The sequence below is a fragment of the Streptomyces sp. NPDC045956 genome, assembly GCF_056430705.1.
Genome location: NZ_JBWKKZ010000006.1, coordinates 143,397 through 199,243, shown reverse-complemented (window position 1 = coordinate 199,243; position 55,847 = coordinate 143,397). Strand labels below are relative to the sequence as shown.

Annotated in this window: 51 protein-coding genes and 1 riboswitch (1 of these 52 only partly in view); of the genes, 21 read left to right on the top strand and 30 right to left on the bottom strand. The window is 71.4% G+C overall.

Translation table 11 applies throughout. The features are described 5' to 3' along the window. On the bottom strand, positions 1-882 hold the 5' portion of the coding sequence (locus AC07FV_RS17920) for a GlxA family transcriptional regulator (RefSeq protein WP_479088280.1). 87 nt of this gene lie to the left of the window's left edge; the window shows 882 of its 969 coding nt (coding positions 1-882); its start codon is at positions 880-882; its stop codon lies beyond the left edge, outside the window. Positions 883-974: 92 nt separating this feature from the next. On the opposite strand from AC07FV_RS17920, the gene AC07FV_RS17915 reads away from it, so the two are divergent. Then, on the top strand, positions 975-1,229 hold the full coding sequence (locus AC07FV_RS17915; protein WP_479088278.1) for a hypothetical protein: 255 nt from the start codon (positions 975-977) through the stop codon (positions 1,227-1,229). On the opposite strand, the gene AC07FV_RS17910 is transcribed toward AC07FV_RS17915, so the two are convergent. The 6 genes from AC07FV_RS17910 to AC07FV_RS17885 form a co-directional block, all read right to left on the bottom strand. After that, on the bottom strand, positions 1,142-2,182 hold the full coding sequence (locus AC07FV_RS17910; protein ID WP_479088276.1) for a ribonucleotide-diphosphate reductase subunit beta: 1,041 nt from the start codon (positions 2,180-2,182) through the stop codon (positions 1,142-1,144). The genes AC07FV_RS17915 and AC07FV_RS17910 overlap by 88 nt on opposite strands. Further along, complete coding sequence (locus tag AC07FV_RS17905) at positions 2,182-4,554, bottom strand: ribonucleoside-diphosphate reductase subunit alpha (RefSeq protein WP_479088274.1); 2,373 nt, start codon at positions 4,552-4,554, stop codon at positions 2,182-2,184. Before AC07FV_RS17905 ends, AC07FV_RS17910 begins: the two co-directional genes overlap by 1 nt. Before the next feature lie 124 nt (positions 4,555-4,678). Then, positions 4,679-4,856: riboswitch (cobalamin riboswitch) on the bottom strand. 27 nt (positions 4,857-4,883) lie between these two features. Continuing rightward, entirely contained in the window at positions 4,884-5,390 is a 507-nt protein-coding gene (locus AC07FV_RS17900; protein WP_479088273.1) for a GNAT family N-acetyltransferase, read from the bottom strand. 72 nt (positions 5,391-5,462) lie between these two features. After that, on the bottom strand, positions 5,463-7,073 hold the full coding sequence (gene mctP / locus AC07FV_RS17895; RefSeq protein ID WP_479088271.1) for a monocarboxylate uptake permease MctP: 1,611 nt from the start codon (positions 7,071-7,073) through the stop codon (positions 5,463-5,465). Continuing rightward, a complete protein-coding gene (locus AC07FV_RS17890) occupies positions 7,070-7,327 on the bottom strand; it encodes a DUF3311 domain-containing protein (RefSeq protein WP_479088269.1) in 258 nt (85 codons plus the stop codon). The genes mctP and AC07FV_RS17890 overlap by 4 nt, the downstream gene beginning before the upstream one ends. A gap of 191 nt (positions 7,328-7,518) precedes the next feature. After that, positions 7,519-8,283: a GntR family transcriptional regulator gene (locus AC07FV_RS17885; RefSeq protein ID WP_053136900.1), complete on the bottom strand. Its 765-nt coding sequence runs from the start codon at positions 8,281-8,283 to the stop codon at positions 7,519-7,521. A gap of 452 nt (positions 8,284-8,735) precedes the next feature. On the opposite strand from AC07FV_RS17885, the gene AC07FV_RS17880 reads away from it, so the two are divergent. The 4 genes from AC07FV_RS17880 to AC07FV_RS17865 all read left to right on the top strand — a co-directional run bounded on the left by AC07FV_RS17880 (position 8,736) and on the right by AC07FV_RS17865 (position 13,427). Further along, on the top strand, positions 8,736-10,013 hold the full coding sequence (locus AC07FV_RS17880; RefSeq protein ID WP_479088267.1) for an extracellular solute-binding protein: 1,278 nt from the start codon (positions 8,736-8,738) through the stop codon (positions 10,011-10,013). 85 nt (positions 10,014-10,098) lie between these two features. Further along, positions 10,099-11,085: a carbohydrate ABC transporter permease gene (locus AC07FV_RS17875; RefSeq protein ID WP_479088265.1), complete on the top strand. Its 987-nt coding sequence runs from the start codon at positions 10,099-10,101 to the stop codon at positions 11,083-11,085. Next, a complete protein-coding gene (locus AC07FV_RS17870; protein WP_384693835.1) occupies positions 11,082-11,912 on the top strand; it encodes a carbohydrate ABC transporter permease in 831 nt (276 codons plus the stop codon). Before AC07FV_RS17875 ends, AC07FV_RS17870 begins: the two co-directional genes overlap by 4 nt. Before the next feature lie 9 nt (positions 11,913-11,921). Beyond that, complete coding sequence (locus tag AC07FV_RS17865; protein ID WP_479088263.1) at positions 11,922-13,427, top strand: glycoside hydrolase family 3 protein; 1,506 nt, start codon at positions 11,922-11,924, stop codon at positions 13,425-13,427. Positions 13,428-13,993: 566 nt separating this feature from the next. Here the strand turns inward: AC07FV_RS17865 and nagB are convergent. Continuing rightward, the gene (gene nagB / locus AC07FV_RS17860; protein ID WP_479088261.1) at positions 13,994-14,779 is read right to left on the bottom strand and encodes a glucosamine-6-phosphate deaminase; all 786 of its coding nucleotides are present in this window, start codon (positions 14,777-14,779) and stop codon (positions 13,994-13,996) included. 139 nt (positions 14,780-14,918) lie between these two features. Continuing rightward, positions 14,919-15,671, bottom strand: a complete 753-nt coding sequence (locus AC07FV_RS17855; RefSeq protein WP_479088260.1) for an SDR family oxidoreductase — start codon at positions 15,669-15,671, stop codon at positions 14,919-14,921. Between the two features lie 97 nt (positions 15,672-15,768). On the opposite strand from AC07FV_RS17855, the gene AC07FV_RS17850 reads away from it, so the two are divergent. Next, positions 15,769-16,419, top strand: a complete 651-nt coding sequence (locus AC07FV_RS17850; RefSeq protein WP_479088258.1) for a TetR/AcrR family transcriptional regulator — start codon at positions 15,769-15,771, stop codon at positions 16,417-16,419. Positions 16,420-16,837: 418 nt separating this feature from the next. Beyond that, entirely contained in the window at positions 16,838-18,313 is a 1,476-nt protein-coding gene (locus tag AC07FV_RS17845) for a sensor histidine kinase (RefSeq protein ID WP_479088256.1), read from the top strand. Positions 18,314-18,535: 222 nt separating this feature from the next. Here the strand turns inward: AC07FV_RS17845 and AC07FV_RS17840 are convergent, their stop codons facing one another. Further along, on the bottom strand, positions 18,536-18,793 hold the full coding sequence (locus tag AC07FV_RS17840) for a WhiB family transcriptional regulator (protein ID WP_003973730.1): 258 nt from the start codon (positions 18,791-18,793) through the stop codon (positions 18,536-18,538). 319 nt (positions 18,794-19,112) lie between these two features. Continuing rightward, positions 19,113-20,081 carry a diacylglycerol/lipid kinase family protein gene (locus AC07FV_RS17835; protein WP_361017143.1) on the bottom strand — a complete coding sequence of 323 codons (969 nt, stop codon included), beginning with the start codon at positions 20,079-20,081 and terminating at the stop codon, positions 19,113-19,115. Positions 20,082-20,222: 141 nt separating this feature from the next. Here AC07FV_RS17835 and AC07FV_RS17830 point away from each other — a divergent pair, with 141 nt between their 5' ends. After that, positions 20,223-20,672, top strand: a complete 450-nt coding sequence (locus tag AC07FV_RS17830; RefSeq protein WP_479088255.1) for a hypothetical protein — start codon at positions 20,223-20,225, stop codon at positions 20,670-20,672. Positions 20,673-20,733: 61 nt separating this feature from the next. On the opposite strand, the gene AC07FV_RS17825 is transcribed toward AC07FV_RS17830, so the two are convergent. The 3 genes from AC07FV_RS17825 to AC07FV_RS17815 form a co-directional block, all read right to left on the bottom strand. Beyond that, entirely contained in the window at positions 20,734-21,816 is a 1,083-nt protein-coding gene (locus tag AC07FV_RS17825; RefSeq protein WP_479088253.1) for an RNA polymerase sigma factor SigF, read from the bottom strand. Continuing rightward, entirely contained in the window at positions 21,813-22,226 is a 414-nt protein-coding gene (locus AC07FV_RS17820; RefSeq protein ID WP_351995178.1) for an ATP-binding protein, read from the bottom strand. The genes AC07FV_RS17825 and AC07FV_RS17820 overlap by 4 nt, the downstream gene beginning before the upstream one ends. A 249-nt stretch (positions 22,227-22,475) precedes the next feature. After that, positions 22,476-22,736, bottom strand: coding sequence for a UBP-type zinc finger domain-containing protein (locus AC07FV_RS17815; RefSeq protein WP_356604461.1), 261 nt, complete (start codon positions 22,734-22,736; stop codon positions 22,476-22,478). Between the two features lie 61 nt (positions 22,737-22,797). On the opposite strand from AC07FV_RS17815, the gene AC07FV_RS17810 reads away from it, so the two are divergent. Then, the gene (locus AC07FV_RS17810) at positions 22,798-24,390 is read left to right on the top strand and encodes a Na+/H+ antiporter (RefSeq protein WP_479088251.1); all 1,593 of its coding nucleotides are present in this window, start codon (positions 22,798-22,800) and stop codon (positions 24,388-24,390) included. Between the two features lie 80 nt (positions 24,391-24,470). Here the strand turns inward: AC07FV_RS17810 and AC07FV_RS17805 are convergent, their stop codons facing one another. Beyond that, positions 24,471-25,379, bottom strand: a complete 909-nt coding sequence (locus AC07FV_RS17805) for a 1-aminocyclopropane-1-carboxylate deaminase/D-cysteine desulfhydrase (RefSeq protein ID WP_479088249.1) — start codon at positions 25,377-25,379, stop codon at positions 24,471-24,473. A gap of 37 nt (positions 25,380-25,416) precedes the next feature. Continuing rightward, the gene (locus AC07FV_RS17800; protein ID WP_479088605.1) at positions 25,417-25,995 is read right to left on the bottom strand and encodes an N-acetylmuramoyl-L-alanine amidase; all 579 of its coding nucleotides are present in this window, start codon (positions 25,993-25,995) and stop codon (positions 25,417-25,419) included. A 328-nt stretch (positions 25,996-26,323) separates the two neighbouring features. Between AC07FV_RS17800 and AC07FV_RS17795 the strand changes: the two genes are divergently transcribed. The 3 genes from AC07FV_RS17795 to AC07FV_RS17785 all read left to right on the top strand — a co-directional run bounded on the left by AC07FV_RS17795 (position 26,324) and on the right by AC07FV_RS17785 (position 29,881). Beyond that, a complete protein-coding gene (locus AC07FV_RS17795; protein ID WP_384693860.1) occupies positions 26,324-27,730 on the top strand; it encodes a family 2B encapsulin nanocompartment shell protein in 1,407 nt (468 codons plus the stop codon). 87 nt (positions 27,731-27,817) lie between these two features. Next, positions 27,818-28,981: a family 2 encapsulin nanocompartment cargo protein polyprenyl transferase gene (locus AC07FV_RS17790; protein ID WP_479088247.1), complete on the top strand. Its 1,164-nt coding sequence runs from the start codon at positions 27,818-27,820 to the stop codon at positions 28,979-28,981. Between the two features lie 282 nt (positions 28,982-29,263). Beyond that, positions 29,264-29,881: a GNAT family N-acetyltransferase gene (locus tag AC07FV_RS17785; RefSeq protein ID WP_479088245.1), complete on the top strand. Its 618-nt coding sequence runs from the start codon at positions 29,264-29,266 to the stop codon at positions 29,879-29,881. A gap of 645 nt (positions 29,882-30,526) precedes the next feature. Here the strand turns inward: AC07FV_RS17785 and sodN are convergent. Beyond that, on the bottom strand, positions 30,527-30,922 hold the full coding sequence (sodN, locus tag AC07FV_RS17780) for a superoxide dismutase, Ni (RefSeq protein ID WP_003973716.1): 396 nt from the start codon (positions 30,920-30,922) through the stop codon (positions 30,527-30,529). Between the two features lie 145 nt (positions 30,923-31,067). Between sodN and sodX the strand changes: the two genes are divergently transcribed. Beyond that, positions 31,068-31,502, top strand: a complete 435-nt coding sequence (sodX, locus tag AC07FV_RS17775) for a nickel-type superoxide dismutase maturation protease (RefSeq protein ID WP_383645200.1) — start codon at positions 31,068-31,070, stop codon at positions 31,500-31,502. Here the strand turns inward: sodX and AC07FV_RS17770 are convergent. Further along, positions 31,406-32,035, bottom strand: coding sequence for a CGNR zinc finger domain-containing protein (locus AC07FV_RS17770; RefSeq protein WP_479088242.1), 630 nt, complete (start codon positions 32,033-32,035; stop codon positions 31,406-31,408). The genes sodX and AC07FV_RS17770 overlap by 97 nt on opposite strands. A 100-nt stretch (positions 32,036-32,135) precedes the next feature. Between AC07FV_RS17770 and AC07FV_RS17765 the strand changes: the two genes are divergently transcribed. Further along, positions 32,136-32,915 carry a class I SAM-dependent methyltransferase gene (locus AC07FV_RS17765; protein WP_479088240.1) on the top strand — a complete coding sequence of 260 codons (780 nt, stop codon included), beginning with the start codon at positions 32,136-32,138 and terminating at the stop codon, positions 32,913-32,915. Positions 32,916-33,027: 112 nt separating this feature from the next. On the opposite strand, the gene AC07FV_RS17760 is transcribed toward AC07FV_RS17765, so the two are convergent. Genes AC07FV_RS17760 through AC07FV_RS17750 form a run of 3 tightly spaced genes read right to left on the bottom strand, consistent with a single transcriptional unit; the run spans position 33,028 to position 35,726 of the window. Then, positions 33,028-33,789, bottom strand: coding sequence for an amino acid ABC transporter ATP-binding protein (locus AC07FV_RS17760; RefSeq protein ID WP_356604478.1), 762 nt, complete (start codon positions 33,787-33,789; stop codon positions 33,028-33,030). Beyond that, on the bottom strand, positions 33,786-34,736 hold the full coding sequence (locus AC07FV_RS17755; RefSeq protein WP_356604480.1) for an amino acid ABC transporter permease: 951 nt from the start codon (positions 34,734-34,736) through the stop codon (positions 33,786-33,788). The genes AC07FV_RS17760 and AC07FV_RS17755 overlap by 4 nt, the downstream gene beginning before the upstream one ends. A 30-nt stretch (positions 34,737-34,766) precedes the next feature. Continuing rightward, positions 34,767-35,726 carry an ABC transporter substrate-binding protein gene (locus AC07FV_RS17750; RefSeq protein ID WP_479088238.1) on the bottom strand — a complete coding sequence of 320 codons (960 nt, stop codon included), beginning with the start codon at positions 35,724-35,726 and terminating at the stop codon, positions 34,767-34,769. A gap of 640 nt (positions 35,727-36,366) precedes the next feature. Between AC07FV_RS17750 and AC07FV_RS17745 the strand changes: the two genes are divergently transcribed. The 4 genes from AC07FV_RS17745 to AC07FV_RS17730 all read left to right on the top strand — a co-directional run bounded on the left by AC07FV_RS17745 (position 36,367) and on the right by AC07FV_RS17730 (position 39,594). Continuing rightward, positions 36,367-37,593, top strand: a complete 1,227-nt coding sequence (locus AC07FV_RS17745) for an NAD(P)-dependent malic enzyme (protein ID WP_383646339.1) — start codon at positions 36,367-36,369, stop codon at positions 37,591-37,593. A gap of 138 nt (positions 37,594-37,731) precedes the next feature. Beyond that, positions 37,732-38,697 (top strand): zinc-binding dehydrogenase, encoded by a 966-nt coding sequence (locus AC07FV_RS17740; protein WP_479088236.1) that lies wholly within the window; start codon positions 37,732-37,734, stop codon positions 38,695-38,697. Between the two features lie 118 nt (positions 38,698-38,815). After that, the gene (locus AC07FV_RS17735) at positions 38,816-39,025 is read left to right on the top strand and encodes a helix-turn-helix domain-containing protein (RefSeq protein WP_053142812.1); all 210 of its coding nucleotides are present in this window, start codon (positions 38,816-38,818) and stop codon (positions 39,023-39,025) included. Beyond that, on the top strand, positions 39,025-39,594 hold the full coding sequence (locus AC07FV_RS17730) for a Clp protease N-terminal domain-containing protein (protein ID WP_479088234.1): 570 nt from the start codon (positions 39,025-39,027) through the stop codon (positions 39,592-39,594). The genes AC07FV_RS17735 and AC07FV_RS17730 overlap by 1 nt, the downstream gene beginning before the upstream one ends. 100 nt (positions 39,595-39,694) lie before the next feature. Here AC07FV_RS17730 and AC07FV_RS17725 read toward each other — a convergent pair whose 3' ends face one another. Together AC07FV_RS17725 and AC07FV_RS17720 are read right to left on the bottom strand one after the other, a co-directional pair. Beyond that, entirely contained in the window at positions 39,695-40,798 is a 1,104-nt protein-coding gene (locus AC07FV_RS17725) for a PadR family transcriptional regulator (RefSeq protein WP_479088232.1), read from the bottom strand. A 1-nt stretch (position 40,799) separates the two neighbouring features. After that, a complete protein-coding gene (locus AC07FV_RS17720) occupies positions 40,800-41,750 on the bottom strand; it encodes a DUF4097 family beta strand repeat-containing protein (RefSeq protein ID WP_479088230.1) in 951 nt (316 codons plus the stop codon). A gap of 135 nt (positions 41,751-41,885) precedes the next feature. On the opposite strand from AC07FV_RS17720, the gene AC07FV_RS17715 reads away from it, so the two are divergent. Further along, positions 41,886-42,698 (top strand): hypothetical protein, encoded by an 813-nt coding sequence (locus AC07FV_RS17715; protein WP_479088228.1) that lies wholly within the window; start codon positions 41,886-41,888, stop codon positions 42,696-42,698. A 79-nt stretch (positions 42,699-42,777) separates the two neighbouring features. Here AC07FV_RS17715 and AC07FV_RS17710 read toward each other — a convergent pair whose 3' ends face one another. The 5 genes from AC07FV_RS17710 to AC07FV_RS17690 all read right to left on the bottom strand — a co-directional run bounded on the left by AC07FV_RS17710 (position 42,778) and on the right by AC07FV_RS17690 (position 49,986). Next, on the bottom strand, positions 42,778-42,963 hold the full coding sequence (locus tag AC07FV_RS17710) for a DUF6104 family protein (protein WP_053136981.1): 186 nt from the start codon (positions 42,961-42,963) through the stop codon (positions 42,778-42,780). Between the two features lie 243 nt (positions 42,964-43,206). After that, a complete protein-coding gene (locus tag AC07FV_RS17705; RefSeq protein ID WP_479088226.1) occupies positions 43,207-47,022 on the bottom strand; it encodes a multifunctional oxoglutarate decarboxylase/oxoglutarate dehydrogenase thiamine pyrophosphate-binding subunit/dihydrolipoyllysine-residue succinyltransferase subunit in 3,816 nt (1,271 codons plus the stop codon). A gap of 281 nt (positions 47,023-47,303) precedes the next feature. Further along, the gene (locus tag AC07FV_RS17700; RefSeq protein WP_356604499.1) at positions 47,304-48,428 is read right to left on the bottom strand and encodes a sensor histidine kinase; all 1,125 of its coding nucleotides are present in this window, start codon (positions 48,426-48,428) and stop codon (positions 47,304-47,306) included. Next, positions 48,425-49,165 carry a response regulator transcription factor gene (locus tag AC07FV_RS17695; protein ID WP_053136987.1) on the bottom strand — a complete coding sequence of 247 codons (741 nt, stop codon included), beginning with the start codon at positions 49,163-49,165 and terminating at the stop codon, positions 48,425-48,427. Before AC07FV_RS17695 ends, AC07FV_RS17700 begins: the two co-directional genes overlap by 4 nt. A 122-nt stretch (positions 49,166-49,287) precedes the next feature. After that, positions 49,288-49,986, bottom strand: coding sequence for a spermidine synthase family protein (locus AC07FV_RS17690; RefSeq protein WP_479088224.1), 699 nt, complete (start codon positions 49,984-49,986; stop codon positions 49,288-49,290). Between the two features lie 270 nt (positions 49,987-50,256). Between AC07FV_RS17690 and lon the strand changes: the two genes are divergently transcribed. Beyond that, complete coding sequence (gene lon, locus AC07FV_RS17685) at positions 50,257-52,686, top strand: endopeptidase La (RefSeq protein WP_479088223.1); 2,430 nt, start codon at positions 50,257-50,259, stop codon at positions 52,684-52,686. 56 nt (positions 52,687-52,742) lie between these two features. Here the strand turns inward: lon and AC07FV_RS17680 are convergent, their stop codons facing one another. Further along, positions 52,743-53,570 carry a lysozyme gene (locus tag AC07FV_RS17680; protein ID WP_479088221.1) on the bottom strand — a complete coding sequence of 276 codons (828 nt, stop codon included), beginning with the start codon at positions 53,568-53,570 and terminating at the stop codon, positions 52,743-52,745. A gap of 252 nt (positions 53,571-53,822) precedes the next feature. On the opposite strand from AC07FV_RS17680, the gene AC07FV_RS17675 reads away from it, so the two are divergent. Further along, positions 53,823-54,317, top strand: a complete 495-nt coding sequence (locus AC07FV_RS17675; RefSeq protein WP_479088220.1) for a MarR family winged helix-turn-helix transcriptional regulator — start codon at positions 53,823-53,825, stop codon at positions 54,315-54,317. Between the two features lie 21 nt (positions 54,318-54,338). On the opposite strand, the gene AC07FV_RS17670 is transcribed toward AC07FV_RS17675, so the two are convergent. Continuing rightward, the gene (locus tag AC07FV_RS17670; RefSeq protein ID WP_479088218.1) at positions 54,339-55,130 is read right to left on the bottom strand and encodes a protein phosphatase 2C domain-containing protein; all 792 of its coding nucleotides are present in this window, start codon (positions 55,128-55,130) and stop codon (positions 54,339-54,341) included. Positions 55,131-55,847: the final 717 nt, after the last annotated feature.

Here is a 55,847-nt window from a genome sequence, read left to right as displayed (position 1 = left end):
CGCCGCAGTACCGAATCCGGTGCGCCACGCGATCGCGTCCATGGTCTCGTCCGTCGCCTCCAGCAGCCGCTGGGCCAGCAGCACGCGCTGGCGCAGTATCCAGCGGTAGGGGGTCGTGCCCGTCTCCTGCTGGAAGCGGCGGGCGAAGGTGCGGGGCGACATGTGCGCCCGCGCCGCGAGCTGGTCGACGGTGACCTCCTCGTCGAGGTGCTGCTCCATCCAGGACAGCACCTCGCCGACGGTGTCGCAGGAGGAGCGCGGCAGAGGCCGTTCGATGTACTGGGCCTGGCCGCCGTCCCGGTGCGGCGGCACGACCATGCGCCGGGCGATCTTGTTGGCGACCTCCGGCCCCTGCTCCTTGCGGACGATGTGCAGACAGGCGTCGATGCCGGCGGCGGTGCCGGCGCTGGTGATCACCGGGTCCTCGTCCACGTAGAGCACGTCGGGGGCGACGGACGCCCGCGGGTACTGCCGGGTCAGCTCGGCGGCGTGGTGCCAGTGCACCGCGCACCGCCGGCCGTCCAGCAGACCGGCGGCGCCCAGCACGAACACCCCGGAGCACACGCTCAGCACCCGCGCACCCCGGTCCACGGCCCGACGCAGCGCCTCCAGCAGCTCCGGCGGGTACTCCCGGCGGGCGAAGTCGCTCCCCGCCGGCACGGTGATCAGGTCGGCCTCCTCCAGCCGCTCCAGCCCGTACGGCGTGGAGACGGTGAGCCCGCCGACGTGGGTGGTCAGCTCGGGGCCCTCCGCCGACACCACCGCGAAGTCGTACCGCGGCAGGCCCTCGTCGCTCCGGTCGATGCCGAAGACCTCGCAGACGACGCCGAGTTCGAAAGGATGCGCGCCGTCCAGCAGGACGGCCGCCACGTTCCGCAACATGCCGACAGTGTGCCTCGGAAGTGGCAGGAAATCGAGGCCCTACGGCAGTCCTGCCACTGCCGGTAAGGAGTCCGGGGCGCGACAGTGGTGTCATGAACAGCAACCAGACGGAAGCCCTGATCGGAATGCTCGTGACCTTCGGACTCCTGGTCCTCATGGTCCTCCCCTCGGTGATCGGCATCGTGCGCGAGAAGCGCATCGACCGTCAGCTCAGGGAGGCCCGGGAGAACCGGCGGGGGAGTGAGGAGCCCCGGCGGACTCAGAAGTCCTCGGACAGGTCGACGGTGCCCTCCACCGCGACCTGGTACGCCGAGGGGCGGCGCTCGAAGAAGTTGGTCAGCTCCTGAACGCCCTGGAGCTCCATGAAGGAGAAGGGGTTCTCGGAGCCGTACACCGGGGCGAAGCCGAGCCGCGTCAGGCGCTGGTCGGCGACGCACTCCAGGTACTCCCGCATCGAGTCGGTGTTCATGCCCGGGAGGCCGTCACCGCAGAGGTCGCGCGCGAACTGCAGCTCGGCCTCGACGGCCTCCCGCAGCATGTCGGTGACCTGCTCCCGGAGCTGGTCGTCGAACAGCTCCGGCTCCTCCTTGCGCACGGTGTCCACCACGTCGAAGGCGAAGGACATGTGCATGGTCTCGTCCCGGAACACCCAGTTGGTGCCGGTGGCCAGGCCGTGCAGCAGGCCCCGGCTGCGGAACCAGTAGACGTAGGCGAAGGCGCCGTAGAAGAACAGGCCCTCGATGCACGCGGCGAAGCAGATGAGGTTGAGCAGGAAGCGGCGGCGGTCGGCCCGGCTCTCCAGCCGGTCGATCGACTCGACCGAGTCCATCCACTTGAAGCAGAACCCGGCCTTCTCGCGGATGGAGGGGATGTTCTCCACGGCCGCGAAGGCGGCGGCGCGGTCCTCCGGGTCGGGCAGGTAGGTGTCCAGCAGCGTCAGGTAGAACTGGACGTGCACGGCCTCCTCGAAGAGCTGGCGGGACAGGTACAGCCGCGCCTCGGGGGAGTTGATGTGCTTGTAGAGGGTGAGCACCAGGTTGTTCGCGACGATCGAGTCGCCGGTGGCGAAGAAGGCCACCAGCCGGCCGATCAGGTGCTGCTCCATGGGGCTGAGCTTCGCGAGGTCGGCGACGTCCGAGTGGAGGTCGACCTCCTCGACGTGCCAGGTGTTCTTGATGGCGTCCCGGTAGCGCTCGTAGAAGTCCGGGTAGCGCATGGGGCGCAGGGTCAGTTCGAAGCCCGGGTCGAGCAGGCTCTTGGTGGCCGGGGCGGCCGGGGTGGCGGGGATCTCGGTGGTCATTACTGGCAGGCCTCGCAGGACTCGGGGTTTTCCAGGGAGCAGGCGACCGCTTCGGGATCGGGGGTCTGCTGTGCGGGGACGGTGGCCCGGGCGGCGGCGCGGGCGATGCGGGTCGCCGGGCGGGAACGCAGGTAGTACGTGGTCTTCAGGCCCTGCTTCCAGGCGTACGCGTACATCGAGGAGAGCTTCCCGATGGTCGGCGTCTCCAGGAACAGGTTCAGCGACTGGGCCTGGTCGAGGTACGGGGTGCGGGCGGCGGCCATGTCGATCAGGCCGCGCTGCGGGATCTCCCAGGCGGTGCGGTACAGGGCGCGGACGTCCTCGGGGATCCAGGAGAAGCCCTGCACCGAGCCGCCCGCCTCGCGCAGCGCCTCGCGGGTGCGGGCGTCCCACACGCCGAGCCGCTTGAGGTCGTCCACCAGGTACGAGTTGACCTGGAGGAACTCGCCGGAGAGCGTCTCGCGCTTGAACAGGTTGGACACCTGCGGCTCGATGCACTCGTAGGCGCCCACGATCGAGGCGATGGTGGCGGTCGGGGCGATCGCCAGGAGCAGGGAGTTGCGCAGGCCGGTGGTGGCCATGCGCGTGCGCAGCGCCGCCCAGCGCTCGGGCCAGGCGGCCTCGACGCCGTAGTGGTCGGGGTGCAGCACGCCCCGGGCCGTACGGGTCTTCTCCCAAGCCGGCAGCGGGCCGTCGCGCTCGGCGAGGTCGGTGGAGGTCTCGTACGCCGCGAGCATGATCCGCTCGGCGATGCGGGTGGACAGGGCCTTCGCCTCGGGGGAGTCGAAGGGCAGGCGCAGCCGGAAGAAGACGTCCTGCAGGCCCATCGCGCCGAGGCCGACCGGACGCCAGCGGGCGTTGGAGCGGCCCGCCTGCTCGGTCGGGTAGAAGTTGATGTCGACGACCCGGTCCAGGAAGGTGACGGCGGTGCGGACGGTGGCGTCCAGCCGCTCCCAGTCGAGGTCGCCCGCGGCCACGTCGACGAAGGCGCCGAGGTTGACCGAGCCCAGGTTGCAGACCGCCGTCTCCCCGTCGTCGGTGACCTCCAGGATCTCCGTGCAGAGGTTGGAGGAGTGGACGACGTGGCCCGGCTCGGCGGTCTGGTTGGCGGTGCGGTTGGCGGTGTCCTTGAAAGTCATCCAGCCGTTGCCGGTCTGCGCGAGGGTGCGCATCATGCGGCCGTACAGCTCACGGGCGGGCAGGGTCCTGCGGGCCAGCCCCGCCGCCTCCGCCGCGCGGTACGCCGCGTCGAACTCCGCGCCCCAGAGGTCGACCAGCTCGGGCACGTCGGCGGGCGAGAACAGCGACCACTGCCCGTCGGCGTCCACCCGGCGCATGAACTCGTCCGGCACCCAGTGGGCGAGGTTCAGGTTGTGGGTGCGGCGGGCGTCCTCGCCGGTGTTGTCCCGCAGCTCCAGGAACTCCTCGATGTCGGCGTGCCAGGTCTCCAGGTAGACCGCCGCCGCGCCCTTGCGCCGGCCGCCCTGGTTCACGGCGGCGACCGAGGCGTCGAGCGTCTTCAGGAACGGGACGATGCCGTTGGAGTGCCCGTTGGTGCCGCGGATGAGCGAGCCGCGGGAGCGGATGCGGGAGTAGGCGATGCCGATGCCGCCGGCGTGCTTGGAGAGGCGGGCCACCTGGTGGAGGCGGTCGTAGAGGGAGTCCAGCTCGTCCTGGGGGGAGTCGAGGAGGTAGCAGGACGACATCTGGGCGTGCCGGGTGCCGGAGTTGAAGAGGGTGGGGGAGGAGGGGAGGTAGTCGAGGCGGCTCATCAGCCCGTAGAGGGCGGCCACCTCGTCGGCCGAGCGGGCGGTGTCGTCCTCGGCGAGCCCGGCGGCCACGCGCAGCATGAAGTGCTGGGGCGTCTCGACCACCTTGCGGGTGATCGGGTGCCGGAGCAGGTAGCGGCTGTGCAGGGTGCGCAGACCGAAGTAGCCGAAGCGGTCGTCGGCGGCCGGGTCGACCAGCGCGTCCAGCCGCTCCGCGTGCAGCCGGACGAACTCGGCGGTGCGGTCGGCGATCAGGCCCTCGCGGTGACCGGTGGCGACCGACCCGGTGAAGGAGGTGACGCCCTGGGAGGCGGCCTCGGCCCGGATGGTGAGGGTCAGCAGGCGGGCGGCGAGCCGGGAGTAGACCGGGTCCTCCGAGATCAGTCCGGCGGCGGCCTCGGTGGCCAGCTCGCGCAGCTCGGCCTCGTCCGCACGGGCGGACCGGCCGCGCAGTGCGGCGGCGGCGACCCGGCCGGGGTCGGCGTCCGGAAGGTCGGCGGTCAGCTCGGTCAGGGTCCGCAGCAGCGCGGTACCGGGACCGTCCGGTTCGCCGGTCGCCGTCACCGGGGTCGCTGAAGCCGGATCGGCTGGCGCGATGGTCACGTGGAGCACTCCCTCGCTCGGCACGGGGCCTGGCGGAGGGCAGGAGGCAGCTCACGAGCGCGCACGGCGTCGCGTCCACCGGCCCACTCCACGAGGCCCGGACGTCATGGCACCCGGGCCGGGGCGGCCGGGCGCACTGTCGGCAGGTCCTCGGACTCAAGCCCGTGCGCGGACACGTGGGGACGCGAACACGCACAAGTACACCGTTGCGGGACAGTTCCGGATTCGCACCGGATTCCCCTGCGGCGACAGCGAGCACGAGCATACATCTTGTGCCGGGCGCCGCCAGCACCCCCAGATGTTGTGTCCGTGAGCGTATCGGGATGGTGTCAGAGCGTCAGTTCGTAGGTGAGCAGGGTGAAGTCGTCGTGCTTCGGCAGGGGGTTCCAGTCGCGGTCCGGGGTGCGGGTGAAACCCAGGCGCCCGTAGAGGCGGTGGGCGCCGTGCATGGTGCGCTGGGTGGACAGCACGACCCGCGCGCAGCCCGGCACGGACCGGGCGCGGTCGACGCAGGCCCGCACCAGTGCCTCGCCGGCGCCGCGTCCGCGCGCCTCGCGGGCGACGGCGAGCATGCGTATCTCGGCCTCGCCGGGCCGGGCGATGTCCGCCATCGGGCCGCCGCGGGGCACGAAGGTGACGCTGCCGAGCACACCGTCGTCCGATGCGGCGACCAGCACCTCGGCGGCAGCCGCCCGCCGGGCCACGGCCCGCAGCTCGTGCAGGTAGGCGTCGTCCTCCCCGAAGTCGAGGAGGCCGTCACCCAGGTAGGCGTGCGCGGTGATCTCACCGAGGGTGTCGTACTCCTCGGCCGTGGCACGCCGGATCACGAAGTCCATGACCCCGAGTGTGCCCGACGGGCACGGCAACGGGCCGCCGGATTCCTCCGACGGCCCGCCCGGGGGAAGGGGTCAGTGCGAGGTGCCCGCCGTGGCCGGCGGCAGCTCCACCTCGACTCCCGGGTCGCCCGCGTCCGCGGTGTAGTCGCCCGGCTTGGTCTCGTCGACGCCGTCGGGTGCCTTGAGCGCCCGCATGACGAAGGTCAGGACCACGGTGACCACCACGTTCAGCACGAAGGCGGTGAGGCCGATGTAGCCGATCTCGCCGATGCCGGGGATCTCGTCGGAGGAACCGCCGAAGTGCTTCTGCGTCGGCGAGGCCACCCCGTACGCGGCGACCGTGCCGTAGACCATGCCGACCGCCCAGCCGCCGAGCAGGGCCCAGCGGTGGAACCAGCGGGTGAGCAGGCCGCCCACCAGGGCCGGGAAGGTCTGCAGGATCCAGATGCCGCCCAGCAGCTGGAAGTTGATCGCGACCGTCTTGTCCATGCCGAGCACGAAGACCAGCGCGCCCACCTTCACCAGCAGGGACACCAGCTTGGAGACCTTCGTCTCCTGGGCCGGGGTGGCGTCCGGCCTGATGAAGTCCTTGTAGATGTTGCGGGTGAACAGGTTGGCGGCCGCGATCGACATGATCGCCGCCGGGACCAGGGCGCCGATGCCGATCGCCGCGAAGGCCACGCCGGCGAACCAGTCCGGGAACATGTTCTCGAAGAGCTGGGGGATCGCCAGCTGCCCGTTCTCCACCTTCACCCCGGCCGCGATCGCCATGAAGCCCAGCAGCGCGAGCAGGCCCAGCATCAGCGAGTACAGCGGCAGGATCGTGGTGTTGCGCCGGATCACCTCACGGCTGCGCGAGGACAGCGTCGCGGTGATCGAGTGCGGGTACATGAAGAGCGCGAGCGCGGAGCCGAGCGCCAGCGTGGCGTACGTCCACTGGCCGCCGTGGTCCGGCGTCAGCGAGCCCTTGCCGGACTCGGAGAACTTGTCGCCCGCCGCCGCGAAGATGTCGTCGAAGCCGCCCAGCTTGATCGGGATGTAGATGATCGCCACCGCGATGACGATGTAGATCAGCGTGTCCTTCACGAAGGCGATCAGCGCGGGTGCGCGCAGCCCCGAGGAGTAGGTGTACGCCGCCAGCACGCCGAAGGCGATCAGCAGCGGCAGGTCCTTGACGAACCAGTTGGTGTCCTCGCCGCCGCCGAGGCCCATCACGTCCAGTACGGCCTGGATGCCGACCAACTGGAGCGCGATGTACGGCATGGTGGCGAGGATGCCGGTCACGGCGACCGCCAGCGACAGCCCCTTCGAGCCGAACCGGCCGCGCACGAAGTCCGAGGTCGTCACGTACCCGTGCTTGTGGGAGACCGACCACAGCCGGGGCAGGAAGGTGAAGATCAGCGGGTAGACCAGGATCGTGTACGGCACCGCGAAGAAGCCGGAGGCGCCGGCCGCGTAGATCGCCGCCGGGACCGCCACGAAGGTGTACGCCGTGTACAGGTCGCCGCCCAGCAGGAACCAGGTGACCCAGGTGCCGAACGAGCGGCCGCCCAGGCCCCACTCGTCGAGGCTGTGCTCGTTCTCGGCCTTGCGCCAGCGGGCGGCGAGGAAGCCCATGGCGGTGACGAGCAGGAAGAAGAAGATGAAGACGGCGAGTGCGACGCCGTTCACGCCGTCGTTCACTTGGAACCGCCTTCCCGGCGGGAGCGCTGGTCACGCTGCCACAGCTTGTAGGCGATCATCGTCAGCGCGGTGGAGAGGACCACCCACGCCATCTGGTACCAGTAGAAGAACGGGATGCCGATGAAGGCCGGGTCCGTCTTCGCGTAGGAACCGACCCAGAGCATGGCGACGAACGGTGCGACAAGGCAGAGGCCGATGACGACGCGCACCGGCGTCACCACCGGCCCTCTGCTCACTTCTGGGGCTTGTGACATACGGCGGCTCCGTCCCCTCGCTGATCACCTCGTGCAGTGCGCACGAAATGTAGGTGACGGCGTCGAGACAGCGGAACCCCTCGCCCGCATATCGGTCCTGAACTGCAACTTCACGGTCCGGGGTGCCGGAATATGTCGGACACGCGCGCCGCGCGCGTCGCGCGCGACAGGAGTGACAGGCGGTACGGGCCCTAGTCCTGGGGCCGCTTCAGCCGGGCCACGAACTTGTAGCGGTCGCCCCGGTACACCGAGCGCACCCACTCCACGGGCTGGCCGGTGCGGTCCTGCGAGTGCCGGGAGAGCATCAGCATGGGCAGGCCGACGTCGGTGCCGAGCAGCCCGGCCTCGCGCGGGGTGGCCAGGGAGGTCTCGATGGTCTCCTCGGCCTCGGCGAGGTGCACGTCGTAGACCTCGGCGAGGGCCGTGTAGAGGGACGTGTACTTCACCAGGGAGCGGCGCAGCGCCGGGAAGCGCTTGGCGCTGAGGTGGGTGGTCTCGATGGCCATGGGCTCGCCGTTGGCCATGCGCAGCCGCTCGATGCGCAGCACCCTTCCGCCGGCCGTGATGTCCAGCAGCCCGGCGAGCCGGTCGTCGGCGGTGATGTAGCCGATGTCCAGCAGCTGCGAGGTGGGTTCGAGCCCCTGGGCCCGCATGTCCTCGGTGTACGACGTGAGTTGCAGGGCCTGCGAGACCTTGGGCTTGGCGACGAAGGTGCCCTTGCCCTGGATGCGCTCCAGGCGGCCCTCGACGACCAGTTCCTGGAGGGCCTGGCGCACCGTCGTGCGCGAGGTGTCGAACTCGGCGGCCAGGGTGCGCTCGGGAGGGACCGGCGTGCCCGGCGCCTGGGTCCGGGTCATGTCGAGCAGGTGCTTCTTCAGTCGGTAGTACTTGGGCACGCGCGCGGTACGGACGGTCGCCCCACCCTCGTTCTCCGCACTGCTGACGTCGGTGCTCATGCTCTGCCTTCCCGGCTCCGGGTGCCGAAGCGACCGATATCCCTGTCGGCCACGGCCCACATCGTGGCACGGCTCCGGGCAGGATGGCCCCGCACGCTCCGTGATCCCTTCTGTATACCTCCGCGCCCCCCGTTGGTCTAGTCCACAGCGCCGTCGGACACCGCTGGTACGCGCGTTCGGAACCGTATCGGCACGTCCTCAGGGGGGCGGTGGTACACCCCCTCCCGGTCCGCCCGATCTGCCGCTTGCGCAATGAAAGGTCCCTGCATATCTCGGTCGCATCACGGACGCATGGACCGTGCTTGCACACCCTTGACAGCCCTATTGGTCTGGGCCAAGCTCCCCGTACTGGTCTACACCATTGGTCCAGGTCCCGGCCCCATGGGCGGTCCGCGTCGACGAGCAACCGCGGGGAGGCAGGGGGGTTTTGTGGCATCCCTGAGGAGGGTGGCGTGAAGCGCAAGCTGATAGCCGCGATCGGTATCGCGGGCATGATGGTCTCGATCGCGGCGTGCGGGGGCGACGACGGCGACGACGGCAAGAAGGCCGGGGCGGACGGCTACGCCGGTGAGACGCTCACCGTGTGGGTGATGGACGGATCCTCGCCGGACGACTGGCAGGCCGACCTCGCCAAGGAGTTCGAGGCGAAGACCAAGGCCAAGGTCAAGTTCGAGATCCAGAAGTGGAACGGTATTCAGCAGAAGCTGACCACCGCCCTCTCCGAGGAGAACCCTCCCGACGTCTTCGAGATCGGCAACACCCAGACGCCGGCCTACGCCAAGACCGGCGGCCTCGCCGACCTGAGCGACCTCAAGAGCGAGATCGGCACCGACTGGTCCGAGTCCCTCAACAAGTCCGCGGTCTTCGAGGACAAGCAGTACGCCGCCCCGTGGTTCGTGGTGAACCGCGTGGTCATCTACAACAAGAAGATCTGGGCGGACGCGGGCATCAAGGACACGCCCAAGACCCGCGACGAGTTCTACGACGCCCTCAAGACGATCGGCGACAAGACCGACGCCGAGCCGATCTACCTGCCCGGCCAGAACTGGTACCACTTCGTGGGCCTGGCCATCGGCGAGGGTGCCGAGCTGGTCAAGAAGGACGGCGACAAGTACGTCTCCAACCTGGACGACCCGAAGATCGCCGCCGCCACCGAGACCTACAAGAAGTTCCAGGCCCTCTCCAAGGCGCCCAAGGACAAGGACGAGGCCACCCCGCAGCAGGGTGAGATCTTCGCCAAGGGCAAGACCGGCGCCATCATCGGCATGGGCTGGGAGGGCGGCACGGCGATCGCCACCAACCCGGCGATCGAGAAGGACCTCGGTTACTTCACCATCCCGGGTGCCACGGCCGACAAGCCCGAGGGCGTCTTCCTCGGCGGCTCCAACCTGGCCGTCGCCGCCGGCAGCAAGAAGCAGGAGCTCGCCAAGGAGTTCCTGAAGATCGCGCTGTCCGACAAGTTCGAGGGCGCGCTGTCCAAGGCCAACGGCGTCATCCCGAACAAGGACGCGCTCCAGAGCAACCTCAAGGGCAACGCCGCCGCCGAGGCCGCCGCGCCGGCCTCCGCGGGCGGTGACACCACGCCGCTGATCCCGGAGTGGGCCGCGGTCGAGAACGACCCGAACCCGATCAAGACCTACCTGACGGCCGTGCTGAAGGGGAAGTCCCCGGCCGAGGCCGCCAAGCAGGTCGAGGGCGAGTTCAACAAGCGCCTGGCGCAGCAGCAGTAACACCGGGTGAGCCGGGACGGGGGCCGCGCCACGGCCCCCGCCCCGGCGTCGAGTTGAGCAGGTCGAGAAGAGAGAGACCGCGAGCATGACCGTGCAGACCGAACGGCCGCCCTCCGGCCCCTCGGACGTCCGCAGGACGGGCGGCGAGGGAACCGGCAGGCCGAAACCGAGAGCCGCGTCGCGCACCGGCGCGCTCGTCCCGTACCTGTTGCTGCTGCCCGCCTGCGCGGCCACGGTGCTCCTGCTCGGCTGGCCACTGGTGAAGGACGGGCTGCTGTCCTTCCAGAACCTCAACATGGCGCAGCTGATCCAGCACGTCACCGAGTGGACCGGCTTCGACAACTACAAGGCGGTCCTCACCGGCGAGGACTTCTGGCGGGTCACCGTCCGCTCGATCATCTTCACCGCGGTCAACGTCGCCCTCACCATGGTGGTCGGCGGCCTGATCGGCCTGCTGCTCGCCCGCCTCGGCCGGGTGATGCGGCTGGTGCTGCTGCTCGGCCTGGTGCTGGCGTGGGCCATGCCGGTGGTCGCCGCGACCACCGTCTACCAGTGGCTCTTCGCCCAGCGCTTCGGCGTCGTCAACTGGGTCCTGGACAAGCTCGGCTGGCACTCCATGGCCGACTACAGCTGGACCGGCAGCCAGATGTCGACCTTCTTCGTCGTCACCGTGCTCATCGTCTGGATGTCGGTCCCCTTCGTCGCGATCAACCTGTACGCGGCGACCACCACGATCTCCGGCGAGCTGTACGAGGCCGCCGCCCTCGACGGGGCCGGCGCCTGGCGCAGCTTCACCACGGTCACCCTGCCGGTCCTGCGGCCCTTCCTCTACGCGACGACCTTCCTGGAGATCATCTGGATCTTCAAGGCCTTCGTCCAGGTCTACACCTTCAACGGCGGCGGCCCGGACCGTCTCACCGAGATCCTGCCCGTCTACGCCTACATCGAGGGCGTCGGCAACCAGCACTACGGCATGGGCGCGGCGATCGCCGTCCTGACCATCCTGATCCTGCTCGGCCTGACCGCCTACTACCTCAGGATCGTGCTCAAGCAAGAGGAGGACGAGCTGTGAAGCGCTCGCTCTTCGGCCGCCTGTGGCCCAACGTCACGGCCGTCGTCCTGTTCATCGGCCTCGTCTTCCCCGTCTACTGGATGTTCGCCACGGCCTTCAAGCCGGCGGGCGACATCATCTCGGAGGACCCGGTCTGGTTCCCGACCGACGTCACCTTCGACCACTTCAAGACCGCGGTCGAGGCCGACCACTTCTGGACCTACGTCGCGAACTCGTTCATCGTCACCGTCTGCGCGGTCGTCTTCTCCCTGGTCATCGCGCTGGCCGGCGCGTTCGCCCTGGCGCGGATGCGGTTCAAGGGGCGGCGCGGCTTCATCGTCGGCTTCATGCTCGCCCAGATGGCGCCCTGGGAGGTCATGGTCATCGCGATCTACATGATCGTGCGCGACGCGTCGATGCTGAACAGCCTCGTGCCGCTGACCCTCTTCTACATGATGATGATCCTGCCCTTCACCATCCTGACGCTGCGCGGCTTCGTCGCCGCCGTGCCGAGGGAACTGGAGGAGTCCGCGCTGGTCGACGGCTGCACCCGGGCCCAGGCGTTCCGCCGGGTCATCCTGCCGCTGCTCGCCCCGGGGCTGATGTCCACCTCGATGTTCGGCTTCATCACCGCGTGGAACGAACTGCCCCTCGTGCTGGTCGTCAACAAGGAGGCCGAGGCGCAGACCCTGCCGCTGTGGCTCACCAGCTTCCAGACGGTCTTCGGCGACAACTGGGGTGCGACCATGGCCGCCTCGTCGCTCTTCGCCATCCCGATCCTGATCCTCTTCGTCTTCCTCCAGCGCAAGGCCGTCAGTGGCCTGACCGCCGGCGCCGTGAAGGGATAACGCCACCCGATGACGACAATCGCCAGCGGCACCGACACGCTCACGCGCGACGCGCTGACCGTCCTCCAGCCCGGCTTCACCGGGACCACCGCCCCCGACTGGCTGCTGCGCAGCCTCGGCGAGGGGCTGGCCTCCGTCGGCCTGTTCGGGCGCAACATCGCCTCGGCCGGGCAACTGGCCGCCCTGACCGCCCAACTGCGCGCCGAACGCGACGACGTGCTGGTCGCCATCGACGAGGAGGGCGGCGACGTCACCCGCCTGGAGGTCCGCACCGGCTCCTCCTTCCCCGGCAACCTCGCCCTCGGCGCGGTGGACGACGTCGAGCTGACCCGGGAGGTGGCCGCGGAACTGGGCCGCCGGCTCGCGGCCTGCGGGGTGAACCTCAACTGGGCGCCCTCCGCCGACGTCAACTCCAACCCGGACAACCCGGTCATCGGCGTGCGCTCCTTCGGCGCCGGCACCGACCTGGTCTCCCGGCACACCGCCGCCTACGTCACCGGTCTCCAGTCGGTGGGCGTGGCCGCCTGCACCAAGCACTTCCCCGGTCACGGTGACACCGCCGTCGACTCCCACCACGCGATGCCGCGCATCGACGTGGGCGCCGAGGTGCTGGCCGAGCGCGACCTCGCCCCCTTCCGCGCGGCCATCGCCGCCGGCAGCCGCGCGGTGATGAGCGCCCACATCCTGGTCCCGGCCCTGGACCCGGACAGGCCGGCCACGCTGTCCCGCCGCATCCTGACCGACCTGCTCCGCGGCGAACTGGGCCACGAGGGCCTGATCGTCACCGACGGCATGGAGATGCGGGCCATCTCCGGCACCTACGGCATCGAACGCGGCAGCGTCCTGGCCATCGGGGCGGGAGCCGACGCGATCTGCGTGGGAGGCGGCCTGGCCGACGAGGAGACCGTACTGCGGCTGCGTGACGCCCTGGTCGAGGCCGTCCGCTCGGGCGAGCTGCCCGAGGACCGGCTGGCCGACGCGGCGGAACGGGTGCGCGCCCTGGCCCGCTGGACCTCCGCGCACCGCACCGACGCCGCCGCCCGGACCGCGAGCGGCACCGACGGCACCGACGGCGACGTGGGCCTGAGCGCCGCCCGCCGGGCCCTGCGGATCACCGGCTCCGACGGCTTCACCGCCCTCACCGACGCGCCCTACGTCGCCGCGCTCACCCCCGTGGCGAACATCGCGGTCGGCGACGAGACCCCCTGGGGCGTCGCCGCCGAGCTGTTCCGGCTGCTCCCCGGCACGGAGACCGGCAGCTTCACCGGGCCGGACGCCGGGAAGGACGTGCTGGGCGCGGCGGGTCCGCGCCGCATCGTGGCCGTCGTCCGCGACGAACACCGGCACCCCTGGATGGCGGCAGCCCTCGACACGCTGCTGGCGGAGCGCCCCGACACGATCGTCGTCGAGATGGGCGTGCCCCGCGCGGCACCCCGCGGCGCCCTCCACCTGGCCACCCACGGCGCCGCCCGCGTCTGCGGCCGCGCGGCCGCGGAGGCCCTCACGGGGGCGTGACCCCCACCCCGCCCGACACGCCGAAGGCGCCGACCCCCTCGCAGGAGAGGGTCGGCGCCTTCGGCTTCGGCGGGTTGGGGGTAATGGGGGGGGCGGGGGAGGGCGGGTGTGAGGCGGGCGCACGCGTGGGGTGCGACGGCCCGGGGGCGCGGGGCATGGGTGGGAGGCGGGCGCAGGCGTGCCGTGCGGCCGCCCGAATTCCGAGGCGGGCATACGACGTGCAGTGCGGCCGCCGGGTTGGAGGCGTCGCGGGCAGGGCAGGCGTGCGGTGCGGCCGCCCGGGTGCTGCCGCGGACAAGTGGCGGGGCGGCGGTGACAGCGGACGGGCTCCCACCGATGCTCACGCGTCGCCGGGACCGGCTGCCCGCCCATGCGCCCCCCCGACGGGCCGCCGGCCTGCACAGTCGCCCACCGAGCAGGTCCCCGCGAGCCCCTCCCGGCCTCACCGCGGATGTCACGCTCCGTTGGCGCCCGGCCAGGTGCGGCTCCCGCGCAGGTGGGATACGGCGAAGGGCGCCGCCCCCGGTGACCGGGGACCGGCGCCCTCCCTGCACGTGCCCGCGGAGTCAGATGCCCTGCCAGGCGGGCTTGTGCGCGAAGGTGTGCCGGAAGTAGTCGGCCAGCTTCAGCTTGGAGGCGGCGGCCTCGTCGACGACGACGGTGGCATGCGGGTGGAACTGGAGCGCGGAGGCCGGGCACACCGCCGCCACCGGACCCTCGACACTCGCGGCGACGGCGTCGGCCTTGCCCTCGCCGGTGGCGAGCAGCACCACGTGCCGGGCCTCCAGGATGGTGCCGATGCCCTGCGTGATCACGTGGTGCGGGACCTGCTCGATGTCACCGTCGAAGAAGCGCGCGTTGTCGACGCGGGTCTGCTCGGTGAGCGTCTTGATCCGGGTCCGTGAGGCCAGCGAGGAGCACGGCTCGTTGAAGCCGATGTGCCCGTCGGTTCCGATCCCCAGCAGCTGGAGGTCGACCCCGCCGGCTCCGCCCAGCGCCGCGTCGTACGCCTCGCACGCCCTCTGCACGTCGTCCGCCGTGCCGTCCGGGCCCATGAACGCGTCCATGCCGATCCCCAGCGGTTCGAGCACCTCGCGCCGCAGCACCGAGCGGTACGACTCGGGATGATCCGCGGGCAGCCCCACGTACTCGTCGAGCTGGGCGATCCGGGCCCGCGCGGTGTCCACGGCGCCCGAGCGCACCTTGGCCGCCAGCGCCTCGTAGACGGGCAGCGGCGTCGATCCGGTGGCCACCCCGAGCAGGGCGTCGGGCTTGCGTCGGAGCAGCTGTGCCATGGCTTCGGCTATCAGTTCGCCGCCTGCCCTGGCGTCGGGAACGATGACAACTTCCACGCTTGCCTGCCGTTTCGAAGAGAGGACTCACCCGGGGTCCGGGACTGGCTGTGTGGGGCCCCATGTGGTTTAGACCAATCTAACAGAGCGGGGGCCCGCGAGCGCGTCGAACCGGCCGGTGAAACGGCGGCCCCGGGCCCTACGTCAGCGAACCTCCCGTGGCGTCCACCCAGCTCCCCGTGACCCACCGTCCTTCGTGTGAGGCCAGGAACGCCACCACGTCGGCCACCTCGGCCGGCGTGCCGACCCCGCCCAGCGCGGAGAGTGCCGCCGCCCGCTCCCAGCCGTCCGCGCTCCCGTGCAGCAGCTCGGCCGTGTTGTCGGTATCGATGATGCCGGGCGCCACCGAGTTCACCGTGATGCCGCGGGCGCCCAGCACCTTGGAGAGGTCGCGCGAGAAGACGTCCAGCGCTCCCTTCGTCATCGCGTACGCCATGTTGTCCGGCATCACCGCGGTGCGGGCCAGGCCCGAGGAGATGTTGATGACCCGGCCGCCGTCGCGGATACGCCCCATGCCGTGCTTGAGGAGGAAGAACGGCGCCCTCACGTTGACCGCGAAGACCGCGTCGTACTCCGCTTCGGCTATCTCCCCTATGGGCCGGGTGTTCCCGATGCCGGCGTTGTTCACCAGGACGTCCAGCCCATCGGCGTGCCGGTCGAACTCCTCCCACAGGGCCTCGGCCGCCCCGGGGGCGCGCAAGTCGGCCCGGATCGGGAACGCCGAGCCGCCCGCCGCCTCGATCTCCGCGACCGTCCCCTTCGCCGCCGCCTCGTCCCTCCCGTAGTGCACCGCGACCCGGGCGCCGTCCCGCCCCAGCCGCTCGGCGATGCCGCGTCCGATACCCCTGCTCGCCCCCGTGACAAGTGCCGTCCTGCCGGTAAGCACGCCCATGACGACGCCCCCTTCGCATTTCCCTAGCGGTCGCTACAGAAAAAACCGTACCGCACCGCGGAGACAATTTTCTAGTGCTCGCTATAAAATGAATCCCATGGTGAGCGACGAGAAGAGCGGACAGGTGGGAGCGTCGGCCGGGAGGGGCGCGGCCGGGTCCCGGGGACGGGGCCGACCCCGTTCCTTCGACCGGGCGACGGCCCTGGAGAAGGCGCTGATGGCCTTCTGGGAACACGGATACGAGGCCACGTCCGTCTCCGACCTCACCCGGGTCATGGACATCGGCGCCCCGAGCCTCTACGCAGCCTTCGGCGACAAGCGCTCGCTCTTCGAGGAGGTCGTCCAGGAGTACGGCACGCGCTACGGCTCCTTCGGCACCCGCGCCCTCGACGAGGAGCCGACCGCGCGGGCGGGGACGGAGCGGATGCTGCGCGAGGCCGCCGTCGAGTACACGGCGCCGGGCCGGCCGCACGGCTGCCTCGTCATCCACGCGGCAGCCAACTGCTCGACGCCCGAGGTCGAGGAGTCCCTCCGGCAGCGGCGCAACGCCAACATCGCCGCGATCGAGAGCCGGATCGCCGCCGACGTGGACGCGGGCGTGCTCCCGCCGGCCACCGATGCCGCGACCCTGGCCCGCTTCACCGGCGCGATGATCCAGGGCATGTCCCAGCAGGCGCGCGACGGCGCGGGCCGGGCGGAACTGGAGGCGCTCGTGGAAATTGCCCTGGCCGCCTGGCCCCGCGTGTGAGCCAACAGGGTTAGGCTTCTGCCGGGCACTCGGGTGACCGCGCGCCCGGCGGAGCACGACAACGACGAACGGCGTTCATCGCATGGACACGGTGAGTGGTCTAGTCCACAATGGCCACGGATGGCACTCGCCGTGACGCTCACGCAAGGTGACCGCCAGACTTCCGCCTTCCCCGCACAGGAGGGCGGACCGAGGAACCGGAGCTCTCTGCCCTGACTGCCCCGGCTCCTCATCCTTCGGCCGACCGGGACCGCACACCCCACGGCCGATGTTGCTCCGGGCTGCGGTGCCGGGAGGGTTGAGGGTCCCTCCCAGGCGCCGCGGCCCGCGGGTGTCTCCGGGGTCCGATCCCGCCCCTGCGCCGGTGCGAACCGTCCGGTTCCGGGCGCTGTCCGTACCGCCAGGTACGCTCAGCCACGTGCCCTCCATGAACGAACTCGTACGCCAGCACACCGCGCTCGACGACTCCGACCTCGAGTGGCTCCACCTGCTGGTCTCGGAGTGGCAGCTCCTCTCCGACCTCTCCTTCGCCGACCTCGTCCTGTGGGTGCCCACCCGCGACGGCACGCGCTACGTCTCGGTCGCCCAGATGCGCCCGAACACCGGCCCGACCTCCTACCAGGACGACATGGTCGGCCACCTCGTCCCGCGCGGCCGGCGCCCCATGCTGGACGCCGCCCTGGACGAGGGCCGGATCGTGCGCGAGGGCGACCCGGAGTGGCGCGAGGAGGTCCCGGTCCGCGTCGAGTCCATCCCCGTGCGTCGCCAGGGGCGCGTCCTGGGCGTCATCGCCCGCAACACCAACCTGCTCACCGTGCGCACACCGAGCCGTCTGGAGCTCACCTACCTCCAGAGCGCCTCCGACCTCGCCCAGATGATCGCGGCCGGTGCCTTCCCGTTCGAGAACCAGCAGGTCGACATGGACGCCTCCCCTCGCGTGGGCGACGGTCTGATCAGGGTCGACGGGGACGGCATCGTCCAGTACGCCTCGCCGAACGCGCTGTCGGCGTACCACCGCATGGGCCTCGCCGCCGACCTGGTCGGCCACCACCTCGGCCGCACCACCGCCGAACTCGCCCCGTCCCGCGGTCCCGTGGACGAGGCTCTCGCCAAGGTGGCCAGCGGCTGGGCGCCTCGCGAGTTCGAGATCGAGGCGCATGACGGGGTGATCCAGTTCCGTGCCATCCCCCTCAAGCCCAAGGGCACGCGCATCGGTTCGCTGGTGCTCCTCCGCGACGTCACGGAACTGCGCCGACGCGAGCGCGAGTTGATCACCAAGGACGCCACCATCCGGGAGATCCACCACCGGGTGAAGAACAACCTCCAGACGGTGGCGGCCCTGCTGCGCCTCCAGGCCCGGCGCATCGAGTCCGACCGGGGACGCGAGGCGCTCGAAGAGGCCGTACGCCGCGTCGGATCGATCGCGATCGTGCATGAGACGCTCTCCCAGAATCTGGACGAGCGCGTGGAGTTCGACGAGATCGCCGACCGCGTGCTGGCGATGGTGGCGGAAATCTCTCCGGGCAAGGTCACCGGCCGGCGCACCGGACGCTTCGGCATCCTGGACGCCGAGGTGGCGACCCCGCTGTCGATGGTACTCACCGAGGTGTTGCAGAACGCCCTGGAGCACGGCTTCCGCGAGGGCGACACCGGCACGGTCGAGGTCTCCGCGGTCAGGGGCGGTACGACGAAGGAGGCCCGGCTGCTGGTCACCGTCCAGGACGACGGGGTCGGCCTGCCCGAGCAATTCGACCCGCACCGCTCCGGCAACCTCGGCCTGCAGATCGTCCGCACCCTGGTGGAGGGTGAGCTGGGCGGCTCCTTCGACATGGTCCCGGCCCCGAGTCGCGGTACCCGGGTGATCCTCGACATCCCGGTGCCCGCGGCGAAGTAGCGGCGCCGCGCCCGCGGTGGACCGGGACCCGATCGGCGCAGGCCCCGATCAGCACAGGCCCCGGACAGCAAAAAGCCCCGGACCGGTGAAGGTCCGAGGCCAGTGCTCGTGCGTTGCATCATGCGATGCGCATCGGGGGTACTGCGCGCTGCGGCTCGGGAGCGGGGGTTGCGTACTCGCTGTACGCGCCGCCAAGCTCAGGCTGTCAGCAGGGGTGGATGGTCAGGCGGAGGCCTGACGAGCCCGGTTGCGGGCGGCACGGCGCTTCATTGCGCGGCGCTCGTCCTCGCTGAGACCACCCCAGACGCCGGAGTCCTGACCGGACTCGAGCGCCCACTGCAAGCACTGCTCCATGACAGGGCAGCGACGGCAGACGGCCTTGGCTTCCTCGATCTGCAGCAGCGCGGGACCGGTGTTGCCGATGGGGAAGAAGAGCTCGGGGTCTTCCTCGCGGCAAACGGCGCGGTGACGCCAGTCCATGGCTGCTACCTCTCCTTGGTATTACATGCAGGTTGCTTGTGAATGTGAACGCTTTCACGAATCCCTCAACAAGGGAAGGGCCTACCGCCAGGTTGCCCTGCGTGGTCCTGTGATTTGAAGAGGGGTTCTGGTGATCTGTGGAGGCTGGTGTTGCGGGCCGTCCCGATCGCCAAGAAGAGACTCGCAAACCTCGGCGGCGGATACAACCCCTTCCGGAAAGTTTTTTTTGATTCTTCGGTGTCGACTAGGTCACAGCCGTACTTCCATGGGGTGGACCCTGGTCTAAACGTTCGAGTGAAAGGACTTTCGCCCCTTCTGCTCACACAATCACACGCAGTGCACGGCGTACGCCTGTGAACGTCACGCTGGTCCGCAGTCCCAGGTGGTCACCGTCCATCTGGAGGGGGAGCGGGACCTTCGAATGCAAGGTGAAGCCGGTCAGATCGTGCAGGGAGACGGCGTGCCGGCCCTGGGGCCCCCGCTCGGGGGACGAAGTGAGCAACTGGGTCCCATACCGGGCGACCGCGCCCGTCGACAGGCGGCTGAGGCCGAAGACGTCGAGCGCGGTATCGAACGAGGCCTTAGGTGACGCGTAGATCGGGCGATTGCCGAGAAACGTCCAGGGGCACGTGTTCGAGACTATGGAGAGCACGAGATCGTTGATCGGCTCCTCGCCCGCCCGCTCCAGGGTGATCGTCCCGCTGCGGCGGTGCGGTTCCCCCATGAGCGCGCGCATCACCTGGCGGAGGTAGAGGGCGTGGGTCGATCTCCTGCCGCGTTCACGCTGCTGCTCCACCCGGCCGACCACGCCGGCGTCGAAGCCCAGACCGGCGTTGAAGGTGAACCAGCGGGCCGGCACCGACTCGTCCTCCGAACCCGGGGTGCCCGAGGCGAGGCCCAGCCCGACGGTCCGCTCGCTGCCCTCGCGCAGGGCGTCCAGTAGGGCGCCGGTGGCTTCCACGGCGTGGTTGGGCAGGCCGAGGGCGCGGGCGAAGACGTTGGTGGAGCCGCCGGGGACCACCGCGAGACGGGGCAGGTCCTGAGGAGCGGGGCCGGCGTGCAGCAGGCCGTTGACGACCTCGTTGACCGTGCCGTCGCCGCCGAGGGCGACCACCAGCTCGATGTCGTCGCTCTGCGCCGCCTGCCGGCCGAGGTCGCGCGCGTGGCCGCGGTACTCGGTGGTGACCGCCTCCAGCTTCATCTCGCTCGCGAGCGCGTGGATGAGCACGTCGCGCGTGCGCGCACTCGTGGTGGTTGCCGCCGGATTGACCACGAGAAGTGCACGCATGGTTTGCAGGGTACCTACTGGGTGGTACCCGGCCCAGACCGAGGTGGAGAACCAGGGTGGGGATCGGGGTGGGCGCACGGGCGTGGGCGGCGCACCGGACGCGCCCGCGGGTTCGTGCGCGCCGGGGGCTACCCTGCAAGGGTGAGCAGTGAGCAGAACCCCACCGTCCCTCAAGCCGCCGAAGAGCCCGGTCCCCGTCCCGGTCGGCTGACCGCCGCGGCGGCGCTCGCCGCACTCGAGGGTCTGGCACTCGTCGTCGGCGGTGCCTGGATGCTGGTGGGCGGCCTCACGGGTCACCCCGACGACCGGACCTCGGCCCTCACCGGCGGCGTCACCCTGATCGTCCTCGCCCTGCTGCCGTTGCTCGCCGCCCGCGGGCTGATCGCCCGGCGGGGCTGGAGCCGGGGGCCCGCCGTCATCACGCAGATCATGGCGCTGCCCGTGGCCTACAACCTGCTCCAGGCCGACAGCGTGGCCATCCCGGCGGGCATCGTGCTCGGTGCCGTCGCCGTCACGGCGCTGGTGCTGCTCGTCAACCCCACGACCACCCAGGCCCTCGGGATCCGGGGGCCCGGCGGCGCGGAGAAGTAGGCCGTCCCGCCCGGCGGTGTCCGGGCGCGTCCGGCGCCCGGTGTCCGGCGTCCGCGGTCGGCTACTCCTCGACCAGCAGCTTCTCCCGCAGCTGCGCCAGCGTGCGGGCCAGCAGCCGCGAGACGTGCATCTGCGAGATGCCGACCTCCTGCGCGATCTGCGACTGGGTCATGTTGCCGAAGAAGCGCAGCAGCAGGATCCGCTTCTCCCGCGGAGGCAGGTCCTCCAGCAGCGGCTTGAGCGACTCCCGGTACTCGACGCCCTCCAGGGCCTCGTCCTCCGCGCCCAGGGTGTCCGCGACCGCCGGGGACTCGTCGTCGGTGTCCGGGACGTCCAGGGACAGCGTGGAGTACGCGTTGGCCGACTCCAGGCCTTCCAGGACCTCCTCCTCCGAGATCGACAGCTTCTCGGCGAGTTCGTGGACCGTGGGGGAGCGCCCGTGCAGCTGTGAGAGCTCCGCCGTGGCCGTGGTCAAAGCCAGCCGCAGCTCCTGGAGCCGGCGCGGGACCCGCACCGCCCAGCCCTTGTCCCGGAAGTGCCGCTTGATCTCGCCGACGACCGTCGGGGTCGCGTACGTGGAGAACTCCACACCGCGCTCCGGGTCGAAGCGGTCGACCGACTTGATCAGTCCGATGGTCGCGACCTGGGTGAGGTCGTCCAGCGGCTCGCCGCGGTTGCGGAAGCGGCGCGCGAGGTGCTCCACGAGCGGCAGGTGCATGCGGACCAGCCGGTTGCGCAGCTCCGCGTAGGCGGGGCTGTCCTTCTCCAGGGTGCGCAGCTCGGCGAACAGGAGGCGCGCCCCGCTGCGGTCCTGCGGGTCGTGCCGCGTGCCCTGCGTGCCCCGTGCACCGGGCGCGTCGTCCTCGGTGTGTCGCTCGTGCTCGCTCATCGTCCCGCCCGTTGCCCTTTCCCGAGCCTGCGCCTCCGCTCGGACGGGCCGGACGGGGGTGTCCCCGGTCCGCGGCCCGTCGCCCGGGACGACGACCCCCGGGGAGGCCTCGTCCTCCGGATGCGGCCGGGCCTGCTCGGGGATGCCGTCGATGCCGTCCGCCATGCGTCGGTTCTCGTTCTCAGAACGAGCGCCCTCGGCCGGCAGCTCCCGTGTGCCGTTCTCGTCCCGCACCGGCCCGTCCCCGTCCCTCACGTCGGCCCGGGTCCCGCGCCGCGCTGTTTGTAGAGGCTGATCGAAACGGTTCTGTCCTCGTCCACGGCGGAGGAGACCTTGCCCGCCAGGGCGGACAGCACGGTCCACGCGAAGGTGTCCCGCGAGGGCGCGTGACCGTCCGTGGTCGGCGCCGAGACGGTGACCTCGAGCGAGTCGTCGACCAGGCGGAAGACACAGCTGAGCACCGAGCCGGGCACGGCCTGCTGAAGCAGGATCGCGCAGGCCTCGTCGACTGCGATGCGCAGGTCCTCGATCTCGTCGAGGGTGAAGTCCAAACGGGCTGCGAGGCCGGCCGTCGCCGTACGCAGCACCGACAGGTAGGCACCCGCGGCCGGCAGCCGGACTTCGACGAAGTCCTGGGTCGCGGGCTCGCCTGCGATCTGGGACACCCTCACCTCCAAGGTGGTACAAGCGTTACAGGGCCGAGGATCGACCCCGGGGCAACGCGATACGTGGTTCAGCGGTGACGTTATCGCGCTCCGAACTTTCCTGTCCCCGAGACCCCAACCCCGCACTGTCACTCATAGTAAACACATGAACACGCACAGTGGCTAGAGGTTCGGGGCGCCCAAATCGGAAGAGCGCGCGCCGGGTTGACGTACCCAGGCCTCAGACGGTCGAACCGTCCCCGGCCGAGGTCACACGAGGACGTGATCGACGAAGCACCAACGCCAGTTCTCGCCCGGTTCGAAGGTGCGCATGACCGGGTGACCGGTCTCGCGGTGATGCGCCGTGGCGTGCTGCCTCGGCGAGGAGTCGCAGCACCCGACGTGCCCGCAGTCGAGGCACAGACGGAGCTGCACCGGGTCCGTGCCCTCCGCCAGGCACTCCGGACAGGTCTGGCTGCGCGGCTCCGGTTCCGGGTGCGGCAGCGCGTCGGCGTGCGTGCACTGTTTCATGATTGCCAGGTTACGACGGGCGTGCGGATGACCGCGCGGAAGAAGAGGGCGGGCGAGGACGATGGACGTGATGCCGCTGCTGTTGCTGGTCGCGGGCAGTGCCGCGATCGCGGCGGCGGGGCGGCGGGTACCGGTGCCCGCGCCCCTGCTGCTGGTCGCGGCGGGCCTGGCGGTGAGCTACGTCCCCGGAGTGCCCGACTACACCCTCGACCCGCACATCGTCCTGCCCCTGCTGCTGCCGCCGCTGCTCCACACGGCGGCCACCGACAGCTCCTACCTGGACCTGCGGGCTCAGGTGCGGCCCGTGGCGCTGCTCTCCTTCGGCTACGTGCTCTTCGCGACCTTCGTCGTCGGCTGCGCCGCGTACCTGATCGTGCCGGGCCTGCCGCTGACCGCGGCCCTGGTCCTCGGCGCGGTGGTGGCCCCGCCGGACGCCGTCGCGGCCACGGCGGTCGCCCGCCGGGTGGGTCTGCCGTCCCGGATCACGACCATCCTCCAGGGCGAGTCCCTGGTGAACGACGCCACCGCGATCACCGCCTTCAAGGTCGCGCTCGCGGCGGCCGTGGGCGAGGGGGCGACCTGGGCCGGCGGGATCGGGGAGTTCCTGATCGCGGCGGTGGGCGGTGTGGGCGTGGGCCTGGTGCTGATGGTGCCGATCCACTGGCTGCGCACGCATCTCAAGGAGGCGCTCCTGCAGAACACGCTCTCCCTGCTCGTCCCGTTCTTCGCCTACGCGGTGGCGGAGCAGGTGCACGCGTCCGGGGTGCTCGCGGTGGTGGTCGTCGCGCTCTTCCTCGGGCACCGCGCGTGGGAGGTCGATTTCGCCACCCGTCTCCAGGAGGAGGCGGTGTGGAAGATGGTGGCCTTCGTCCTGGAGTCGGCCGTGTTCGCCCTGATCGGGCTCCAGCTCCCCGTCGTGCTCAAGGGGCTCGGGGAGTACCAGGGAGTCGACGCCGCCTGGTACGCGGTCGCCGTCTTCCTGGTGGTTGCCGCCGCCCGCTTCGTCTGGGTCTACCCCGCGACCTTCCTGCCGAGGCTGTCGGCACGCGTCCGCGCGCGCGAGGGGGACATGTCGTGGAAGGGCCCGTTCGTGATCAGCTGGGCGGGGATGCGCGGGGTCGTCTCCCTGGCGATCGCCTTCTCCATCCCGCTCACCGTGCACGGCGGCGATCCGTTCCCCGAGCGCAACCTCATCCTGTTCCTCACCTTCACCACGGTCATCGGCACGCTGGTCGTGCAGGGCGTCAGCCTGCCGCCGCTGATCCGCCTGCTGAAGTTCCCCGCGCACGACGTGCAGGCCGAGACGCTGGCCGAGGCGAACGCCCAGGCCCAGGCCTCCCGTGCCGCCCAGCAGCGCCTGGAGGAACTCCTCGCGGACGAGCGCAACGCCCTGCCGACCCCCCTCGCGGACCGTCTGCGCACGGTCCTGGAGCGCCGCCGCAACGCCGTCTGGGAGCGGCTCGGGCAGGCCAACCCGGTCACCGGGGAGAGCGTGGACGACACCTACCGGCGCCTGTCCCGGGAGATGATCGGCGCCGAGCGCGAGGTCTTCGTCCGGCTGCGCGACGGCCGCTACATCGACGACGAGATGCTCCGGACGCTGCTGCGCCGGCTGGACCTGGAGGAGGCGGCGGCGTACCGGGAGACCACGTAGCACGGACCGGCACGGCGCGGGCCGTTCGGCCGGGACGGCCGGCGGGCGGTGGGCACCGCCGGTCCCCCACGCCGCCCGGCTCAGGGGAAGGGGCGGCCGGTGACGACCGCAGCCAGGGTCGTCCCGCGGGCGAAGACCCCCTCCTCGGCGAGGGCGAGCAGGGCGTGCAGCATCTTGGCCACGTAGACGCGCTCCACGGGGAGGCCGTGGCGGTGCTCGAAGTCCTCGGCGAAGGACTCGAGCCCGGGGGTGGTGCGGGCGTAGCCACCGCAGTGGAAGCGGTCGTCGATGCTCCAGGCGCCCCGTACCCCGCCGAAGGCGCGCACCTGGAGGCGCCGTACGTCGTCGGTGAGGAAGCCGCCCTTCAGGACGGATATCCCGAGCGCCCGTCTTCCCGGGGGCAGGCCGGCCGCCAGTCCGGCTAGCGTGCCGCCGGTGCCGCAGGCGAGCGCGGCCACGTCGGCGTGCTCGCCCAGTTCCTCGCCGAGGGCCCGGCAGCCGCGGACCGCCTCCGCGTTGCTGCCGCCCTCGGGCACGACGACCGGGTCCTCGGCGCCCACCGCGCGCAGCAGGGCGCCCAGGGTCTCCGGCTCGGACGCGCGGCGGTACGTCGTACGGTCGACGAAGTGCAGCCGCATGCCGTCGGCCGCGCACCGGGCCAGCGAGGGGTTGAGCGGCCGGTCGGCCAGTTCCTGGCCGCGTACCACGCCCACCGTGGACAGCCCCAGCAGCCGGCCGGCGGCGGCCGTCGCCCGCAGGTGGTTCGAGTAGGCGCCGCCGAACGTGACGACCGTGCGGTCCCCCGCCATGGCGAGATTCGGTGCCAGTTTGCGCCATTTGTTGCCGACCAGCTCGGGGTGGATCAGGTCGTCCCGCTTGAGGAGCAACCGGACACCGAGCCGCTCGAACCGCCCGTCGACGACCTCCTGAAGAGGGGAGGGCAGACGGGGCCGCAGGGCGGCGAGGCCGCGGGTGTCGGTGCCGGTCACCCCGTCATTGTCGCGCCGCCGCGCGACGGCGGGCGCGTCACCCCAGCCGGTCGCCGATCCGGTTCCGCATCGACGCCATGGTGAACCCCCTAGGGTCCACCTTGCCCGGCTGCCATTCGAGGTGACCGATGACGGATCGCTCGTTCCACCCGTGGTGGCGGCAGACCGCGGCGGCGGCCCGCTCGATCGCCTCCAGCTGCGCCGCGGGCCAGGGGTCCTCGCCGTCGCCCATGTTCTCGCACTCGAACCCGTAGAAGTGCCGGTTGCCGTCGGTGTTCGCCTCGTTGTCGCCCGGCAGTCCCCGCTCCGCGATCACCGCCCGCAGGACGTCGTCGTCGCCGAGCCCCGCGTGGTTGGCCCTGCCGTACCCGACCAGGTGGACTCTGCCGTCCTTGGTGATCACCCCGTGGCACAGCGGCCCCGGCAGGCCCGCGTAGCCCTTGCGGCAGAGGTCCACCGTCCGCGCGCTGCCCCTGGTGACCGTGTGGTGGATCATCACGCCGTGCACGGGCCCCCAGGGACCCTTGTGGTTGCGGTTGTGGTCCCGCCAGTCGCCGACCTCGACGACGGTGAGTCCCTCCGCCTTGAGCGCCTTGACGAAACTGCTCGCGGACATGGGTGAGGCCACGCTCGGCTCCTTCACTCTGCGCGACGACCGCCCGGCGCGCTCGCCTCCTACGGTGCTTGTACCGAAACGGAGCGCTCTCTAGTACTTGTTCGGTCCGCGAGCGACGAGATTCGGACAACCTCGTTCCGGTGAACGGCCTTCAGCAGGGCCGGACAAGAGGCCGAGAGGCCGAACAAGCGCCCATATCTGCCCTGGTCTCCGGTGATCCATTCCCGCTCTTTCGGGTAATACCATCGGCACGCTCCGTGAGGAAGGCTGGTCCCCGCACATCGATGCCGGGCGCAGCCGTCCGGCACGACCGGGAGGGCAATTCCTTATGTCGGTAGGCGAAGAGGTCCGCACCGAGCAGACCAGGCCGCAGCAGAGCCTCGGCACGGCGGCCGCGCGGAACCTGGCCACCACGACCAAGTCCGTTCCTCAGATGCAGGAGATCAGCTCGCGCTGGCTGCTGCGGACCCTCCCCTGGGTGGACATCCAGGGCGGTACGTACCGGGTGAACCGGCGCATGACCTTCGCCGTCGGCGACGGCAGGGTGACGTTCGTGAAGACCGGCGACCGCGTCGAGGTCATCCCGGCGGAGCTGGGGGAGTTGCCTGCCCTGCGCTCGTACGAGGACGAGGAGGTCCTCTCGGAGCTGGCGCAGCGCTGTGAGCAGAGGGAGTTCGGCCCCGGTGAGGTGATCGCCTCCTTCGGCGGCCGGGCCGACGAGGTCTACCTGCTGGCGCACGGCAAGGTGGAGAAGGTCGGCAGCGGTCCCTACGGCGACGACGCGGTGCTCGGCGTCCTCGCCGACGGCGCCTACTTCGGCGACGAGGCACTGCTCGACGCGGACGCCATCTGGGAGTACACCGCCCGGACGGTCACCGCCTGCACGGTGCTCGTGCTGCCCCGCCAGGAGGTGGACCAGGTCTCGGAGCGTTCCGACTCCCTGCGGACGCACCTGGAGGAGCGGCGCTCGATCCCCGACCAGCCCACCAACCGGCACGGCGAGAAGGCGATCGACCTCTCCGCCGGCCACAGCGGCGAGCCCGACATCCCGCACACCTTCGTCGACTACGAGGCCCGTCCCCGTGAGTACGAGCTGAGTGTCGCCCAGACCGTGCTGCGCATCCACTCGCGCGTGGCCGACCTCTACAACCAGCCGATGAACCAGACGGAGCAGCAGATCCGGCTGACCGTCGAGGCGCTGAAGGAGCGCCAGGAGCACGAGCTGGTCAACAACCGCGAGTTCGGTCTGCTGCACAACTGCGAGTACGACCAGCGCATCCAGCCGCACGACGGGGTGCCCGGCCCGGACGACCTGGACGAGCTGCTGAGCCGCCGGCGCGGTACCAAGCTGCTCCTGGCCCACCCGCGCGCCATCGCCGCGATCGGCCGCGAGCTGAACAGGCGCGGGCTCGTTCCGGAGACGATCGACATCGCGGGCAACCGCATCCCGACCTGGCGCGGGGTGCCGATCTACCCGTGCAACAAGATCCCGGTCACCGAGGCCCGTACGACGTCGATCATCGCGATGCGTACCGGTGAGCAGGACCAGGGCGTCATCGGCCTGCGGGCCACCGGCATCCCGGACGAGATCGAGCCGAGTCTGTCGGTGCGTTTCATGGGCATCAACGAACAGGCCATCATCAAGTACCTGGTCACGGCCTACTACTCGGCCGCGGTCCTCGTGCCGGACGCGCTCGGAGTCCTGGAGAACGTCGAGATCGGCCGCTGGCAGTGACGCCAGTCTCCCGAACGCCGTGTCCCCGCCCTCCCGGGCGGGTACACCCCGGGGGTACGCAGGTGGACGGATGGGGGAGGTGAGTCCATGACGGAGGCTCCGCTCGGCGTCACCGACCCGCTTCGTCCCGCCGGCACGCTGGAAGGGCACGGGGTCATCGGCACGCAGCGGGAGAAGGCATCGGAGGCGCCCTCCGGCGGGCGGGGGGAGGAGGCACCGGCCGAGGGGCACGAGGCGGCGGCGCTCCTGCGGGAGTCGCGGGCGTCGGTCGACCCCGAACTGCGCTCCGCCATCGCGTCCTTGCCCGCCGCGATGCGCCGCACCGCGCTCTACCACTTCGGATGGCAGCACGCGGACGGCAGTCCCGCGGCCGGTAACGCGGGCAAGGCGATCCGGCCCGCGCTCGTCCTCACCTCGGCCGCCGCCCTCGGCGGACCCGCGGCCCGGGCGGCGGCGGTGCGGGCCGCGGCCGCGGTGGAACTGGCCCACAACTTCACCCTGCTCCACGACGACGTGATGGACCGGGACGTCACCCGGCGCCACCGGCCGACCGCGTGGACCGTGTACGGCGACGCGGACGCGATCCTCGCGGGGGACGCCCTGCACGCGCTGGCCCTGCGGGTGCTCGCGGTGGACCCGCACCCGGCGGCCGCCGCGGCGGCCGCCCGGCTCGGCGACTGCGTCATGGAGTTGTGCGAGGGCCAGCACACGGACACGGCCATGGAAGGGCGCGCCCCGGGTGAGGTCTCCCTGGAGGAGACGCTCGCCATGGCCGAGGCCAAGACGGGCGCCCTGCTGGGTTGCGCCTGTGCCCTCGGCGCGCTGTACGCCGGCGCCGCGGACGAGGACGTCGAGGCCCTGGACCGCTTCGGCCGGGAGGCCGGGCTGGCCTTCCAGCTCATCGACGACGTCATCGGCATATGGGGCGACCCGGAGCACACCGGCAAGCCGGCCGGGGCGGACCTCGCCTCCCGCAAGAAGTCGTTGCCCGTGGTCGCCGCCCTCACCTCGGGCACCCCGGCGGCCGCCGAACTCGCCGAGCTGTACGCGGCACCGTACGAGGAGGACAAGGAGGACCTGGAGCGCACCGCACTGGCCGTGGAGCGGGCGGGCGGCCGGGACTGGGCGCAGGCCCAGGCGGCCGACCACATGGCGAGGGCGATGCAGGAACTGGCCCGCGCCGTGCCCGACCCGCAGGCGGCGGGCGGAATGCTCGCGCTGGCCGAGTTCGTGACCCGGCGCAGCACCTGACGCTCACCGCGCCACCTCGGTCGGCCCGGGCGGGCCGTCGAGCAGCCCGGTGACCGCGCAAGACCCCGGAGCCCGTGCAGGGCCGTACGGCACCTGACCGACGTACGGCCGCACCGCCAAGGGCTCCGGTCCGGCGGGTCCCGCACTTCCCCACGGTGTGCGGGGCCCGCCCCCTTCGTCGAGCGCCCGGCCCGATCCAGGTTGACGGTCCACCGCCGGAACCGCCCGCTAGGCTCAACCGCCGTACGTAAGAGCGGGGTTGGGACGAGAGGGCGGCGGGACATGGGCGTGGTGATCCGGACGGCGGGGGAGGGCGACCGGGAGCGGGTCGTCCGGCTGCTGGACGAGGCCTTCCAGGACGATCCCGTGAGCAGCTGGGTCTTTCCCGGCGTGGCACACCGTCGCCGGACCCACCACCGGCTCATGGCCGCCTTCACCGACGCGGTGCTCGCAGACGGGCGTATCGACCTCACCGAGGACGGCGCGGCCTGCGCCCTGTGGCTGCCGGTGCCCGCGAGCGAGCACCCCGGCGGCGCGGCCGGTGACGGTGACGGTCCCGCCCAGGTGCGCGAGGCCGTCGACCCGGGAAACGAACGCGTCGAGCTGATAGCCCGGCTGACCGAGGGCATCCATCCGTCGGACCGGGCCCACGCGTACCTGTGGATGATCGGCGTGGTCCCGCACCGGCAGGGCGAGGGCCTGGGCACCGCGCTCATCGAGTCGGCCCTGGACCGCTGCGACCGTGAAGGGCTGCCCGCCTACCTGGAGGCGAGCAGCGCGCGGAGCAGGGGCCTGTACGAACGTCTCGGCTTCGAGTGCACCGGACGCGCCCTGGAGCTGCCGGACGGCCCCCGGATGTGGCCGATGTGGCGGGAGCCGAGGACGCCGGCGGAGACCTGACCGCCGGGCGGATCGGGGTCGCGGCACGGTGGTCGCTGCCGCCCGGCCGGGGCCCGGCGGACACCCTCCCGCTCGTCGCGGTGGTGACCGGCGTCGCCGCGGCGACGCCATGCCGTCGTTCGTGCCCGGTGCGGCGGCGCCGGCGGTCGGCATGGCCGCCTGCTGCGTCTGGGCGGACCTGCGCCGCACGGGATGGAAGCACCGGAGACGGCCGGGCCGCCCCAGGCGCGCGTGAGGCGGGATCACGCCAGCTCTCCCGGCCACGGCGCCACGGCCACGTCGCCCGGCCACGCAACGTCCCCGGGGCCGCACCAAGCCCCCGCGGCCACCCGGCGCCCGGGCGACTCCGGTGCACGGGGCGGACAAGACCGCCCCCGCCCCCGCCGTCCAGGCAGCCCTCGCCGCACGGCTGGCCGGCGCACCGCACCGCACCGCACTCGCCGTCCGAGCGGCCCCCGGCGCACCGTCGGCCGGGCGGGCCACGCCAGCACTCGCCGTCCAGGCGGCCCCTCGGCTCACGGGCGGCCGGACAGACAAAACCGCACCCGGTCCACCGTGGCCGCCGTGTTCGGCGGTTGCGGACCGGGTGCGGAAAGGCAGACGCCACGACCGTGAAGATCGCGGGCCGGAGGGCTTGATCCGGGATCAGGCCTTCTTGGTCTCCCAGAAGATCTTGTCGATCTGGGCGATGTAGTCCAGGGCCTTCTGGCCGGTCGCCGGGTCCTTCGAACCCTTGGCGGCCGACAGGGCCTTCAGGGTGTCGTTGACCAGCTGGTGCAGCTCCGGGTACTTCTCGAAGTGCGGGGGCTTGAAGTAGTCGCTCCACAGCACGGAGACGTGGTGCTTCGCCAGCTCGGCGCGCTGCTCCTTGATGACCGTGGCACGCGTCTGGAAGTGCGGGTCGTCGTTACCGGCCATCTTCTCCTGCACGGCCTTCACCGACTCCGCCTCGATGCGGGCCTGGGCAGGGTCGTACACGCCGCAGGGCAGGTCGCAGTGGGCGCTGACCGTGACCTTGGGGGCAAACAGGCGGGAAAGCATGAAGCGTTCCTTCCTCGTGATCGTCTTCTCAGGGGGGACATTACTCCCTGCGAGACCCGTTTTCGCGGGTGCCCCCGTGGGCTTAGGACAAAAGTCCGGGGTGAGACGGAGACTGGTGGAGGAAAGACCGGGGAGGTGCCGGGTGATGCCGGAGTCGTCGCAGGAGCACGAGCGTCCGAGAGGGACGTTGCCGTTCGGCCCGGCCGAGGTGACCGGGCCGTCGATGGTGCCCACGCTGCACCACGGGGACGTGCTGCTCGTGCACTGGGGGGCGCGCGTCCGGCCGGGTGACGTGATCGTGCTGCGCCACCCCTTCCAGCAGGACCTGCTCGTGGTCAAGCGGGCCGTCGAGCGACGCGGGGCCGGCTGGTGGGTGCTCGGGGACAACGCCTTCGCGGGCGGGGACAGTACCGACTACGGGGTGGTCCCCGGGGAACTCGTGCTCGGCAGGGTGCGGTGGCGGTACCGGCGGCTCAAGGCCGGTCAGCGTTCGCCCTTCGCCGTGGCCCGCTGGGCGCTGGCCGCGCTCAGGCCGGTGCTCGGCGACCGGTCCGCCTCCAGGCGTTTGCGGGCCCGGTAGGCCGCGACGTTGGCGCGGGTGGCGCAGCGGTCGGAGCAGTACCGCCGGGAGCGGTTGGTGGAGGTGTCCAGGTAGGCGCTGCGGCAGGGGGCCGCCTCGCACAGGCCCAGGCGGTCCACGCCGTACTCGGTGAGGTGGAAGGCGAGACCCATCGCCGCGATGGCGGCGAAGCCGGCGGTCGCGTTGGACGGGTGGTCCGCCAGGTGCATGTGCCACAGCGGGCTGCCGTCGTCGTCGCGGTGGTCGTGGCCTGAGATCTGCGGGCTCACCGGGAACTCCAGGAGCAGTGAGTTCAGGAGGTCCACGGCGAGTGTCTCGTCGCCGCCGTCGGCCGCCTCGAAGACCGCGCGCAGCCGCCCCCGCACCGAGCGGAACCGGGTCACGTCGGTGTCCGTGGCACGCCGGGCCGCCGACTGGTTGGTGCCGAAGAGCTCCCGGACCGCCTCGACCGAGGTGAGGGAGTCCTGTCCCCGGGCCGGCTCCTCGGTGTTGACGAGACGGACGGCGTAGTCCGAGTAATAGGCCAGTTCCACTTGTAGTCCTTACGGAGGGGCTCTAGGGTCGTGCCTGCGGTCAGGTAAGAGCTGATCGTGCATCCAGGGTATTACGTGACCTACGCGAGGGAGGGGCTCGATGACGGACGCGGACATCGCCACCACGATCACGCCCGCAGCCGACTGGCAGGCCTGGCAGCAGAGCTGGGACCGGCAGCAGGAGTGGTACATGCCCGACCGGGAGGACCGCTTCCGGGTCATGCTGGACATGGTCGAGGCCCTGGTCGGCCCCGCGCCGCGCGTCCTCGACCTCGCCTGCGGCACCGGGACCATCACGGCCCGGCTGCTCGCCCGGTTCCCGCAGGCCACCAGCACCGGCGTCGACCTCGACCCGGCCCTCCTCGCCATCGCCGAGGGCACCTTCGCGGGCGACGAACGGGTCTCCCTCGTCACCGCGGACCTCAAGGACCCCGACTGGGCGGCGAAGCTGCCGTACGACTCCTACGACGCCGTACTGACCGCCACGGCCCTGCACTGGCTGCACGCCGAACCCCTCGCCGCCCTCTACGGTCGGGTCGCGGAGCTGGTCCGCGACGGTGGTGTCTTCATGAACGCGGACCACATGATCGACGACACGACGCCCCGGATCAACGCGGCCGAGCGCGCCCACCGGCACGCGCAGATGGACGCGGCCAAGGCGAGGGGCGCGCTCGACTGGGCCGAGTGGTGGCAGCTCGCCGCCGACGACCCGGTCCTCGCCGGGCCCACCGCCCGCCGCTTCGAGATCTACGGCGAGCACGCCGACGGCGACATGCCCCCGGCGGCGTGGCACGCGCGCGTACTGCGCGAGAAGGGCTTCGGCGAGGCGCGGCCGGTGTGGTGCTCGCCGTCGGACACGCTGCTGCTCGCGCTGAAGTGACCTGGTGACAGACAGACAGAGACGGACAGGGGCAGAGAGACGGGCAAAGGCGGACAGACGGAAGGGGGCGGTACGGAGATCCGTACCGCCCCCTTCCGTCTGTCCGGCGGGCTCAGAGCACCTTGGACAGGAACGCCTTCGTCCGCTCGTGCTGCGGGTCCGTCAGGACGTCGCGCGGGTTGCCCGACTCGACCACCACACCGTCGTCCATGAAGACCAGGCTGTCGCCGACCTCGCGGGCGAAGCCCATCTCGTGGGTGACGACGACCATCGTCATGCCGGACTCGGCGAGGTCGCGCATGACGTCGAGGACGTCACCGACCAGCTCCGGGTCGAGGGCCGAGGTGGGCTCGTCGAACAGCATCAGCTTCGGGTCCATCGCGAGGGCCCGCGCGATGGCCACGCGCTGCTGCTGGCCGCCGGAGAGCTGCGAGGGGTAGTTGCCGGCCTTGTCGCCGAGGCCCACCCGCTCCAGGAGCTGGCGCGCGCGGTCCCGGGCCTGGGCCCGGCTGACGCCCTTGACCTGGACCGGCGCCTCCATGACGTTCTCGACGGCCGTCATGTGCGGGAACAGGTTGAAGCGCTGGAAGACCATGCCGATGTCCCGGCGCTTGACGGCGACCTCGCTGTCCTTCAGCTCGTAGAGCTTGTCACCCTTCTGGCGGTAGCCGACCAGCTCGCCGTCGACGTACAGCCGCCCGGAGTTGATCTTCTCCAGGTGGTTGATGCAGCGCAGGAAGGTGGACTTGCCCGAGCCCGAGGGGCCGATGAGGCAGAACACCTCGCCCTGCTCCACCTCCAGGTCGATGCCCTTGAGGACCTCGACCGCGCCGAAGGACTTGTGGACGCCCTCGGCCTTCACCATGGCGGTCATGCCGCGCCTCCCGTCGTCTTGGAGCGGTTCGACAGGGACAGCAGGTTCGCCCTGATCTTCTGCATCGGGGTGGCCGGCAGGCTGCGGCTGGAACCGCGGGCGTAGTACCGCTCCAGGTAGTACTGGCCGACGCTGAAGACCGAGGTCAGCAGCAGGTACCAGGCCGCGGCCAGGAACAGCATCTCGGCCGGGGCGCCGGAGGTCTGGCCGATGTCCTGGGCGACCCGGAACAACTCCGCATACTGGACGACCGACACCAGTGAGGTCGTCTTCAGCATGTTGATGACCTCGTTGCCGGTCGGCGGCACGATCACGCGCATCGCCTGCGGCACCACGATCCGGCGCAGCGTCTTGGTGTGGCTCATGCCGAGCGCGTGCGCCGCCTCGGTCTGGCCCTCGTCGACCGCGAGCAGACCCGCGCGGCAGATCTCCGCCATGTACGCGGCCTCGTTGAGACCGAGGCCGAGCAGCGCCGTCAGGAACGGCGTCATGAAGTCCGACCACTCGTCGCGGTAGAACGGCCCGAGGTTGATGTACTCGAAGACCAGGCCCAGGTTGAACCAGACGACCAGCTGCACCAGCACCGGCGTGCCGCGGAAGAACCAGATGTAGAACCACGCGATGGACGAGGTCACCGGGTTCTTCGACAGCCGCATCACGGCGAGCAGGATGCCGCCGACGACGCCGATCAGCATCGCCAGGACGGTGATCAGCAGCGTCTTGCCCATGCCGGTCAGGACACGGTCGTCGAAGAAGTAGTCCGGGATCGCACCCCAGTTGATCTTGCCCTGGGAGAACGCGTACACGACGGCGGCCAGCAGCGCGATCGCCACGACCGCGGAGACGTACCGCCCGTAGTGCCGGACCGGGATGGCCTTGATGGCTTCCGGTCCGGCCGGCGGGGTGTCGGCCGGGCCGCCCGCCGTCTTGTCGATGTCAACAGTCACGGATGTTGCCTTTCAGTGCCCGCCGCGCGGTCACTTGCCGCCGTTGATGGTGGCCTCCGTGACGGCGCCTTCCGCCACGCCCCACTTGTCCATGATCTTCTTGTACTCGCCGTTGGCGATGACCGCGTCCAGCGCCGCCTTCAGGGCGTCCCGCAGCTCGGCGTTGTCCTTCGCGACCGCGATGCCGTACGGAGCGGCCTCGACCTGCTCGCCGACGAGCTGGAAGTCGTTGCCGCCACCGGAGGTCTTCACCGCGTACGCCGCGACCGGGAAGTCGGACGAGCCGGCGGCGGCGCCGCCCGCGCGCAGGCGGGTCTGGGCCTGCTGGTCGTTGTCGAAGGCCTCCATGGCGATCTTCTTGCCGGCCGGGCACTTCTCGTTCTCGGCCTTGGCGAGGTCCTCGGAGACCGTGCCGCGCTGGACCACGAGCTTCTTGCCGCACAGGTCGGACCAGGTCTTGATGCCCTGGTCGTCGCCCTTCTTGGTGTAGATCGAGACACCGGCGGTGAAGTAGTCGACGAAGTCGACGCCCTGGCCGACCTTCTTGCCGGTGTCGCCGTCGATGCCCTGCTGGCGCTCCGGGGTGTCGGTCATCGCGGACATGGCGATGTCGTAGCGCTTGGAGCGCAGACCGGTGATCAGGGTGTCGAAGGTGCCGTTCTCGAACTCGAACTTCACCCCGAGCTGCTTGCCCATGGCGTCCGCGAGGTCCGGGTCGATGCCGACGGTCTTGCCGGACTTGTCCTTGAACTCGACCGGAGCGTAGGCGATGTCGGAACCGACCTTGACGACGCCCTTGTCACGGATGGACTGGGGCAGCTTGTCCGCCAGCGGAGCGCCCGCGGCGGACTGGCTGTCGCTGCCGGAGTCGCTCTTCTCGGTCTGGTCACCGCATCCGGTGAGCAGCAGGGCGCCTGCGACCGCGATCGCACCGACCGCTGCTAGCCGGGACTGCGCGGCGGTCGTACGACGGGTGGAGCGTGCGGTCATGGTGGTTCCTCCGGCGGATGAAAGGAGATGCCGATGGGGACGGTGGAGTTCCGGTGGGGCTGGGCGCCGCCCGGGGGCCGGCCGGCGCCGTGGGTCGACGAGTGCACGCGTCTTCGAGTGTCGCGACCCCGTGTGATTACGGCATCTTGCCATTCGGACTCGGCCATTCAGGGGGGACGGGATGTCAAAATCGGATAACGGGTCACCCCCCGAACCGCACCAGGTCGGTACATCCCGTCCGAACCTTTACGGGAATCGGGCCTTCCGGCCGGAAAATCTTCGGCATTCCACTGAATGCGGGCACGGTTCGGCAGTGTGCGCGGCCGTTGAAGGCCCGTTGTCCAGGCATGTCAAGGGCTCGAGGGAAGTTGTCCTGATCCCCGGCTATGAGCCATGTCACCGGCATGCGGCGTTCGAGGTCCGACATGTGAGCTTGCCTCTATCGGACTCGTCGGGGGGGCCGTCCGTCGGGTAAGAAGGTTCTTTACACCCCTCATCAGGGGCTCAGGGCGCGTGTGCGGCGCGCCCGTCGCGCAGGGCCCATGTGGCGCGGACAGCCACCTTCCTGTGCGGTGCCCGCCCATTCCTCACCAGGAGTGGACAAACCCTCAAACCATGAACTCTTAAGGGGTAAGACAAAGTGGCAGCGGAGATCGTCAATCCTCGCAGCGACAGCGAAGCCGGTACGGAACAGGAGGCGGGGGAGCCCCTCGACTCCTTCGACCCGGCGTTCGCTCTGCATCGCGGCGGCAAGATGGCCGTGCAGGCCACCGTGCCGATCCGTGACAAGGACGACCTGTCCCTGGCGTACACGCCCGGCGTCGCGAAAGTGTGCAGCGCGATCGCCGAGCAGCCCGACCTGGTGCACGACTACACCTGGAAGTCGTCGGTCGTGGCGGTCGTGACGGACGGTACGGCCGTCCTGGGACTCGGGGACATCGGCCCCGAGGCCTCCCTTCCGGTGATGGAGGGGAAGGCGATCCTCTTCAAGCAGTTCGGCGGTGTCGACGCGGTCCCGATCGCGCTCGACTGCACGGACGCCGACGAGATCGTCGAGACGGTGGTGCGGCTCGCTCCCTCCTTCGGCGGTGTGAACCTGGAGGACATCTCGGCGCCGCGGTGCTTCGAGATCGAGCGCAAGCTCCAGGAGCGCCTCGACATCCCGATCTTCCACGACGACCAGCACGGCACGGCGGTCGTGACGCTGGCGGCGCTGCGCAACGCGGCGCGGCTGAGCGGGCGGACGCTGGGCGAGCTGCGGGCGGTGATCTCGGGCGCCGGCGCGGCCGGTGTCGCCATCGCCAAGATGCTGGTCGAGGCCGGCATCGGGGACGTCGCGGTCGCCGACCGCAAGGGCGTCGTCTCCTCCGACCGGGACGACCTCACCCCGGTCAAGCGGGAGCTGGCCTCCTTCACCAACAAGGCCGGGCTGTCCGGCACGCTGGACGCGGCCCTGTCGGGCGCCGACGTCTTCATCGGCGTCTCCGGCGGTACGGTGCCGGAGCCGGCGGTGGCCTCGATGGCGAAGGGCGCCTTCGTCTTCGCGATGGCCAACCCGAACCCCGAGGTGCACCCGGAGGTCGCCCACAAGTACGCGGCGGTCGTCGCGACGGGGCGCTCGGACTTCCCGAACCAGATCAACAACGTGCTGGCGTTCCCGGGCATCTTCGCGGGCGCGCTCCAGGTGCGGGCCTCGCGGATCACCGAGGGCATGAAGCTCGCGGCTGCCGAGGCGCTGGCCGCCGTGGTGGGCGACGACCTCGCCGCGGACTACGTCATCCCCTCCCCGTTCGACGAGCGGGTCGCCCCGGCCGTCACGGCGGCGGTGGCGGCGGCCGCCCGTGCGGAGGGTGTCGCGCGCCGGTGACGGCATGACACACCCGGGCCGACGGCTCCGCCCCGACGGGCGGGGCCGTCGGCCGTTCCCGGTCACCTCTGACAAGAGGGCGTGTGTCACAGGGCGCCACGGTTCCGGATGGCCGGTGCGGAACCTATCGTCAAGGTCATGTTCGCTGTCTACGCCGCCCGAATCGACCGCGACCAGCCGCTGACCGGCCTGGAGTTGGGGGAGCGCCCGGCCCCCGAGGCCCGCCCCGGCTGGAGCGTCGTCGATGTCAGGGCCGCTTCCCTCAACCACCACGACCTGTGGTCCCTGCGCGGTGTCGGCCTCCCCGAGGACCGGCTGCCGATGATCCTCGGCTGTGACGCCGCCGGGGTCGACGAGGACGGCAACGAGGTCGTCCTGCACTCCGTGATCGGGCAGACCGGCCACGGCGTCGGCCCCCGGGAGCCTCGCTCGATCCTCACCGAGCGCTACCCGGGGACGTTCGCCGAGCGGGTCGCCGTGCCCACCTGGAACATCCTGCCCAAGCCGAAGGAACTCTCCTTCGAGGAGGCGGCCTGTCTGCCGACCGCCTGGCTGACGGCGTACCGGATGCTGTTCACCAACGCCGGGGTGCGCCCCGGTGACTCCGTGCTGGTGCAGGGTGCCGGCGGTGGGGTCGCCACGGCCGCGATCGTGCTCGGCAAGGCGGCGGGGCTGCGGGTCTTCGCCGCCAGCCGGGACGAGGCCAAGCGCAAGCGGGCCCTGGAGCTGGGCGCCGTGGAGGCCGTCGAGCCGGGCGCGCGGCTGCCGCAGCGGGTCGACGCCGTCATCGAGACGGTGGGCGCCGCCACCTGGTCCCACTCGGTCAAGTCGCTGCGGCCGGGCGGCACGCTGGTCATCTCCGGCGCGACCAGCGGCGACCGGCCCTCGCACGCCGAGCTGACCCGGGTCTTCTTCCTGGAGCTGAGGATCGTCGGCTCGACGATGGGCACCAAGGACGAGCTGGAGGACCTCCTCTCCTTCTGCGCCGCCACCGGTGTACGTCCCGTCATCGACGACGTGCTCCCGATGGACCGGGCCCGCGAGGGCTTCGAGCGGATGGCCTCCGGCGAGCTGTTCGGCAAGATCGTGCTCCAGGCTTCCTGAGCGCGCGGCCCTCTCCTCCTGCCACCTCTCTGTCACGGCGGGTCCGGTTCTCCGGGCCCGCCGTTCGCTTTGTCAATGTGGGTTGACAGTCGTCGGGTTGTCAATCTACGTTGACGCCATGAGTGAAGCTACGGATCTCGCCGCACGTGCGGGTGATCGCGACCCCCGGGTCGGGCTGCGGGCCGTCGCGGCCCTGCGCAGGCTCCTGGAGCAACTGGAGGCGGTGCAGGTACGTGCCGCTCGCCATCAGGGCTGGTCGTGGCAGGAGATCGCCTCGGAACTCGGGGTCAGCAGGCAGGCCGTGCACAAGAAGTACGGGAGGCATTGATGTTCGAGCGGTTCACCAAGGACGCGCGGGCCGTGGTGCAGGGGGCGGCCGAGCACGCCGAGGAGGCGCGGGCGCAGACCGTCGAGGCCGAGCATCTGCTGCTCGCCCTCCTGGACCGCGAGGGCAGCCGCGCCTCCTCCGCGCTGGCGGCCCTGGGCGCCGGCGAGCGCCGGGAGGCGGTACGGGAGGACCTGGCGGAGGCGCGGCGCCGTGCCGGGCTGACGCGGGCGGAGACCGAGGCGCTCGCCGGGCTGGGGATCGACGTCTCCGAGATCGTCGCCCGGGTGGAGGAGACCCACGGCGTCGGTGCGATGTCCGGCCCCCGCAGGAGCAGGCGGTGGTGGTCCGGGCACCGCCCCTTCGGCAAGGGGGCCAAGGAGGTGCTGGAGCAGTCCCTGCGCGCGGCCCTCACCCGGCACGACCGGTACATCGGTGACGAGCACATCCTCCTCGCCCTCACCGTCCGCCCCGGTGTGGCCGCCGAGGTGCTCGCCGATCACGGGGTGACCCACGAGTCGCTGAGCGCGGTGCTGGGAACGGGGCCCGGTGCCGGGGAGGCGTGCGCCTGAGTCTGCGGGTGTGCCGTCCGGCGCGGCCTCCCGGGCACCCGAGGTGGGTGCCCGGGAGGCCGGTCGTGCCCGGGGAACGGGCGCTGCCGGTGCCGGACTCTCAGGGCTTCGGTGCCCGCAGTACCGCGCCGATGCGGGCCGCGGCCGTCGACAGGTGCCGGCGGGTGTCGCGGAGCTGGTCGGTCGTGACGCCGTGGTCGCGGGCCGCGTCGCGGATGTCGTCCCGGAAGCGGTCCAGCAGCCGGTCCAGGTCGCGGGCCGGGTCGCCGGTGGACTCCGAGGCGTCCTCGTGGGCCCAGGCCGGGGTGCAGTCGGCCGGGAAGTCCTCGGGGGTGGCGGAGTACTCGGGAGCGGACGTCTGTCCGGGAGGGGTCGAGCGCTCGGACCGGTGGGTCGTGGTCCCGGTGTCGGTGCGGCCGAAGCCCCACTCCCTGCCGAGGTCCTTCCCGAAGTCCTTGCCGAAGTCGCCGACCTCCTTGGCCAGTTCGCTCAGGCCCTCGCGCAGGCCGGTCGGCCAGTCACCGCGCGAGAAGTGGTCCTGCACCTGTTCCTGGACCCGCTGGGCGATGCGCTGCACCTCCTCCTGCGCCTGGGCCCGGGCCCGCTCCTGGGCCTCCTTGGCCTGGTGCCGGGCCCGCTGAGCCTCCTCGCGGGCGCGGCGGCTCTCGTCCTTGGCGCGGCGGGCCTGGTCCTTCCACTCCTGCTTGACGCGCCGCATCTCCTCCTTGGCCGCGCGCCAGGCCTCGTTCTCGTCGGCGTCCGCGGCGCCGGAGGCGGAGCCCTCGCCGCCCTCGGACGTCGCCGAGCCGGCACCCCGGCGGGCGGCGCCGGCCGCGGCCCGCATCTCCCGGCGCAGGTCACCCGCCGCTCCGCGGACGTCGGCGCGGATCTCGGCGGCCAGCTCGGCGACCGACTCGCGGATCTCCAGCTCCAGGTCGGCCAGCTCCCCCGCGCGGTCGGCCAGCTCGGCGCGGCCGGCGTCCGTGATGGCGTACACCTTGCGGCCGCCCTCGGTGGTGTGGGTGACCAGGCCCTCGGCCTCCAGCTTGGCCAGGCGCGGGTAGACCGTGCCCGCCGACGGCGCGTACAGGCCCTGGAAGCGCTCTTCGAGGAGGCGGATCACCTCGTAGCCGTGGCGCGGGGCCTCGTCCAGGAGCTTGAGGAGGTAGAGGCGGAGGCGGCCGTGGGCGAAGACGGGGGGCATGTCAGAGCACCTTCTTGTCGGTCGTGCCGTCGGCCGGGGCGCCGGGGGCGCCGTGGTCCCGGCCGGAAGCGGAATTGTCCCCCGGGTCGTCCTGCGGGTCGCCCACGGGGGCGGTGTCCTGGGGCCGCCCGTCCCACGGGGTGTCCTCCGGTGCCGGACGGCGCAGCAGGGCGATCGCGCCGGAGACGGTGGTGGCCTTCAGCCGGCCGTTGCCCGCGCCGAGCCGCCCGGTGATCCGTTTGGCGCCCCACTGCCCGCCCACCCGCAGGTCCTCGAAGGCGCTGGAGACCGTCCCGCTGGCCGTGTTCGCCTCCACCCGCGCGTCGGCCGGCTGCGGCAGCCGGATGGCGATCTCGCCCGAGACGCTGGTCAGGTCGATGGCGGTGGACGAGCCCGTGGTGTCCAGGTCGACGATCATCGAGCCGCTGACCGAGTCGGCCCGGACGGAGGAACCCGCCTCGACCACCGTCAGATCACCGGAGACCGAGTGGAAGCTCAGGTCGCCGGTGAGAGCCTGCGCCTCCACGCTCCCGGAGACGGTGTCCGCGCGGACCGGGCCGGCGAGGCCCACCAGCGTGGTGTCCCCGGTCACGCCCTTCACCCGGGCCCGTCCGTCGAGCCCCGAGACGACGGCCGCCGCGCTGACCACGCCCACCTCCACACGGGTGCCGGTCGGCACCGCCAGGGAGACCACCGCGCTGCGCTGCCAGCCCTTGCGGTCGAGCCACTTGAGGAAGCCCTTCCAGGGCAGATCGTCATAGGCCACCGTGAGCACGCCGTCCTGGTGGGTCACGATCAGGGGCGGGCCCTCGATCTCGGACACCTCCAGGCGGGCGGAACCCTCGTCCGTACCCACGACGTTGACCGTTCCGTGGACGACGCGTACGTGGAGCTCGCTCACGGACTCGTCGAAGGTGAGCTTCCTGGGCTCCGCGACGGACCACTCGGACATGCGGCAGACCTCCTCGACCGAACGCGCCATATCGCGTCCTGCTATTCACGATATATCGCGGACGCCCAAAGTCAAGGCGCCCGTTCCGGTGATCTCCGAACGGCCGGGAGGGAGGCATTGCCCTAACTTGTGACCATGTCGACGCACGAGCCCGTGTCCGCCGCGGCCGCCGCCGGTGCCCTGCTGCTGTGCCGCGCGGAGCCGGCCCCCGTGGCCGCCGTGGCCCCGCTGCTGGGCGAACGCATGCCGCTGGCCAGGGCCGGCGGCGAATGGAGCGTGCTCGTTCCGGAGGGCGGGCCCTGGCGGCACGGCGGCGAACCCGTCGACCGCGTGCTCACCGGCTGGGCCACCGCGCTCGCCGTGGGCGCCCCTTGGCCCGTGCTCGCCCTGTGGTGGGACGCCGACCGGGCCGGTTACGCGCTCGCGTCGGGATTCCGCCGGCCCGTCGGCTACGTGTGGCTCGCGGACGGCACCCCGGTGGGCGAGGACGAGGCGATGCGCACCTTCGCGGCCCGTCTGGGCCTGGACCCGGTCCTCGACCTCGACTCGCTGGAGGGGCTGACCCGGGCCGATCCCGGGGCCGACGCACGGGCAAGGCTGCACGGACTGCTCGCGGTCCTCACGCGCGCGGGGCTCGCCCTGCCCGCCGGGCTCGACCCCGGTGCGAGCGCGGACCGCCTCGGTGCGGTCGCCCGCGACCTGCCCGAAGCCCGGCGCACCGAGGCCCCCGGGTGGCGCCCCACCGCCGACGAGACCCCGCTCGCGCCGTGGATGCCCTGGGTGGGCGGCCCAGGGGCGCGCGCCCTGGCCCTGGCGCAGATGGCGGCGGGCCTGCCGCTGGCCGCCTGGGGCCTACGGCGGCGCAGCGGCGGCTGGACGGCGGCGGGGGCACTGCTGATGGCCCACGGCGCCCTGGGAACGGCGTACGGCCTCTCACGGCGTCACTGACGGGCGCGCGGCGGGGGAGCCGTCCCGTCACCCGGGGCGGGCAGGGCGCCGTGGAGCGGGGGTGGGCGGAGCGGGCTGGTTACGCGTCCTCGTCGTCCTCGTCGTCCAGCCGCGCCAGCCACGTCGCCAGTCGCTCCACGGGGACCTCGAAGTCCGGGTTCAGGTCGACGAAGGTCCGCAGCTGCTCGGCGAGCCACTCGAAGGTGACCTCCTCCTCGCCGCGCCGCTTCGCCAGTTCCTCGATGCCGCGGTCGGTGAAGTACAACGTGTTCTCCGTCGGATGGGCCGGCCGGACCGGCCGGGTCGAACAGGGGCGGTCCCCTCGGAGCCGCTGGCCCCAGGAACCGCTGGCCCCAGGAGCCACTGGGCCCAGGAACAGGTGGTCCCAGGAACAGGTGGTCCCAGGATATGCGGTGCCCGGCACGCCGAAGGGCCCGGTCCGCGTTCCTCGGAACGCGGACCGGGCCCTCGGGGACCGCCGTCGGGGCACCTCAGGCCCGTTCGGGGATCAGGCCTCGAACACCTCGCGCACCAGCTGCTCCTGCTCGGCCTGGTGCCGCTTCGCGGAACCCACGGCCGGGGACGAGCCGTGCGGCCGCGAGATGCGGCGCAGGCGCTCGCCGTGCGGGACGTCGGCGCCGACCGCCAGGTCCAGGTGGTCGATCAGGTTGAGCGCGATGAACGGCCAGGCACCCTGGTTCGCCGGCTCCTCCTGGACCCACAGGTACTTCTCGGCGTTCGGGTACTTGGCGATCTCCGCCTGGAGCTCGGCACCCGGCAGCGGGTACAGGCGCTCGATGCGGATGATGGCCGTGTCCGTGACGCCGCGCTTCTGCCGCTCGGCCTCCAGGTCGTAGTAGACCTTGCCCGCGCAGAAGACGACCTTCCTGACCGCGGCCGCCTCGACCGATTCGTCGCCGATGACCGGGCGGAACTGGCCCGTCGTGAACTCCTCCGCCTTCGAGGCCGCGGCCTTCAGGCGCAGCATCGACTTCGGGGTGAAGACGACCAGCGGCTTGTGGTGCGGGTTGTGCACCTGCCACCGCAGGAGGTGGAAGTAGTTCGACGGCAGGGTCGGCATCGCGACCGTCATGTTGTTCTGCGCGCAGAGCTGGAGGAAGCGCTCCGGGCGGGCCGAGGAGTGGTCCGGGCCCTGGCCCTCGTAGCCGTGCGGGAGCAGGAGCGTCACGCCGCTCGTCTGGTTCCACTTCTGCTCGGCCGACGAGATGAACTCGTCCACGACCGTCTGCGCGCCGTTGACGAAGTCGCCGAACTGCGCCTCCCACATCACCAGCGCGTCCGGGCGGGCCAGCGAGTAGCCGTACTCGAAGCCCATCACCGCGTACTCGGAGAGCAGCGAGTTGTAGACGTTGTACCGGGCCTGCTCCTCGGACAGGTACAGCAGCGGCGTGAACTCGTCGCCCGTCTCGCGGTCGATGACCACCGCGTGACGCTGGCCGAAGGTGCCGCGCTGCGAGTCCTGGCCGGTGAGACGGACCGGCACACCCTCCAGGAGGAGGGAGCCGACGGCGAGGGTCTCGCCCATGCCCCAGTCGATCGTGCCGTCCTCGACCATGGCCGCGCGGCGCTGCAGCTGCGGCAGCAGGCGCGGGTGGATGGTGACGTGGTCGGGGATGTTGACCTGGGACTCGGCGATCCGCTTGACCGTCTCGGCGCTGACCGCGGTGTTCACGGCGACCGGGAACTCGGCCTGCGGGTCCGAGGGCTCCACGGAGGAGGGCTGTGAGACGGCCTCGCGGACCTCGGTGAAGACCTTCTCCAGCTGCCCCTGGTAGTCCTGGAGCGCCTGCTCGGCCTCCTCCAGGGTGATGTCGCCGCGACCGATGAGGGACTCGGTGTACAGCTTGCGCACCGAGCGCTTCTTGTCGATCAGGTCGTACATCAGCGGCTGGGTGAAGGCCGGGTTGTCCGACTCGTTGTGACCGCGGCGGCGGTAGCAGATGAGGTCGATCACCACGTCCTTGTTGAACGCCTGGCGGAACTCGAAGGCCAGCCGCGCGACGCGGACCACGGCCTCCGGGTCGTCGCCGTTCACGTGGAAGATCGGGGCCTCGATCATGCGGGCCACGTCGGTGGCGTACATCGAGGAGCGCGAGGACTCCGGGGCGGCGGTGAAGCCGACCTGGTTGTTGATGACGACGTGGACCGTGCCGCCGGTGCGGTAGCCGCGCAGCTGCGACATGTTCAGGGTCTCGGCCACCACGCCCTGGCCCGCGAAGGCCGCGTCGCCGTGGATCGCCACCGGCAGGACGGTGAAGTCCGTGCCGCCCTTGTTGATGATGTCCTGCTTGGCGCGCGCGACGCCCTCCAGGACCGGGTCCACCGCCTCCAGGTGCGAGGGGTTCGCGACCAGCGAGACGTTGATCTGCTCGCCGTCCAGCCCGGTGAAGGTGCCCTCGGCGCCCAGGTGGTACTTCACGTCGCCCGAGCCGTGCATCGACTTCGGGTCGAGGTTGCCCTCGAACTCCCGGAAGATCTGCGCGTACGACTTGCCGACCACGTTGGCCAGCACGTTCAGCCGGCCGCGGTGGGCCATGCCGATGACGACCTCGTCCAGGCGGGACTCGGCCGCCGAGTCGATGACCGCGTCCAGCAGCGGGATGACGGACTCGCCGCCCTCCAGGGAGAAGCGCTTCTGGCCGACGTACTTCGTCTGGAGGAAGGTCTCGAAGGCCTCCGCCGCGTTCAGCCGGCGCAGGATGCGCAGCTGCTCCTCGCGCTCCGGCTTGGTGTGCGAGCGCTCGATGCGGTCCTGGATCCACTTGCGCTGCTTCGGGTCCTGGATGTGCATGAACTCGACGCCGGTGGTGCGGCAGTACGAGTCGCGCAGCACGCCGAGGATGTCGCGCAGCTTCATCAGGGACTTGCCGGCGAAGCCGCCGACCGCGAACTCGCGCTCCAGGTCCCACAGCGTGAGCCCGTGCTCGGTGATGTCCAGGTCGGGGTGCTTGCGCTGCTGGTACTCCAGCGGGTCGGTGTCGGCCATGACGTGGCCGCGGACCCGGTAGGAGTGGATCAGCTCGAAGACGCGGGCGGCCTTGGTGACGTCGTCGTCGTGCGAGGCGTCGATGTCCTTGAGCCAGCGGACCGGCTCGTAGGGGATGCGCAGCGCCTCGAAGATCTCGTCGTAGAAGCCGTTCTCGCCGAGGAGGAGGTTGGCGACCTGGCGCAGGAACTCGCCGGAGGCGGCGCCCTGGATGACCCGGTGGTCGTAGGTCGACGTGAGCGTCATGACCTTGGAGATGCCGAGCTTGTTCAGGGTGTCCTGGGAGGTGCCCTGGAACTCCGCCGGGTAGTCCATGGAGCCGACGCCCATGATGACCGACTGGCCGGGCATCAGGCGCGGCACCGAGTGGACGGTGCCGAGGCCGCCGGGGTTGGTCAGCGAGACCGTGACGCCGGAGAAGTCGTCCATCGTCAGCTTGCCGTCGCGGGCGCGCCGGACGATGTCCTCGTAGGCCTGCCAGAACTCGAAGAAGTTCAGCGTCTCGGCCTTCTTGATCGCCGCGACGACGAGCTGGCGGTCGCCGTTCGGCTTGACCAGGTCGATGGCGAGGCCGAGGTTGACGTGGGCCGGCTTGACGAGGGTCGGCTTGCCGTCCTTCTCGCCGAACGAGTGGTTCATCGCCGGCATGGCCTTGATGGCCTGCACCATCGCGTAGCCGATCAGGTGCGTGAAGGAGATCTTCCCGCCCCGGGCGCGCTTGAGGTGGTTGTTGATGACGATGCGGTTGTCGAAGAGCAGCTTCACCGGGACCGCGCGCACGGACGTGGCCGTGGGCAGCTCCAGCGAGGCGTTCATGTTCTTCGCGACCGCGGCGGCCGGGCCGCGCAGCGTCACCGTCTCGGGGCCCTCGGGGGCCGCGGCGGCGTCCTTCGCGGGGGCGGCCGCCTTCGCCGCGGGCTTGGCGGCGGGCCGGGCCTGCGCGGGCTTGGCGGGCGGGGCCGCCGGAGCGGCGGCGGGCTGCGCTGCCGGCTTCGCGGCGGGGGCCGGCTGAGCCGCCGGGGCGGGCGCCTGTGCCTTGGCCGGGGCAGGAGCCTGCGCGGGGGGCGCGGGGGCGGCCTGGGGCGCGCCCGCGCTCTCGTTCGCGGTGCCGGCGGCCGGCTGGGCCGCGGCGGCTCCGGGCTTGTAGTCGGCGAAGAAGTCCCACCAGGCTCGGTCCACGGAATTCGGGTCCTGGAGGTACTGCTGATAAATCTCGTCGACGAGCCACTCATTGGCACCGAACGCGGCAGCGGGGTTCTTGCCCGCTTGGTCGGTGTCGGTCGAGATGCTCGAGTTACTGGGGGACTGTGGCGACACGGCGAGAACCGCCCTCTTCCGCTTCACAAGATGGTGGACAGCGGGAATCAAGGCTACGCCTCCCTGACCCGGAAGGTCAGACCGGGCCCGTTCATCGTCGCGTAAGTCACATTGCAGACCGCGTTTCGGCGCTGGAAATGGCGGGAAACAAGCGAGGTTCTGATGCGTGAGGGAAGGGGAGACCCGGGCCCGGCGCCGGGACAACGCGGGCCTGTGCCTGATCACACGTGTCCGTCGGCGCGGATGCCCGTGGATCTTGGTGCTCCGCTTCGAACCCTACGTCAACTCGGCAACGAGGGCAGGCCCGGAAGAGTGATGAGAATCCGGCATCCCCGCTCGGATTCGGCCACACCGATCCGGCCGCCGTGCAGATCCACCGCCCAGCGGGCGATCGCCAGGCCCAGCCCGGTGCCGCCGTCGCTGCCCGGACCGTGCGGCCGGGACACCGAACCCCGGTTGAACCGCTCGAAGACCCGGCGCCACTCCGAGCGCGGAATGCCGGGGCCCTCGTCGAGGACCTCCAGCTCCAGCGATTCGGGCAGGTCGCCGCGTCGCGCCTTGACCGTCACCCGGCCGTGCGGCGGGCTGTGCTTGACCGCGTTGTCGATGAGGTTGGCGACGACCTGGTGGATGCGCTCCGGGTCGGCGTGCGCGGTGAGGTCCGACGGGAAGACGTCGAGCGCCAGGTGGACGTCGGTGCGGGTGTGGCTGCCCGAGCCCGAGGCGATGCCCGCGCGCGCCGAGGCGACCATGTTGGCCTCCTTGAGCACGCCGGAGAGGTACGGCCAGACCTCGAAACGCCTCTGGCGCAGCGGTATGACGCCGTTGTCCAGGCGGGAGAGGTCCAGCAGCGTCTCCACCAGCCGGCCGAGCCGCTCCGTCTGCCCGAGGGCCGTCCGCATGGTCTCCGGGTCGGCCTCGGTCACCCCGTCGACGATGTTCTCCAGCACCGCGCGCAGCCCCGCGATCGGGGTGCGCAGCTCGTGCGAGACGTTCGCCACCAGCTCCTTGCGCTGCCGGTCCTGGGCCTCCAGGTCGTCGGCCATGCGGTTGATGGTGACGGCCAGGTCGCCCAGCTCGTCGCGGCGGTTCTCGCGCACCCGGCGCGTGTAGTCACCGTGCGAGATCGACCGGGCCACGGCGTTCATCTCGTCCAGCGGGGCGGTGAGCGAGTGCGCCACGAACTGCGTGATCAGCAGGGTGGCGATCATCGAGAAGACCGTGATGAAGCGCAGCTCCGTCTTGGTGTGCACCGCGATCACCGAAAGGCCCGTGGTGATCAGCACCGACGTGACGACCAGCGCGCCCAGCTTGGTCTTGATCGAGAACGGGCGAACACCGCCCCAGGGATCCCCGGTGGTCCGGGGGCCGGGGCTCCTCCGTGCGGCCTCCCGTCCCCGGCTCATGGCGTCGGCGTCTCCAGCGCGTAGCCCACACCGTGCACCGTGCGGATGCGCTCGGCGCCGATCTTGCGGCGCAGCGCCTTGATGTGGCTGTCCACGGTCCGGGTGCCGGAGGCGTCCGCCCAGTCCCACACCTCGGCCAGCAGCTGCTCGCGGGAGAGCACCGCGCGCGGGGTGTTCGCCAGGCACACCAGCAGGTCGAACTCGGTGGGGGTGAGGTGGACGTCCTCGCTGCGCACCCGCACCCGGCGCTGCGCGTGGTCGATCTCCAGTTCGCCGAGGCGCAGGATGCCGCTGCGCGGCGTGGAGGCGGCCACGACCGCCCGCTCCACCCGGCGCAGCAGCACGTGCACGCGCGCCGCCAGCTCACGCATCGAGAACGGCTTGGTCATGTAGTCGTCGGCGCCGACGCCGAGCCCGACCAGCATGTCCGTCTCGTCGTCGCGCGCCGTGAGCATGAGTACCGGCACCGGGCGGGAGGCCTGCACGCGACGGCAGACCTCCAGGCCGTCGAAGCCGGGCAGCATGATGTCGAGGATCAGCAGGTCGGGCTGCCAGGCCTCGGCCGTGTCGACGGCGGCCGGACCGTCGCCCGCCGTCTGCACCAGGAAGCCCTCGGCGCGCAGGCGGGTCGCGATGGCGTCCACGATCGTCTGGTCGTCCTCGACCACCAGCACCCGGCGCTGTGCGCCCTGGGTGGCCGTCGCCGTGCCGTTGTGGGAGGTCTGTGTCTGCTCCATCGCCCGCCCCTGAGGTGTGCTTACCGGAATCAGTGGGGTGATCCCTCGTCTGCGCATGACTGCGATTGACGCTTGAATGACCGCGTCAGGTCAGCAGCGTACGGGGAGTCACCGGGCCTTTGCTATCCAGGCCCGACGCCGAGGTGGACGACGTCCGGAACGCCCCGGGCAACGGGGATCTCTTCGGTACGCACCTGTTGGAACCCGGCATTACGCAAGGTTTCTTCGAATTCCGGAGAGGGTCGCGCGGACCACACGGCAAGCACCCCGCGGGGTCTCAACACCCGTGCGCATCCCGCCAGTCCGGCCCCCGAGTAGAGCCCGCCGTTGCCCTCGGTGACAGTCCAGTCGGGGCCGTTGTCGATGTCCAGGCACAGCGCGTCGTACGTGGCGGAAGTCTCATTGACGTGATCGATCAGATCCGCCTCGACGATCTCCGTGCGGGGGTCGGCGAGCGCCTCGGCGGACATCCCGGCCAGCGGTCCGCCGCGGTGCCAGTCGATGACGGCGCGTTCCCGCTCGACGACCGCGATACGGCCCCAGCGCGGGTCGGCCGCGGCGTGTGCGAGCGAGAATCCGACGCCGAGGCCGCCGATGAGCAGGTGCGGCGCGGGCCGCTCGCCGGAGGCGGTGAGCGCGTCGGCCGCCGCGTCGACCAGCCGCCGTTCGGAGCGTCCGTCGGAGGTGTCCATGAGGAAGCAGCCGTTCGCGATGATCTGCAACAGCGTCCCGTGCCGGCGCAGGACCACCTCGCCGTACGGGCCCTCGCGACGGTCCAGCACTTCGGGGAGGTCGTGGGGATCGTGGGAAGTGAGGGGCATCGGCCCATCCTGGCAGGGAGGAATGCGGCGGGTCCCGGCCTTGCTCTCACTCGGGCGGGCCGGGGTGTCCGTGAGTGTCCGGCCCGGAGGCCCGAGCATGTTCGGCCCGGACGCCCGGAACGTGCCCGGCCCGGACGCCCCGCCGGCTCCACCCGGCCGCCCGACCGGCTCCGCGGCTTGATCGCTCACAGCGAACACGCCTCGGGGAACAATGCGGGGCTCCCTTTCATTGAGTCGGTGTAACTCAACTTGACTGCCGAAGGGGAGATCATGGCTGCTGAGTCCGCCGCCTTCACACCGCTCACCCTGCCCGTGCTGCCGCTCGACGACGAAGTGGTCCTGCCCGGCATGGTCGTCCCCCTGGACCTGAGCGACGCCGAGGTGCGGGCCGCGGTGGAGGCCGCCCAGGCCGCCGCCAGGTCCGAACCCGGCAAGCCCCGCGTCCTGCTCGTCCCCCGCGTCGACGGCACCTACGCGAAGACCGGCGTCCTCGGCACGGTCGAGCAGGTCGGCCGGCTCGCCGACGGGGACCCCGGCGCCCTGGTCCGCGGCCGGGGCCGGGTGCGGATCGGCGCCGGCACCACCGGGCCGGGCGCCGCGCTGTGGGTCGAGGGGACGCGCGTCGACGAGACCGTGCCCGAGCCGCTGCCGGGCCAGGTCGCCGAACTGGCGAAGGAGTACAAGGCCCTCGCCACCGCCTGGCTGCGCAAGCGCGGCGCCTGGCAGGTCGTGGACCGGGTCCAGGCCATCGACGACGTCTCCGCGCTCGCCGACAACTCCGGCTACTCGCCCTTCCTCACCACCGAGCAGAAGGTCGAGCTGCTGGAGACCACCGACCCGGTCGCCCGCCTCAGGCTCGCCACCCAGCAGCTGCGCGACCACCTCGCCGAGCAGGACGTCGCCGAGACCATCGCCAAGGACGTCCAGGAGGGCGTCGACAAGCAGCAGCGGGAGTTCCTGCTGCGCCGCCAGCTCGAAGCCGTGCGCAAGGAACTGCGGGAGCTGAACGGCGACGGCAAGGACTCCGCCGAGGAGTCCGACGACTACCGCGCCCGCGTCGAGGCCGCCGACCTGCCCGGGAAGGTCCGCGAGGCCGCCCTCAAGGAGGTCGACAAGCTGGAGCGTTCCTCCGACCAGTCCCCGGAGGGCTCCTGGATCCGCACCTGGCTCGACACGGTCCTGGAGATGCCGTGGAACGAGCGCACCGAGGACGCCTACGACATCCAGGGCGCCCGCGGCGTGCTGGACGCCGAGCACGCGGGTCTGGACGACGTCAAGGACCGCATCACCGAGTACCTGGCGGTGCGCAAGCGGCGCGGCGACCGGGGTCTGGGCGTCGTGGGCGGCCGGCGCGGCGGTGCCGTCCTGGCACTCGTCGGCCCGCCCGGCGTCGGCAAGACGTCCCTCGGCGAGTCCGTCGCGCACGCGATGGGCCGCAAGTTCGTCCGCGTCGCCCTCGGCGGCGTCCGCGACGAGGCCGAGATCCGCGGTCACCGCCGTACGTACGTCGGTGCGCTGCCCGGCCGGATCGTGCGGGCGGTCAAGGAGGCCGGGTCGATGAACCCGGTCGTGCTCCTCGACGAGATCGACAAGGTGGGCTCGGACTTCCGGGGCGACCCGGCCGCCGCCCTCCTGGAAGTCCTCGACCCGGCGCAGAACCACACCTTCCGGGACCACTACCTGGAGGTCGAGCTGGACCTGTCCGACGTCGTGTTCCTCGCGACGGCCAACGTCCTGGAGGCCATCCCGGAGGCGCTGCTCGACCGCATGGAGCTGGTCCGCCTCGACGGCTACACCGAGGACGAGAAGGTCGTCATCGCCCGCGACCACCTGCTCCCGCGCCAGCTGGAGCGGGCCGGTCTCGACGGGGACGAGGTCGCGGTCGACGAGGGCGCGCTGCGCAAGCTGGCGGGCGAGTACACCCGTGAGGCGGGCGTACGCACCCTGGAGCGGTCGATCGCCCGGCTGCTGCGCAAGGTGGCGGCCCAGCACGAGCTGGGCGAGCGGGAGCTGCCGTTCACCGTCACCGACGCCGACCTGCGGGCCCTGATCGGCCGGCCGCACCACGTGCCGGAGTCCGCCCAGGAACCGGCGGAACGGCGCACCTCCGTGCCGGGCGTGGCCACCGGCCTCGCGGTCACCGGCGCGGGCGGCGACGTCCTGTACGTGGAGGCGTCGCTGGCCGACCCGGAGACGGGAGCGGCGGGGCTGACCCTGACCGGTCAGCTGGGCGACGTGATGAAGGAGAGCGCGCAGATCGCGCTGAGCTTCCTGCGCAGCCACGGCGCCGAGCTGGAGCTGCCGGTGGCCGACCTGAAGGACCGGGGCGTGCACATCCACTTCCCGGCGGGCGCGGTCCCCAAGGACGGCCCGAGCGCCGGCATCACGATGACCACGGCGCTGGCCTCGCTGCTCTCCGGGCGGCTGGTCCGCACGGACGTGGCGATGACCGGCGAGGTCTCGCTGACCGGCCGCGTGCTGCCGATCGGCGGGGTCAAGCAGAAGCTGCTCGCGGCGCACCGGGCGGGCGTCACCACCGTGATCATCCCCAAGCGCAACGAGCCCGACCTGGACGACGTCCCGGCGGAGGTGCTGGACAAGCTCGACGTGCACGCCGTCACCGACGTGCGCCAGGTCCTGGAACTGGCCCTCGCACCGGCGACGAGCGGTGCGCGGTCCGAGGTCCCGGTCGCGGCCTGACGGAACCGCGGCCGGAAAGGGCGGGGCCCCGGGTTCGGGGCCCCGCCCTCGCGCGGTCAGCCGTTGGCGAGCGCCTGCACCCGGTCCAGGGCGCCGTTGAACCGGTTGTGGTCCCCGACCGTCGGCCCGGACGAGGTGTACTGCCACATCGTGTAGTAGCCCCAGCCGGCCGGCAGGGTGCCCACCGTCGAGGCGTACCGGGCGATCCACAGCGGGTTGTTCACGGCGAAGCCGCCGTAGTTGCCGGTGCACTGGGTCCACCAGCTGGTGGCCGTGTAGATCACGGCGTCGCGGCCGGTGCGGGCCTTGTAGGTGTTCAGGAAGTCGCGGATCCAGGTGACCATCTGGCTCTGCGTCCTGCCGTAGCAGGCGGCCCCGTACGGGTTCCACTCGATGTCCAGCGCGCCCGGCAGCGTCCGGCCGTCGCGGGACCAGCCGCCGCCGTGGTCGACGAAGTAGTTGGCCTGGGCGGCGCCGCTGGTCGTGTCCGGGGTCGCGAAGTGGTACGCGCCGCGGATCATGCCGACGTCGTACGAGCCGTTGTACTGCTGGGCGAAGTAGGGGTTGGTGTAGTACGTCCCCTCGGTGGCCTTGACGTAGGACCACCTGACCCCGCTGTTCCACAGCGTCGACCAGGCGACGTTGCCCTGGTGGCTGGAGACGTCGACGCCCTCCGTCTGGGTGGCGTCGCCGGGCACGGGGGTGCCGTGCCGCCCGTCGTGCTCCAGGACGCCCATGCCCATGTGGGCGGAGCCGCGGGGCGGGACGTCGGCGGCCGACGCGGAGTGCGCCGGAAGGGTGAACAGCAGGGAGAGGGCGGCGAGCAGGATCCCGGTGACGGCTGAGCGCCGCCCGGGGGCCGATCCGGATCTGTGCACGGGCATGGCGTGCCTCCGCTGGGTCGGTGGTGCTCCGTGGGGGTTGCTCGGTGGGGGTGCGCGGGGGAGGAGGACGACGAGGGTGGCGTGAGCATGCCACCCTCGTCCCGGGCTCCGACGCTACGCACGTAGAACGGCGGGTGGAAGAGGGACCGGGAGCCGCCGTTGGTCTACGCCTGCGAAATACTTGCCGAGCTGCGGAGACGGCGCACCGTGGCGGAAACTTTCAGGAACGGGAAAACCTAGGCAGGGGCTGACGTGCACGAAGACGGGAACGGCGGCGGTCGCGGGGTCGGCTCCGCCGTGAACGGCAGTGGTGTGAACCAACCGGAGTTCCTGGCTCTGGAGCGGGAGTTGACCGTCCTGCTCCGGCGGGCCCGCGCCAACCAGGGCGAGATGGCCCGCGAGGTCCACCCCGACCTCGAATCGTCCGCGTACGGCCTTCTCGTGCGCCTCGGCGAGTGCGGCGGCCAGCGGGCCACGGAGCTGGCCGCCTACATCGGCGTCGGCAAGGCCACGATGTCCCGCCAGCTGCGCGCCCTGGAGGACCTCGGGCTCGTCGCCCGGGAGCCCGACCCCGCCGACGGCCGCGCCTGGCTGATCACCCTCACCCCGGAGGGCCAGGCCCGCGTCGGCCGGGTCCGGGAGGCCCGCCGCGCCCGCTACGCCCGCCGGCTCGCCGACTGGGACCCCCGCGAGGTCACGGAACTGGCCAGGCTGCTGCACGAACTGAACCGGGGCATGGAGAAGTAGCGCCGCCACCCGGCGGGCGGGTCACAGCTCCGCGTACACCACCGTCGCGTCGTCGTGCGTCTTGCCGCGCCCCAGGAACGCCCGGCCCCCCGCCGCGTCCGCGCGCTCCAGCTCGCGCACCCGGTCCACCAGGGCCCGCGCTCCCTGCTTGCGCACCAGGGCCAGGCACTGCGCCCAGTCGCCCTCCCCGAACTTCTCCACCCACCGCGCCGCCCCGTCCGTCAGGGCCGCCAGGGTCCGCACCTCGGCGCGCGGCAGCACTCCCGTCACCGCCCGCCGCGCCACCGCCGGGTCGGCCGCGGCCGTGAAGAAGCCGCCCTCCTTGTTCCGCAGTCGGGCGTCCACCAGCGCGTCGGTGGCCAGGGCCGAGCGCGGCAGCCGGGCCAGCCGGTCGTCCAGGACACCCGTGACCGTGCCGTCGGGGGCCTCCACCAGGAGGGCCGAGTCCGACAGGACCAGGTACTCGACCGCGGCCGGGGACCAGCGGGCCAGGACGACGGTTGCCTGGGGCGTCCGCGGGTGAGAAAGATCACAGGTTTCCGCGTGTGCGGCCGAGGTATGCGCGATGGCGCGGGACAGGGCTTCGGTGAGAGGAACATCCGGGAGTGAAACGGTCAGTTCGGTCAGTGCGCCGCCGAGGCGTGCGGTGAACCAGGGCACGGAATGCAGACACCCCGTCCCGCTCGACGGCGGTGTCACGCCGTCGAGGACGACGATCGCACCCCCCTGTCCCGAGGCCGGAAGCCCGACGCTCGCGAAGTCCTCGTTGGGGTGGTCGGCCTGACCGGGTTCCGAGACCAGTTCCGTGCGCATCCGGCCAGTCTGCACGACCCCTTCACAGTGTTCGCAAAAGACCGGCAAGTTGCCCCGTTGCGACGCGGCGACGCAGGTCAGGCGCCCATTTTGGGGGGGAATTCGGCACTCCGGGATCGCGTGGCGGCACATAGTGCCACCGCCCGTCACGGACGTCCAACCGGCGCGCCAGGCGGGCGTGTCGCACCGGCCGCGAGAACTTGCTCACCAACTCCCCTCCGGGGTTCACTCCTTCGGGTGGCGGGTCGGATGATGCACGCCCACCGCCCACCGGCACTGGGAGGGTCGGGATCCGGTGGGAGGCTTGTCCTGCACACGCGGTCCGCCCGCCCGACGCGCGGTCGGCGGCTGGGAGACAGTCCAGAACGCGGCGGCGGGCGCACGCGCCGACCGGCCAGTTGACGGAGCGCCACCCGGACCCACGGGTACACGAGTCAGGAATGCGAGCACCGGTGCAGAAGACGCGGCCTCGTCGCACAGACAAGCAGCCGACCCCCGCGGGGAGCGCGGAACGTACCCCCGGCACCTCCGCCCCGGCGCCACCGGCGGCCCCCGTCGGCAAGGGCCGCCCGACCCATGTGCGCAACCGCCTCATCGTCGCCGTGGCGGTCGTGGGGGGGGGGGGGGGGGGGGGGGGGGGGGGGGGGGGGGGGGGGGGGGGGGGGGGGGGGGGGGAAGGGAAAGAGAGGGGGGGGGGGGGAGGGGGGGGGAAAGGGA

What these genes read in the sequence shown, in the direction of transcription:
- AC07FV_RS17915 (WP_479088278.1), top strand. Translation starts at nt 975, where the DNA reads ATGAACAGCAACCAGACGGAAGCCCTGATCGGAATGCTCGTGACCTTC.
- AC07FV_RS17910 (WP_479088276.1), bottom strand. Translation starts at nt 2,182, where the DNA reads ATGACCACCGAGATCCCCGCCACCCCGGCCGCCCCGGCCACCAAGAGC.
- AC07FV_RS17900 (WP_479088273.1), bottom strand. Translation starts at nt 5,390, where the DNA reads ATGGACTTCGTGATCCGGCGTGCCACGGCCGAGGAGTACGACACCCTC.
- AC07FV_RS17890 (WP_479088269.1), bottom strand. Translation starts at nt 7,327, where the DNA reads ATGTCACAAGCCCCAGAAGTGAGCAGAGGGCCGGTGGTGACGCCGGTG.
- AC07FV_RS17885 (WP_053136900.1), bottom strand. Translation starts at nt 8,283, where the DNA reads ATGAGCACCGACGTCAGCAGTGCGGAGAACGAGGGTGGGGCGACCGTC.
- AC07FV_RS17875 (WP_479088265.1), top strand. Translation starts at nt 10,099, where the DNA reads ATGACCGTGCAGACCGAACGGCCGCCCTCCGGCCCCTCGGACGTCCGC.
- AC07FV_RS17865 (WP_479088263.1), top strand. Translation starts at nt 11,922, where the DNA reads ATGACGACAATCGCCAGCGGCACCGACACGCTCACGCGCGACGCGCTG.
- AC07FV_RS17855 (WP_479088260.1), bottom strand. Translation starts at nt 15,671, where the DNA reads ATGGGCGTGCTTACCGGCAGGACGGCACTTGTCACGGGGGCGAGCAGG.
- AC07FV_RS17850 (WP_479088258.1), top strand. Translation starts at nt 15,769, where the DNA reads ATGGTGAGCGACGAGAAGAGCGGACAGGTGGGAGCGTCGGCCGGGAGG.
- AC07FV_RS17840 (WP_003973730.1), bottom strand. Translation starts at nt 18,793, where the DNA reads ATGGACTGGCGTCACCGCGCCGTTTGCCGCGAGGAAGACCCCGAGCTC.
- AC07FV_RS17835 (WP_361017143.1), bottom strand. Translation starts at nt 20,081, where the DNA reads ATGCGTGCACTTCTCGTGGTCAATCCGGCGGCAACCACCACGAGTGCG.
- AC07FV_RS17815 (WP_356604461.1), bottom strand. Translation starts at nt 22,736, where the DNA reads ATGAAACAGTGCACGCACGCCGACGCGCTGCCGCACCCGGAACCGGAG.
- AC07FV_RS17810 (WP_479088251.1), top strand. Translation starts at nt 22,798, where the DNA reads ATGGACGTGATGCCGCTGCTGTTGCTGGTCGCGGGCAGTGCCGCGATC.
- AC07FV_RS17800 (WP_479088605.1), bottom strand. Translation starts at nt 25,995, where the DNA reads ATGTCCGCGAGCAGTTTCGTCAAGGCGCTCAAGGCGGAGGGACTCACC.
- AC07FV_RS17795 (WP_384693860.1), top strand. Translation starts at nt 26,324, where the DNA reads ATGTCGGTAGGCGAAGAGGTCCGCACCGAGCAGACCAGGCCGCAGCAG.
- AC07FV_RS17790 (WP_479088247.1), top strand. Translation starts at nt 27,818, where the DNA reads ATGACGGAGGCTCCGCTCGGCGTCACCGACCCGCTTCGTCCCGCCGGC.
- AC07FV_RS17785 (WP_479088245.1), top strand. Translation starts at nt 29,264, where the DNA reads ATGGGCGTGGTGATCCGGACGGCGGGGGAGGGCGACCGGGAGCGGGTC.
- sodN (WP_003973716.1), bottom strand. Translation starts at nt 30,922, where the DNA reads ATGCTTTCCCGCCTGTTTGCCCCCAAGGTCACGGTCAGCGCCCACTGC.
- sodX (WP_383645200.1), top strand. Translation starts at nt 31,068, where the DNA reads ATGCCGGAGTCGTCGCAGGAGCACGAGCGTCCGAGAGGGACGTTGCCG.
- AC07FV_RS17765 (WP_479088240.1), top strand. Translation starts at nt 32,136, where the DNA reads ATGACGGACGCGGACATCGCCACCACGATCACGCCCGCAGCCGACTGG.
- AC07FV_RS17760 (WP_356604478.1), bottom strand. Translation starts at nt 33,789, where the DNA reads ATGACCGCCATGGTGAAGGCCGAGGGCGTCCACAAGTCCTTCGGCGCG.
- AC07FV_RS17750 (WP_479088238.1), bottom strand. Translation starts at nt 35,726, where the DNA reads ATGACCGCACGCTCCACCCGTCGTACGACCGCCGCGCAGTCCCGGCTA.
- AC07FV_RS17740 (WP_479088236.1), top strand. Translation starts at nt 37,732, where the DNA reads ATGTTCGCTGTCTACGCCGCCCGAATCGACCGCGACCAGCCGCTGACC.
- AC07FV_RS17735 (WP_053142812.1), top strand. Translation starts at nt 38,816, where the DNA reads ATGAGTGAAGCTACGGATCTCGCCGCACGTGCGGGTGATCGCGACCCC.
- AC07FV_RS17730 (WP_479088234.1), top strand. Translation starts at nt 39,025, where the DNA reads ATGTTCGAGCGGTTCACCAAGGACGCGCGGGCCGTGGTGCAGGGGGCG.
- AC07FV_RS17725 (WP_479088232.1), bottom strand. Translation starts at nt 40,798, where the DNA reads ATGCCCCCCGTCTTCGCCCACGGCCGCCTCCGCCTCTACCTCCTCAAG.
- AC07FV_RS17720 (WP_479088230.1), bottom strand. Translation starts at nt 41,750, where the DNA reads ATGTCCGAGTGGTCCGTCGCGGAGCCCAGGAAGCTCACCTTCGACGAG.
- AC07FV_RS17715 (WP_479088228.1), top strand. Translation starts at nt 41,886, where the DNA reads ATGTCGACGCACGAGCCCGTGTCCGCCGCGGCCGCCGCCGGTGCCCTG.
- AC07FV_RS17700 (WP_356604499.1), bottom strand. Translation starts at nt 48,428, where the DNA reads ATGAGCCGGGGACGGGAGGCCGCACGGAGGAGCCCCGGCCCCCGGACC.
- AC07FV_RS17695 (WP_053136987.1), bottom strand. Translation starts at nt 49,165, where the DNA reads ATGGAGCAGACACAGACCTCCCACAACGGCACGGCGACGGCCACCCAG.
- AC07FV_RS17690 (WP_479088224.1), bottom strand. Translation starts at nt 49,986, where the DNA reads ATGCCCCTCACTTCCCACGATCCCCACGACCTCCCCGAAGTGCTGGAC.
- lon (WP_479088223.1), top strand. Translation starts at nt 50,257, where the DNA reads ATGGCTGCTGAGTCCGCCGCCTTCACACCGCTCACCCTGCCCGTGCTG.
- AC07FV_RS17680 (WP_479088221.1), bottom strand. Translation starts at nt 53,570, where the DNA reads ATGCCCGTGCACAGATCCGGATCGGCCCCCGGGCGGCGCTCAGCCGTC.
- AC07FV_RS17670 (WP_479088218.1), bottom strand. Translation starts at nt 55,130, where the DNA reads ATGCGCACGGAACTGGTCTCGGAACCCGGTCAGGCCGACCACCCCAAC.